53 protein-coding genes (2 of these 53 cut by a window edge) are annotated in these 57,671 nt (G+C 47.1%); 17 read left to right on the top strand and 36 right to left on the bottom strand.

From position 1 onward, the window contains the following. The 10 genes from H735_RS27440 to H735_RS27395 form a co-directional block, all read right to left on the bottom strand. Positions 1–805: the 5' portion of a sensor domain-containing diguanylate cyclase gene (locus H735_RS27440; RefSeq protein ID WP_020194814.1), read on the bottom strand. Its footprint begins 230 nt before the window's first position; only the first 805 of its 1,035 coding nucleotides appear in the window; the start codon lies at positions 803–805; its stop codon lies off the left edge, out of view. Positions 806–1,029: 224 nt separating this feature from the next. Beyond that, positions 1,030–1,326: a DNA-binding transcriptional regulator Fis gene (fis, locus tag H735_RS27435; protein WP_000462885.1), complete on the bottom strand. Its 297-nt coding sequence runs from the start codon at positions 1,324–1,326 to the stop codon at positions 1,030–1,032. Positions 1,327–1,349: 23 nt separating this feature from the next. After that, a complete protein-coding gene (dusB, locus tag H735_RS27430; RefSeq protein WP_032803127.1) occupies positions 1,350–2,318 on the bottom strand; it encodes a tRNA dihydrouridine synthase DusB in 969 nt (322 codons plus the stop codon). Between the two features lie 139 nt (positions 2,319–2,457). Then, complete coding sequence (gene prmA / locus H735_RS27425) at positions 2,458–3,345, bottom strand: 50S ribosomal protein L11 methyltransferase (RefSeq protein ID WP_020194815.1); 888 nt, start codon at positions 3,343–3,345, stop codon at positions 2,458–2,460. A 130-nt stretch (positions 3,346–3,475) separates the two neighbouring features. Continuing rightward, positions 3,476–4,819 carry an acetyl-CoA carboxylase biotin carboxylase subunit gene (accC, locus tag H735_RS27420; RefSeq protein WP_005440401.1) on the bottom strand — a complete coding sequence of 448 codons (1,344 nt, stop codon included), beginning with the start codon at positions 4,817–4,819 and terminating at the stop codon, positions 3,476–3,478. A 14-nt stretch (positions 4,820–4,833) separates the two neighbouring features. Next, complete coding sequence (gene accB / locus H735_RS27415; RefSeq protein WP_009707873.1) at positions 4,834–5,301, bottom strand: acetyl-CoA carboxylase biotin carboxyl carrier protein; 468 nt, start codon at positions 5,299–5,301, stop codon at positions 4,834–4,836. Between the two features lie 60 nt (positions 5,302–5,361). Then, on the bottom strand, positions 5,362–5,811 hold the full coding sequence (aroQ, locus tag H735_RS27410; protein WP_005428757.1) for a type II 3-dehydroquinate dehydratase: 450 nt from the start codon (positions 5,809–5,811) through the stop codon (positions 5,362–5,364). A gap of 307 nt (positions 5,812–6,118) precedes the next feature. Continuing rightward, a complete protein-coding gene (gene acs / locus H735_RS27405) occupies positions 6,119–8,071 on the bottom strand; it encodes an acetate--CoA ligase (RefSeq protein ID WP_005428764.1) in 1,953 nt (650 codons plus the stop codon). Between the two features lie 218 nt (positions 8,072–8,289). Next, positions 8,290–8,922, bottom strand: coding sequence for a 3'-5' exonuclease (locus tag H735_RS27400; protein WP_005440406.1), 633 nt, complete (start codon positions 8,920–8,922; stop codon positions 8,290–8,292). Positions 8,923–8,957: 35 nt separating this feature from the next. Next, the gene (locus H735_RS27395) at positions 8,958–10,784 is read right to left on the bottom strand and encodes a DUF294 nucleotidyltransferase-like domain-containing protein (protein WP_020194816.1); all 1,827 of its coding nucleotides are present in this window, start codon (positions 10,782–10,784) and stop codon (positions 8,958–8,960) included. Between the two features lie 241 nt (positions 10,785–11,025). Between H735_RS27395 and H735_RS27390 the strand changes: the two genes are divergently transcribed. Both H735_RS27390 and H735_RS27385 read left to right on the top strand, forming a co-directional pair. Continuing rightward, entirely contained in the window at positions 11,026–12,216 is a 1,191-nt protein-coding gene (locus H735_RS27390) for a 3-phenylpropionate MFS transporter (protein WP_020194817.1), read from the top strand. A 142-nt stretch (positions 12,217–12,358) separates the two neighbouring features. Beyond that, on the top strand, positions 12,359–15,790 hold the full coding sequence (locus H735_RS27385) for a hybrid sensor histidine kinase/response regulator (protein WP_020194818.1): 3,432 nt from the start codon (positions 12,359–12,361) through the stop codon (positions 15,788–15,790). Between the two features lie 57 nt (positions 15,791–15,847). On the opposite strand, the gene H735_RS27380 is transcribed toward H735_RS27385, so the two are convergent. From H735_RS27380 to aspA, 10 genes are all read right to left on the bottom strand, one after another. After that, entirely contained in the window at positions 15,848–17,233 is a 1,386-nt protein-coding gene (locus H735_RS27380; RefSeq protein ID WP_020194819.1) for a class II fumarate hydratase, read from the bottom strand. Positions 17,234–17,249: 16 nt separating this feature from the next. Beyond that, positions 17,250–17,630, bottom strand: a complete 381-nt coding sequence (locus H735_RS27375; protein WP_005440416.1) for a hypothetical protein — start codon at positions 17,628–17,630, stop codon at positions 17,250–17,252. 215 nt (positions 17,631–17,845) lie between these two features. Continuing rightward, on the bottom strand, positions 17,846–18,331 hold the full coding sequence (locus H735_RS27370; RefSeq protein WP_020194820.1) for a hypothetical protein: 486 nt from the start codon (positions 18,329–18,331) through the stop codon (positions 17,846–17,848). Between the two features lie 94 nt (positions 18,332–18,425). Further along, positions 18,426–20,153 carry a sodium:solute symporter family protein gene (locus tag H735_RS27365; protein ID WP_020194821.1) on the bottom strand — a complete coding sequence of 576 codons (1,728 nt, stop codon included), beginning with the start codon at positions 20,151–20,153 and terminating at the stop codon, positions 18,426–18,428. 12 nt (positions 20,154–20,165) lie between these two features. Continuing rightward, the gene (locus H735_RS27360; RefSeq protein ID WP_005448273.1) at positions 20,166–20,429 is read right to left on the bottom strand and encodes a DUF4212 domain-containing protein; all 264 of its coding nucleotides are present in this window, start codon (positions 20,427–20,429) and stop codon (positions 20,166–20,168) included. Between the two features lie 200 nt (positions 20,430–20,629). Continuing rightward, positions 20,630–21,256, bottom strand: coding sequence for a MarC family protein (locus H735_RS27355; RefSeq protein ID WP_005448274.1), 627 nt, complete (start codon positions 21,254–21,256; stop codon positions 20,630–20,632). Positions 21,257–21,384: 128 nt separating this feature from the next. After that, positions 21,385–22,020, bottom strand: a complete 636-nt coding sequence (locus H735_RS27350; protein WP_005440424.1) for a response regulator — start codon at positions 22,018–22,020, stop codon at positions 21,385–21,387. Between the two features lie 195 nt (positions 22,021–22,215). After that, positions 22,216–24,036 carry a protein-disulfide reductase DsbD gene (locus tag H735_RS27345; protein WP_020194822.1) on the bottom strand — a complete coding sequence of 607 codons (1,821 nt, stop codon included), beginning with the start codon at positions 24,034–24,036 and terminating at the stop codon, positions 22,216–22,218. Between the two features lie 161 nt (positions 24,037–24,197). Continuing rightward, positions 24,198–25,505 carry an anaerobic C4-dicarboxylate transporter gene (locus H735_RS27340; RefSeq protein ID WP_005440434.1) on the bottom strand — a complete coding sequence of 436 codons (1,308 nt, stop codon included), beginning with the start codon at positions 25,503–25,505 and terminating at the stop codon, positions 24,198–24,200. A 176-nt stretch (positions 25,506–25,681) separates the two neighbouring features. Continuing rightward, a complete protein-coding gene (gene aspA / locus H735_RS27335; RefSeq protein ID WP_009707864.1) occupies positions 25,682–27,133 on the bottom strand; it encodes an aspartate ammonia-lyase in 1,452 nt (483 codons plus the stop codon). 424 nt (positions 27,134–27,557) lie between these two features. Between aspA and H735_RS27330 the strand changes: the two genes are divergently transcribed. Then, positions 27,558–28,076, top strand: coding sequence for an FxsA family protein (locus H735_RS27330; protein ID WP_020194823.1), 519 nt, complete (start codon positions 27,558–27,560; stop codon positions 28,074–28,076). 70 nt (positions 28,077–28,146) lie between these two features. Here the strand turns inward: H735_RS27330 and trmL are convergent, their stop codons facing one another. The 4 genes from trmL to H735_RS27310 all read right to left on the bottom strand — a co-directional run bounded on the left by trmL (position 28,147) and on the right by H735_RS27310 (position 31,530). Further along, positions 28,147–28,626, bottom strand: a complete 480-nt coding sequence (gene trmL, locus H735_RS27325; protein WP_009698900.1) for a tRNA (uridine(34)/cytosine(34)/5-carboxymethylaminomethyluridine(34)-2'-O)-methyltransferase TrmL — start codon at positions 28,624–28,626, stop codon at positions 28,147–28,149. Between the two features lie 130 nt (positions 28,627–28,756). Beyond that, on the bottom strand, positions 28,757–29,365 hold the full coding sequence (locus H735_RS27320; RefSeq protein ID WP_020194824.1) for a superoxide dismutase: 609 nt from the start codon (positions 29,363–29,365) through the stop codon (positions 28,757–28,759). A 72-nt stretch (positions 29,366–29,437) separates the two neighbouring features. After that, positions 29,438–30,841: an envelope stress sensor histidine kinase CpxA gene (gene cpxA, locus H735_RS27315; protein WP_020194825.1), complete on the bottom strand. Its 1,404-nt coding sequence runs from the start codon at positions 30,839–30,841 to the stop codon at positions 29,438–29,440. After that, entirely contained in the window at positions 30,841–31,530 is a 690-nt protein-coding gene (locus H735_RS27310) for a response regulator (protein WP_020194826.1), read from the bottom strand. The genes cpxA and H735_RS27310 overlap by 1 nt, the downstream gene beginning before the upstream one ends. 190 nt (positions 31,531–31,720) lie before the next feature. Between H735_RS27310 and H735_RS27305 the strand changes: the two genes are divergently transcribed. The 3 genes from H735_RS27305 to pfkA all read left to right on the top strand — a co-directional run bounded on the left by H735_RS27305 (position 31,721) and on the right by pfkA (position 34,510). Next, positions 31,721–32,230 carry a CpxP family protein gene (locus H735_RS27305; RefSeq protein WP_005440450.1) on the top strand — a complete coding sequence of 170 codons (510 nt, stop codon included), beginning with the start codon at positions 31,721–31,723 and terminating at the stop codon, positions 32,228–32,230. Between the two features lie 123 nt (positions 32,231–32,353). Further along, on the top strand, positions 32,354–33,262 hold the full coding sequence (gene fieF / locus H735_RS27300) for a CDF family cation-efflux transporter FieF (RefSeq protein WP_009707859.1): 909 nt from the start codon (positions 32,354–32,356) through the stop codon (positions 33,260–33,262). 285 nt (positions 33,263–33,547) lie between these two features. Further along, on the top strand, positions 33,548–34,510 hold the full coding sequence (gene pfkA, locus H735_RS27295) for a 6-phosphofructokinase (protein WP_009707858.1): 963 nt from the start codon (positions 33,548–33,550) through the stop codon (positions 34,508–34,510). Between the two features lie 106 nt (positions 34,511–34,616). Here the strand turns inward: pfkA and H735_RS27290 are convergent, their stop codons facing one another. After that, positions 34,617–35,996, bottom strand: coding sequence for an MATE family efflux transporter (locus H735_RS27290; RefSeq protein WP_020194827.1), 1,380 nt, complete (start codon positions 35,994–35,996; stop codon positions 34,617–34,619). Positions 35,997–36,224: 228 nt separating this feature from the next. Between H735_RS27290 and H735_RS27285 the strand changes: the two genes are divergently transcribed. The 3 genes from H735_RS27285 to H735_RS27275 all read left to right on the top strand — a co-directional run bounded on the left by H735_RS27285 (position 36,225) and on the right by H735_RS27275 (position 39,275). Beyond that, the gene (locus H735_RS27285; RefSeq protein WP_005440461.1) at positions 36,225–36,515 is read left to right on the top strand and encodes a co-chaperone GroES; all 291 of its coding nucleotides are present in this window, start codon (positions 36,225–36,227) and stop codon (positions 36,513–36,515) included. A 73-nt stretch (positions 36,516–36,588) separates the two neighbouring features. Then, the gene (groL, locus tag H735_RS27280) at positions 36,589–38,235 is read left to right on the top strand and encodes a chaperonin GroEL (RefSeq protein WP_020194828.1); all 1,647 of its coding nucleotides are present in this window, start codon (positions 36,589–36,591) and stop codon (positions 38,233–38,235) included. A 476-nt stretch (positions 38,236–38,711) separates the two neighbouring features. Continuing rightward, positions 38,712–39,275 carry a VC2662 family protein gene (locus H735_RS27275; protein WP_005425048.1) on the top strand — a complete coding sequence of 188 codons (564 nt, stop codon included), beginning with the start codon at positions 38,712–38,714 and terminating at the stop codon, positions 39,273–39,275. Between the two features lie 97 nt (positions 39,276–39,372). Here the strand turns inward: H735_RS27275 and H735_RS27270 are convergent, their stop codons facing one another. Together H735_RS27270 and epmB are read right to left on the bottom strand one after the other, a co-directional pair. Further along, positions 39,373–39,870, bottom strand: a complete 498-nt coding sequence (locus tag H735_RS27270; RefSeq protein WP_005440468.1) for an MgtC/SapB family protein — start codon at positions 39,868–39,870, stop codon at positions 39,373–39,375. A 94-nt stretch (positions 39,871–39,964) separates the two neighbouring features. Then, positions 39,965–40,987 carry an EF-P beta-lysylation protein EpmB gene (epmB, locus tag H735_RS27265; RefSeq protein ID WP_020194829.1) on the bottom strand — a complete coding sequence of 341 codons (1,023 nt, stop codon included), beginning with the start codon at positions 40,985–40,987 and terminating at the stop codon, positions 39,965–39,967. Between the two features lie 32 nt (positions 40,988–41,019). Here epmB and efp point away from each other — a divergent pair, with 32 nt between their 5' ends. From efp to H735_RS27250, 3 genes are all read left to right on the top strand, one after another. Then, positions 41,020–41,586, top strand: coding sequence for an elongation factor P (gene efp, locus H735_RS27260; protein ID WP_020194830.1), 567 nt, complete (start codon positions 41,020–41,022; stop codon positions 41,584–41,586). Between the two features lie 273 nt (positions 41,587–41,859). Further along, entirely contained in the window at positions 41,860–43,263 is a 1,404-nt protein-coding gene (locus H735_RS27255) for an SPFH domain-containing protein (protein ID WP_005440474.1), read from the top strand. Between the two features lie 243 nt (positions 43,264–43,506). Continuing rightward, positions 43,507–44,190 carry a nitroreductase family protein gene (locus tag H735_RS27250; RefSeq protein ID WP_020194831.1) on the top strand — a complete coding sequence of 228 codons (684 nt, stop codon included), beginning with the start codon at positions 43,507–43,509 and terminating at the stop codon, positions 44,188–44,190. A gap of 91 nt (positions 44,191–44,281) precedes the next feature. Here H735_RS27250 and frdD read toward each other — a convergent pair whose 3' ends face one another. Genes frdD through frdA form a run of 4 tightly spaced genes read right to left on the bottom strand, consistent with a single transcriptional unit; the run spans position 44,282 to position 47,636 of the window. Beyond that, on the bottom strand, positions 44,282–44,659 hold the full coding sequence (gene frdD, locus H735_RS27245; RefSeq protein WP_005440479.1) for a fumarate reductase subunit FrdD: 378 nt from the start codon (positions 44,657–44,659) through the stop codon (positions 44,282–44,284). A 12-nt stretch (positions 44,660–44,671) separates the two neighbouring features. Beyond that, entirely contained in the window at positions 44,672–45,055 is a 384-nt protein-coding gene (frdC, locus tag H735_RS27240; protein WP_020194832.1) for a fumarate reductase subunit FrdC, read from the bottom strand. A gap of 2 nt (positions 45,056–45,057) precedes the next feature. Further along, positions 45,058–45,816, bottom strand: coding sequence for a succinate dehydrogenase/fumarate reductase iron-sulfur subunit (locus tag H735_RS27235; protein WP_005440483.1), 759 nt, complete (start codon positions 45,814–45,816; stop codon positions 45,058–45,060). Next, entirely contained in the window at positions 45,816–47,636 is a 1,821-nt protein-coding gene (gene frdA, locus H735_RS27230) for a fumarate reductase (quinol) flavoprotein subunit (protein ID WP_020194833.1), read from the bottom strand. Before frdA ends, H735_RS27235 begins: the two co-directional genes overlap by 1 nt. Before the next feature lie 449 nt (positions 47,637–48,085). Here frdA and epmA point away from each other — a divergent pair, with 449 nt between their 5' ends. The 4 genes from epmA to H735_RS27210 all read left to right on the top strand — a co-directional run bounded on the left by epmA (position 48,086) and on the right by H735_RS27210 (position 51,241). After that, a complete protein-coding gene (epmA, locus tag H735_RS27225; protein WP_009707851.1) occupies positions 48,086–49,057 on the top strand; it encodes an elongation factor P--(R)-beta-lysine ligase in 972 nt (323 codons plus the stop codon). A 9-nt stretch (positions 49,058–49,066) separates the two neighbouring features. Beyond that, positions 49,067–49,441: a VanZ family protein gene (locus H735_RS27220; RefSeq protein WP_020194834.1), complete on the top strand. Its 375-nt coding sequence runs from the start codon at positions 49,067–49,069 to the stop codon at positions 49,439–49,441. A 21-nt stretch (positions 49,442–49,462) separates the two neighbouring features. Next, positions 49,463–50,098: a TetR/AcrR family transcriptional regulator gene (locus H735_RS27215; RefSeq protein WP_005440488.1), complete on the top strand. Its 636-nt coding sequence runs from the start codon at positions 49,463–49,465 to the stop codon at positions 50,096–50,098. Between the two features lie 186 nt (positions 50,099–50,284). After that, on the top strand, positions 50,285–51,241 hold the full coding sequence (locus H735_RS27210; RefSeq protein WP_020194835.1) for an acetyltransferase: 957 nt from the start codon (positions 50,285–50,287) through the stop codon (positions 51,239–51,241). Positions 51,242–51,337: 96 nt separating this feature from the next. Here the strand turns inward: H735_RS27210 and H735_RS27205 are convergent, their stop codons facing one another. The 5 genes from H735_RS27205 to H735_RS27185 form a co-directional block, all read right to left on the bottom strand. Beyond that, positions 51,338–52,486 carry a murein hydrolase activator EnvC family protein gene (locus tag H735_RS27205; protein WP_020194836.1) on the bottom strand — a complete coding sequence of 383 codons (1,149 nt, stop codon included), beginning with the start codon at positions 52,484–52,486 and terminating at the stop codon, positions 51,338–51,340. Between the two features lie 26 nt (positions 52,487–52,512). Continuing rightward, positions 52,513–53,334, bottom strand: coding sequence for a serine O-acetyltransferase (cysE, locus tag H735_RS27200; RefSeq protein ID WP_005440502.1), 822 nt, complete (start codon positions 53,332–53,334; stop codon positions 52,513–52,515). Positions 53,335–53,412: 78 nt separating this feature from the next. Then, the gene (gpsA, locus tag H735_RS27195) at positions 53,413–54,450 is read right to left on the bottom strand and encodes an NAD(P)H-dependent glycerol-3-phosphate dehydrogenase (RefSeq protein ID WP_009707847.1); all 1,038 of its coding nucleotides are present in this window, start codon (positions 54,448–54,450) and stop codon (positions 53,413–53,415) included. A 205-nt stretch (positions 54,451–54,655) separates the two neighbouring features. After that, positions 54,656–55,120 carry a protein-export chaperone SecB gene (secB, locus tag H735_RS27190; protein WP_005440506.1) on the bottom strand — a complete coding sequence of 155 codons (465 nt, stop codon included), beginning with the start codon at positions 55,118–55,120 and terminating at the stop codon, positions 54,656–54,658. A 201-nt stretch (positions 55,121–55,321) separates the two neighbouring features. Beyond that, a complete protein-coding gene (locus tag H735_RS27185) occupies positions 55,322–55,756 on the bottom strand; it encodes a rhodanese-like domain-containing protein (RefSeq protein WP_005425033.1) in 435 nt (144 codons plus the stop codon). Between the two features lie 486 nt (positions 55,757–56,242). Between H735_RS27185 and gpmM the strand changes: the two genes are divergently transcribed. Further along, positions 56,243–57,671: the 5' portion of a 2,3-bisphosphoglycerate-independent phosphoglycerate mutase gene (gpmM, locus tag H735_RS27180; RefSeq protein ID WP_020194837.1), read on the top strand. The gene runs 104 nt beyond the window's last position; 1,429 of the gene's 1,533 nt are visible here — the first part of the coding sequence; it begins with the start codon at positions 56,243–56,245; the stop codon falls past the right edge of the window.

Here is a 57,671-nt window from a genome sequence, read left to right as displayed (position 1 = left end):
CCGTTGTACTGATTTCGATACCATCTACTTTGCATGGCGCGTTTTGGATCGCTTGTCTGATCCTTTCTGCTACCTCATAGGCCTGTATTGCACTGGTGTTGGCTAGGATCACGGCAAATTCTTCCCCTCCCAAACGACCAATAAAATCGGTTCCACGGATCGCATGTTGGCAAATTTGGGCAACATGATTGATCACTTGATCACCGGAGAAGTGCCCAACCTGATCGTTGATCTCTTTGAAATGGTCAATATCAATCATGACGCAAGTTAAGGGTTGAGATGGATGCGAATACGAGCTCAGAGACCTATCTAGGCTTGTTAGGAATGCTCGGCGATTCAACACACCTGTTAATTCATCTGTCTCTGAGAGCTCTTTGAGGCGCCTTTCTAGCAGATGCGTTTTGGTGACATCACGCACGGACCAAATCACCAAGCTTTCATCACCTTGAATGCTTTCTACGGGTTTAATTATCGCTTCAAACCACGTTTCTTCTGGGTTCTCTAATGCTTCTAGTTCTTCTATTGGCATTAAAAGGTGGTCTTGCAGGGCGATACTGTATTTGATGACCTTAGGCTCGTTAGAACGAAGCACATCGTTAATATAACCGATCAACTCAGCAGCTTTGCTCGGCGATAAAACATCGTTTAACGTAAGGTTGGTGTAGCTTTGTGCATTGAAATGTTTTGAATGGTAAGTACCACCGAAACTTTCGATATAGCGGCCTTGCTCATTGAGGATAAAGACATGATCAGGGAGGGTGTTCAAAATGGCATGAAGCCAATCGTCCCTTTCTTTGTAAATCATGAGGTTAGTTCCTTTATCCAATGTAAATCGTTGATTATATCTGTTTGTATTGAGTTCACAATCAATACTGATCACAGTTCAAAGTATCAGACTTGACTAATGTTTGTACAAAGGTGAAGGAGAAACGTTTGGAAGAGCTGGAGTGTCAGGAGCTTGAAGCTAATAAAAAAGGCTTAGCCATTGCTGACTAAGCCTTTTTTACAAAATTACTGTATGAACTGATATTAGTTCATGCCGTACTTTTTAAGTTTTTTGCGAAGAGTACCGCGGTTGATGCCCATCATAGTTGCTGCGCGAGTTTGGTTACCGCGAGTGTACTGCATGATGGTATCTAATAGTGGCTGTTCAACTTCAGCTAGAACTAATTCGTATAGTTCAGTTACTTCCTGGCCGTTTAGTTGAGCTAGGTAGTTTTTAAGAGACGCTTTAACAGAGTCACGTAAAGGCTTCTGAGTAATCTGGTCTTGTGACGTTACTGTAGTTACTGTTAATGCTTCTGAAGTCAGATTTTGTTCGAACATATTCGGTCTAGCTCTTCTCTTAATTATGATGCAACGTTATCAAAATAACCCTCTAATGCCTCAAGCTGCAGCTCAGCTGCATCGATAGCATTGAAGGTACGACGAAACTCACTCGCTTGTTCATGCTCTTTTAGGTACCAACCAACGTGCTTACGCGCGATACGTGGACCTAAGAACTCTCCATAGAAATCATGCAGAGCGTTCACATGACCAAGCATAATGGTTTTCACTTCCTCACTTGGAAGCTCATCCATTGTGGTGCCGTTTTCCAAATAGTGATGGATTTCCTGGAAAATCCAAGGACGACCTTGGGCAGGGCGTCCAATCATTAAAGCGTCTGCACCGGTGTACTCCAGTACAAACTTCGCTTTCTCCGGGCTATCGATATCACCGTTTGCGATAACCGGAATGGATATAGCGTGTTTAACCGCTTTAATGCTGTCGTATTCGGCCTCACCTTTGTACATACACGCTTTTGTTCTGCCATGCAGTGCAAGAGCCTGTATGCCGCAGTCTTCGGCTAATTTAGCGATGTGAACACAGTTTTTATTTTCTGTGTTCCAGCCAGTACGGGTCTTTAACGTCACAGGAACGTCTACCGCGTCCACTACCGCAGTCAAAATCTCTTTGATGATGTCTGGATACTGAAGCAGTGCAGAACCCGCCAGCTTCTTATTCACTTTCTTTGCTGGGCAGCCCATGTTGATGTCGATGATTTGCGCACCGTTTTCAACACTGAATTGAGCCGCATCGGCCATAAGCTGTGGATCGGAACCGGCAATCTGTACAGAGCGAATGCCCGATTCGCCTTCATGCACCATGCGCTGTTTCGACTTTGACGTTCCCCATAGTTTCGGGTTAGCAGACATCATTTCACTGACGGCCATTCCCGCACCATAGCGAAGACACAACTCGCGAAACGGTCTATCCGTTACACCAGCCATAGGGGCTACGATTAGATTGTTCTTAAGTTGATAGTTTCCGATTTTCAAAACGTCATCACAGTTCTGTACCAGCAAGGGCGCGCATTTTACGCATTTTTTTACTGCGTGAAAAGACTAATATTTGAGCATTTACAAATTGTTTTTGTAATTTGTATGAAATTCAAACAATTAGCCCTGAAAACCTTGTCTAGCCTTGCTTACGACCGGAGATACGACACCATTCGCTTTGCTCTGCGATTGGATCAATGTGAAGCTCATCACGGTAATAGTTCGCTACGTCTTCAGCTTGAGTGTCTAAAACACCAGACATCGCTAGGTCACCATTTGGTTTGACCAAACCTTTAATGATAGGTGCAAGTTCACGTAATGGACCAGCAAGAATGTTAGCAACAACCACGTCAGCGATTAGGCCTTCAGGTTGGTTTTGAGGAAGGTACACTTCTAATTGGTCAGCAACACCATTGCGGTCTGCGTTATCGCGGGAAGCTTGAAGAGCTTGAGGATCAATATCGATCCCGATAACTTTGCCTGCGCCAAGTTTGATCGCTGCGATCGCAAGGATGCCTGAGCCACAACCAAAGTCGATAACTGTTTTACCAGATAGATCTAAACTCTCTAGCCATTCAAGGCAAAGTGCTGTCGTAGGGTGAGTGCCCGTACCGAAAGCCAGACCAGGATCAAGCATAACGTTAACTGCGTCTGGTTCTGGGACATCACGCCAACTTGGACAAATCCATAGACGTTCGCCGAACTTCATTGGGTGGAAGTTTTCCATCCATTCGCGTTCCCAGTCTTTGTCTTCTAGCTGTTCTACTTTGTAAGCAAAATCGTCTGCTAGCATGCCGCTTGCTTTGATTTGAGTGATGATGAAGTTTGTATCTGCTTCTGCATCGTACAGTGCCAGAATGTCAGTATCGCCCCATAAGCGAGTCTCGCCAGGTAGAGGTTCGAATACGGGCGTATCCTGCGCGTCTAGGAATGTTACAGACAGCGCACCAGTCTCTTCCATTAGCATGTCGCCGATTTGCTCAGCGTTTTCATTGGTCGCGTTGAGTTTGATTTGAATCCAAGGCATTTGTTTTTGCTCTTAAAGTGAATGAAGTGGCGCAGAGTTTACCAGAACTCTACGATTTGTTTGAGTATAGACTTTATACAAAACAAAAATGCCCACAGATGTGGGCATTTATTATGAGGCTAGCGAGGGCTTATTGTAGGCCTAGCTTCTTCTCTAGGTAGTGAATGTTTGCACCACCGTGCTGGAAGTTCTCATCATTCATGATTGACTCTTGTAGAGTAACGTTAGTCTTGATGCCTTCAATGATCATCTCGCCTAGTGCGTTCTTCATACGTGCAATCGCTACATCACGGTTCTCACCGTAAGTGATCAGTTTACCAATCATTGAATCGTAATGAGGTGGTACTGTGTAGCCTGTGTAAATGTGAGATTCCCAACGAACACCCATGCCGCCTGGCGCGTGGAAGCGTTCAATCTTACCTGGTGAAGGTAGGAAGCGCTCTGGGTCTTCTGCGTTGATACGACACTCAATCGCATGGCCGCGGATCTTGATGTCATCCTGAGTGAATGACAATGGCTGACCTGCTGCTACGCGTAGCTGTTCTTTAATTAGGTCAACACCGGTAACCATTTCTGTTACTGGGTGCTCAACCTGAATACGAGTGTTCATTTCGATGAAGTAGAACTCACCGTTCTCGTATAGGAATTCGAACGTACCTGCGCCGCGGTAACCGATTTCTAGACATGCACGTGTACAACGTTCACCGATGTACTTACGCATCTCTTCAGTGATACCTGGTGCTGGAGCTTCTTCAACAACCTTTTGGTGACGACGCTGCATAGAACAGTCACGTTCACCAAGGTGGATAGCGCCGCCTTGGCCATCAGCAATTACTTGAACTTCAACGTGACGAGGGTTCTCTAGGAATTTCTCCATGTAAACCATGTCGTTGTTGAACGCCGCTTTTGCTTCCGCACGCGTCATAGCGATAGCTTGAACAAGTTCCGCTTCAGAACGTACAACACGCATACCACGACCACCGCCGCCACCAGAGGCTTTGATGATTACTGGGTAGCCGATACGCTTAGCGTGAGCTTTGTTTTTGTCTTCGTCGTTATCTAGTGGACCGTCAGAGCCTGGTACACAAGGAACACCTGCTTTTTTCATTGCGTTGATTGCTGACACTTTGTCACCCATCATGCGGATGGTGTCTGCTTTAGGACCAACGAAGATGAAACCGCTGCGCTCTACTTGCTCAGCAAAGTCTGCGTTCTCAGATAGGAAGCCGTACCCCGGGTGAATCGCAATTGCACCCGTCACTTCTGCTGCAGAAATGATACGAGGGATGTTTAGGTAGCTGTCGATACCACGAGCAGGACCGATACATACTGTTTCGTCTGCAAGCAGTACGTGCTTAAGATCGCGGTCAGCTGTTGAGTGCACTGCCACAGTCTTAATGCCTAATTCTTTACAAGCGCGAAGGATACGAAGTGCAATTTCACCTCGGTTCGCGATGACTACTTTATCTAGCATAAGGCAAGCCCCGCTTATTCGATTACAACTAGTGGTTGGTCGAATTCAACTGGCTGGCCGTCTTCAACTAGGATTGCAGTTACAACACCTGATTTGTCCGCTTCGATTTGGTTCATCATTTTCATTGCTTCAACGATACATAGAGTGTCGCCAGCATTTACGCTCTGACCAACTTCAACGAATGATTTCGCGTCTGGACTTGGAGAACGGTAGAAAGTACCAACCATTGGAGAAAGAACTTGGTGACCTGCAGGAACTGCTGCTGGTGCTTCTGCTGCCATTGCTGGTGCGTCTGCTACTGGAGCTGCTGCCACTGGCGCAGGTGCTGCTACTGGAGCTGCTGCGTAATGAACTGGTGCTGGAGCAGATGCAGGGCCATTACGGCTGATGCGTACTGACTCTTCACCTTCAGAGATTTCTAGCTCAGCAATGCCAGATTCTTCAACTAACTCGATTAGCTTCTTGATTTTACGAATATCCATCTTTTCTTTCTCTTTTATCTTGTGATTAAGACAACCCCAAAGGGCTGCAGAGTGTTTGGTTTACTTTGCCTGCAATTTTGCGATTGCTGCAGACAGAGCGAATTCATAACCTTGTGCGCCCAAGCCACAAATCACCCCTTCTGCTTTATCAGACAGATAAGAGTGATGACGGAACGGCTCACGTGCGTGAACGTTCGATAGGTGCACTTCGATAAATGGGATGGCTACGCCAAGTAATGCATCACGCAGCGCAACACTGGTATGAGTGAAAGCTGCTGGGTTGATGATGATGAAGTCCACTTTGCCGTACGCAGCGTGGATAGCTTCAATCAGTTCGTACTCACGATTCGATTGCAGGTGTTCAAGTTCCACCCCAGAGTTGTGAGCTTGTTCAGTCAATGCATCAACAATCTGTGCTAGGGTGTTGTTACCGTAATGTGTCGGTTCACGCAGACCTAATAGGTTAAGATTTGGTCCGTTTAGAACTAGAATCCGTGACTTTGCAGACATTATGTTGCTATCTTCCTTTATCGTGAGTGGAACGTTTATATTCCCAAATATACGATAATTCAGCACGATTTTTTTGTTAAAACCGAGCAAATTTTAAAAAATCGACCAAGATTATAGCTAATTCACAGCAATTAGCAGCAATTTACTGGTCTAATCTCCCAATAGCCCCCGCCGTTTCTGTAACCAAGTTAACAAAAACAACATAATTGCCACGTGCTTTCTGTGGTTTATTTTGCGTCCACGCACAAAAAAGCCACCATATGCAATGGTGGCTTTTAGGGCTAGCGTTTAAAACAGGGGCTGGGTGTTATGCCAGTTCTGCCTTCTCTGCAATTAGCTTGTCTACAACGCTTGGATCGGCCAGCGTCGAAGTATCACCTAGGTTGCTGGTATCACCCGTTGCAATCTTACGTAGGATGCGGCGCATGATCTTACCAGAGCGAGTTTTCGGTAGAGAGTCTGTCCAGTGCAGCACATCTGGTGTCGCGATTGGACCTATCTCTTTACGTACCCAGTCTTTCACCTCTTTGTGCAGTTCGGCTGATGGGAATTCACCATCATTAAGTGTGACGTATGCGTAAATTGCCTGACCTTTGATGTCATGAGGAATACCGACAATCGCCGCTTCTGCAATCTTATCGTGTGCAACCAGTGCTGACTCAATCTCTGCGGTACCCATACGGTGACCTGAGACGTTCAATACGTCATCTACACGACCTGTGATCCAGTAATAGCCGTCTTCGTCACGACGAGCACCATCACTGGTGAAGTACATGCCTTTGAAGGTAGAGAAGTAGGTTTGCTCAAAGCGCTCGTGGTCACCGTAAACAGTACGCATCTGACCTGGCCATGAATCAAGGATCACTAAGTTACCTTCTGCTGCGGTCTCTTCAATGATGTTACCCATGTTGTCCACTAGCGCAGGTTGTACGCCGAAGAATGGGCGAGTTGCTGAGCCTGGTTTCAGGTCTGTTGCACCTGGTAGTGGCGCAATCAAGATACCGCCTGTCTCTGTTTGCCACCAAGTATCAACGATAGGTGAGTTTTCATTACCGATAGTCTTGTAGTACCACTCCCATGCTTCAGGGTTGATAGGTTCACCTACTGAGCCCATTACACGCAAGCTTGAACGAGATGTTCCGGCTACCGCTTCGTTACCTTTTGCCATTAGTGCTCGAATCGCTGTTGGTGCAGTGTAGAGAATGTTTACTTGATGCTTATCAACCACTTCACTCATGCGAGCCGTGCTTGGGTAGTTTGGTACACCTTCGAACAGAATGGTTTTCGCACCGTTCGCCAGTGGGCCGTAAATTAAGTAAGTATGACCTGTAATCCAACCCACATCCGCTGTACACCAGAACGTTTCACCTTCTTGGTAATCGAATACGTATTTGAAGGTCATGGTTGCGTACACTAGGTAACCACCTGTGGTGTGCAGCACGCCTTTTGGCTTACCTGTTGAGCCTGAAGTGTAAAGAATGAATAGAGGGTCTTCCGCTTTCATCTCTTCTGGTGGACATACGTCAGAAACGACAGCCGTTGCTTCGTGCCACCAAACGTCACGGTGCTCGTGCCAATCAATGTCGCCACCCGTACGCTTTAGAACGACAACTTTGTCGATGGTTTTTACTTCTGGGTTTGTCAGTGCTTCATCAACGTTTTTCTTCAGTGGTACTGCGCGACCACCACGAACGCCTTCGTCAGCGGTGATAACGATTTTCGCATCTGAGTCGATGATACGACCGGACAGGGCTTCTGGCGAGAAGCCACCAAATACCACGGTATGAACCGCACCAATACGCGTACATGCCAGCATTGCGATAGCCGCTTCTGGCACCATTGGCATGTAAAGGCAAACCACGTCGCCTTTGTGCACACCTTGCTCTTTTAGTGCGTTAGAGAACTTACACACTTCTTTGTGCAGTTCATTGAATGTGAGGGTTTTGTCGTCAGCAGGATCATCGCCTTCCCAGATGATTGCGACTTCATCGCCACGCTCGGCAAGGTGACGGTCAATACAGTTTGCAGATACGTTCAGCGTGCCGTCTTCGAACCAACGAATGTCGACGTGACCAGTATCGAAAGAGGTGTTTTTAACTTGAGTGAATGGCTTAATCCAATCGACAACTTTACCGTGTTCGCTCCAGAAGCCTTCAGGGTCGCTTACCGACTGCTGATACATGGCTAGGTAAGTGTCATTATCCGCATGCGTATGGTTTTTAATATTTTCTTTTACCGGATAAACGTGGGCTTCGCTCATGGCTTCTCTCCTTGTGCCTTTAATTCTCGACCTTCGTCTTTTGTAGGGCTGTTTCCGTTCTTTCGTCTGTGATTCATCAAGAACGTTGCTGTGCATATAACTGTCAGTCACAGCGCGTATTTCCACAATTAGACTTTAGGATGAGAGTGAGGAATGCGCCGCGATATTGCTGAATTTAAAGCGAATGTGGGAGGTGGATCGAAAGCTGAGTGTTGAAGCTATTGGGTATAAGGCACGCTCAGGTTTGGTAAATCGCCTTTGGTTAGGCGCACATACACCAAAGCCGCGGATTTTGCGTCTTGCAGGGCGTCGTGTTTGTCTTGAATCGGCAGTTCGAGGTGCTTACAAATCGCATCAAGACTTAAGTCGAAGTAGGCGTTAGGTAAATGACGTTCTAGCTTGTCGTGATAAATCTGGCTCACTTCGATGAGCGGGTTAGGTAGTGGAAAGCCTAAATGCCTCAGACAAGCGAGGTCGAGGATCTTTTTGTCATAGCGAATGTGGTAGCCGACTAAAGGACGGTTGCCGATAAAATCGAGCAGCTTGATGAGCGCTTCTTTTTCGCTGATGCCATCCACCAAATCTTGGTGGCGAATATGGTGAATTTTTACCGATCCTGAATCGAGTGATTGCGGGGCACGAAGTCGAACTTCGAACGGTTTGCTGGTAATGATGCGATTATCGATGATTTTGGTTGCAGCGATGGTGACCAGCTCGGCTCGATTTGGGTCCAAGCTGGTGGTTTCGCAATCGAGAGAGACAAATTCGCCTTTTTGCGGCGAACAAAACAGTGGCTGATAAGGTGAGCCCTTCAGCTTGTAATGCCAGTATTTCCTTTGTAGCCAATTCATCCCTGTTACCTCTCGTCTTATTTGCCTAAAAGACTCTAATCACGGATTTGATAATGGAAGCCTAAGAACTGCTTAAACTTCTTCACCACATGTAAGCTGTGGCGTAGCAAGTCTCGTTCTGTCCTGTCTAACTGTTTGATGTCGATGTTGTTCAGTGCTTCTTGCTTACTCAATTGCTGGTTCAAACGGATCTTGAAGAACAGCTTCAGTGCCTCATTGAGGTTATCGGCGGTTTCTGGTTCTAAGATGCGCTTGTTTCTCAGTGCTTCGATACGCTCGAAGGTGTTCTTCTCTTCAATCGCGTATTCCAATGCCAAGGTGCGAATACCATGTACGATAGGGAAAATGCCACCGCGCTTAATATCTAGCCCATCTTTAGCACTTTTTACGTTACCAAACAGAGTAAGAGGCACGGAAAATTGCAGAGCAGGACGAGTGAAATCGGACAGAATCAACATACGATCTTTCATGCTGTCTCTAAGGTGCTCGGCGATAGGCGTGAGCAACTCTCGATTGCCTGCGACCGCATGAGCGTCACTGAAGATGGCTAAATCCATGATTTGTTCTGGCTGCGCTTTGGCAATCCAACCATCGAGCGTTTTAATCCAGTCTTGCTGCGTTCGAACCCACTTCGGATTGTTAACCATGACTTTGCCTGGGCAGAGTGGATAGCCCAGTTGCTGCAAGGTGTGAGTGAGGGTTTGCATGACTTCGGAGCAATGTTCCCATTCCAGCCCATCTTGGATGATCAGTGCGTTGTCTTGATCGGTTTTGAGGATTTGCTCTCCACGACCTTCCGAGCCAAGAACAATCAGACAACAGTGATCGTGCAGTGCTGGTGGCACCACAAGCTCAAACGCTTTTTCGATGATTTGTTCATTTACAGCAGATATCAGCTCCATGATGAAGCGAGTGCGGATGCCGTTGGTCAGCAAGCTATCCACCAACTGACGCTGTCGATTGGAAGCAAGGGCTAACTCTTCCACGCTGGTTGCTCGCGCTATGCTGAGTGTCAGTACGTGTGAGTGAGTGGAGAACGCACTGAGGATTTGCGTCATATCCAGCATACCGACCGCGTGATTGCCTTCGCACACCATTAGACGCTTCATGCGGTTGCGCGTCATGGTGATCATGGCGTTAAACAAGAAGTCACCATCATCCACGTGATAAACAGGGAAGGTTGCGATCTCACTCACTGGTGTATCGAGTGGGTGGTCGTCAAGCATCACGGCATGGAGCATATTGGTTCGCGTCACTATCGCGTAGGGATGCGCCGATGGATATTGCTCTAGGCGTGGGTCATCTTGGTTAAGCTGAACCAAAGCGGCATCAATGCCATTGTCTTTAAGTGTTTTAGTGACCTGATTAATTGGCATATCAGGTGCTAATAGCATCGGTGGATGATAGATGCTGCTATCGACTTTAGTCAGAATGAATTCCGCAAGGTTTTGCTGCTGTTGAGCCGCTTCAATGAGGGCTTGGCGTTTGGATAAGTTGTTATCGAAGTAGGCAGCGAACTGTCCGTTCTCGTTATACAGCTCAAGAAACACTTCTTTCGGTAGCAAATACGAGAGGGTATCTTCCAGTGCTACATACTGATGGCGTACGCTTTCTTCAAACAAAGACCGCACATCAAACATGTCGTCGTTAGCGTAGTGAGCAAACACTTCGTCTTGATCTTTTGAGCGTTCTTCTACAGCGCCTTTAATCAGCACGTGCAGGTGAGGGTTGTCTTGCCCACAAGCTAAAATGACATCTCGCGTTCGGTAGTACGCCACATCAAGAGACGAGCGCAGTCGATTTTGCTGTGCGTCAGTCAAGCGGTCGAACGGTGGAGATTGCATATTAAATTTGTCAGGCATGAGAGCACCTAAATTTGGTGGGAACACATTCTAAGTCTGACAAATTTCCCTGCCGAAGCCAGACGACTTTGGTCTAAATCGTCACAATCTAATTTTGCATTTCGAGACCCTGTGCCATTGAGGAAACGGTAAGTTGCCGATTCTTCCCTTTTTCTATTACGCATTGCGATCCATAATTCCGCGTCCCAAACGTTTACGTGGCGGAAGTCGTTAGTTTTTGTCGTTTTTTAGGATGTCAGTGATGTTGAAACCCTCTCCGTATGGCTGGATTTCCCAGTACTTTCTCGGATTCTTTTTTGCGTATGGCGTGTATCTGCCATTTTGGTCGTTGTGGTTTAAAGAGCAGGGCGTTTCTCCAACAGATATTGGTCTGTTAGTGGGTCTAGGTTTAGCGACGCGCTGTGTGGCGAACATGGTACTTACCCCACGTTTGCATAAAGTCGAACACCTTATGCCTGCATTACGCTGGTTGAGCTTTGCTGCCCTTATATTTGTTGGTTTCCACTTTTTCACTGGCGGCAACTTCTGGTTAATGGCGCTTGCCACCGTCTTGTTCAACTTGTGTTGTGGTCCTGTCGTGCCTCTGTCTGATGCGATGGCGAACTACTACGCTCGTTTGAAAATGCTCGATTACGGTCGTACCCGTTTGTGGGGCTCGGTTGCCTTTATTGCAGGCTCGACTGTGGTGGGTTACTTGGTGGCAGAGTTTGGCTCGGACATGATTTTGTACACGGCGATGATCGGTGTGTTTATCTCGCTCTTGTTTGCAATGCGTAACACCAATCCAATGCCAGTGACACGTGATGGTCAACACTCTGAGCGTCCAAAACTCTCAGCGTTGCTGACGGATAAACCAGTCGTGAAGTTCCTTGTGTTGATGGCGTTAATCCAAGGCAGCCATGCGGCGTACTACGGTTTTAGCGCGATTCACTGGAAAGCGGCTGGTCATTCAGAAGATGTGATTGGTTACTTGTGGAGCTTGGGCGTGGCAGCTGAAGTTGCTGTGTTTGCTCTGAGTAAGCGTCTATTCGCAGGCTGGTCTTTGCGCACTCTGTTTGTGGTTGCTGCTGGTGGTGTGATGCTACGTTGGGGCATGACTGCGTCTACGACCTCTATTTTGGCGTTGGTGGTAGTGCAAATGCTTCACGGCGTGACGTTTGCAATGGCGCACATTGCTGCCATTCAATACATCCAGAACTCAGCAGAGAACAAGATGGTGGCATTGCAGGCACTATATAACGCAATTCCACTGGGTGCGTTTATCGCCTTGATGACAGTGATCAGTGGTTGGGGCTACGAGCACTGGGGTGCGAATATCTTCTGGTTGATGGCGGCGATGGGCTTTATTGCACTGTTTATCAAAGTTGATCCTCAAAATGATGAAAGTCATGTGGTTGATCTCTCAGCCAATGCGCCCGAAGCACAGAATTAAGCTTCTGTGACAGAGATTAAAAACTAACCTTTGTCTCTGTTGTGAAAGCAGTGTTAAATGAAACCTCTCCCTTATGGAGAGGTTTTTTATTCCTTGCTTTAAAAACAGCAAGAAAGGCAAGAAAAGTAAGAAAGGATATCGGATGCAAGGATGGCTAGTGATTCCCGTTTCTTTGGCGTATTTGGGAATCCTGTTTTTAATCGCTTGGTACGGTGACAAACAAAAGAGATGGTTAGCGCGTTGGCGACCATGGATCTACAGTTTGTCGATTGCGGTGTACTGTACGTCGTGGACCTTCTACGGCACGGTCGGACAGGCGAGCAACAATCCTTGGTCCTTCCTACCCATCTATATCGCGCCGATCATCGTATTTACCATCGGCTGGCGCGTCCTCGCTCGGCTGATCTTGATTGCCAAGCGCGAGCACATCACCTCCATTGCCGATTTCATTGCCGCCCGCTATGGTAAATCGCAAGGCTTGGCAGTAGTTGTCACCTTAATCGCGGTGGCAGGCATTCTTCCGTATATCGCTTTGCAGTTGCGCGGCATCACCATGGGATTGGAGATCATCGCGCCAGATTTAGCATCTGATCTCAGTTATCAAAACTACAGTGTGTCTTGGTTTGTGGTCGGGGCGATGGCGATCTTCACCATGCTGTTTGGTACGCGTCATATCGATAACACCGAACATCACCGCGGCATGATGATGGCGATTGCGTTTGAATCAGTGCTCAAGTTGGTGGCGTTTTTAGTGGTGGGCGTGTTTATTGTTTGGCTCGCGATGGATACCGAGAGCTTCCACCTCGCTGATATCGCTGCTGAAACCTATGAGTCCCCTAACATTCCGACCTTGCTGATTCATACCATTCTGACCATGTTGGCGATTGTCTGTTTGCCACGTCAATTCCATACCATGGTGGTTGAGAATGAACGCGCGCAAGACTTACACGTCGCGCGTTGGCTATTCCCACTGTATCTGATTCTGATGGGCATTTTCGTTCTGCCAATCGCGTGGGTAGGGCAAAGCCTGTTGAGTGGCAGTCCTGCCGATACGTACGTGATCAGTGTGCCGATGGCGGTGGGCGCGAATGACATCGCCTTGCTGGCATTTTTAGGTGGTACTTCTGCGGCAAGCGGCATGGTCATCGTCTCGACCATTGCCTTAGCGATCATGGTATCTAACGATTTGGTGATGCCGCTGATTCTGCGCCGGATGAAGTTATCAAAACGCAATCATCATCACTTCTCTACGTTGTTATTACGTATACGTCGCGGGCTTATTCTGCTTCTTTTGATTGGTGCGTGGGGCTTTTATCAGGCTTTAGATAGTATCCACTCACTCTCTGCGATAGGTTTTCTCTCGTTTGCAGCAATTACTCAGTTCGCTCCGTCTCTGCTTGGCGGTATGTACTGGCGTCAGGGCAACAAGAAAGGCGTGTATGTTGGTTTGCTGGTGGGGTTCACCATTTGGTTGATTACTTTAATGAGCCAAACCGACATGCTGGCGGGTGATGCAAGCAACAACTTGCTGATTTGGTTGATCACTCCGCCTGATTTATTGGCAGGCTTTGGTATTGCTGTTTCTGACTGGGGCATGATCCTCAGTGTAGTGGCAAATACCGCGTGTTTTGTCGCGGTATCACTAGCTACGCGCCCAAGCATAAGTGAACGCTTACAATCGGCGTCATTCGTTGGTACGCCGTTGCCTGAGAGTGAAAACATCAGCTTGTATCAGAGCCGTGTGACGGTCAGTGAACTGGAGATGTTAGCGTCACGATTTGTCGGACGCACGCGAGTGAAATCTGCTTTTCAAACCTATTGGAGTCAGCAACGCGAAGAGCTACTTCCCAATCAACAAGCTCCCTCTACCTTAATTCGACACACCGAGCGCGTACTTGCCGGTGTGTTTGGTGCCTCTTCAGCTAAGTTAGTACTTACTTCTGCTTTGCAGGGCAGAAACATGCAACTTGAGGAAGTGGCGACCATCGTTGATGAAGCCTCAGAGCTGTACGATTTCAGCCGTGGTTTATTGCAAGGTGCGATTGAACACATTGGGCAAGGCATCGCAGTGGTCGACAAGCAACTAAGGCTGGTGGCGTGGAACCAACGTTATCTGGAGTTATTTGTTTTCCCGCCGGGTTTGATTCAGGTCGGGCGTCCGATTGCGGATGTGATTCGTCATAATGCTGAGCAAGGTTTATGTGGTCCGGGTGACCCTGAAGACCACGTTCGTCGCCGCGTTTATCACCTTGAGCAAGGCACGCGACATACCTCTTCCCGTGTGCGTCCTGATGGTCGCGTAATTGAAGTGCAAGGTAACCCAATGCCAGGTGGTGGCTTCGTGATGAGCTTTACCGATATAACTGTATTCCGCGATGCGGAGCAAGCTCTGAAAGACGCTAATGAGACACTAGAAGAGCGCGTTCGTGCTCGTACTCGTGAATTGGAACAACTGAACAAACAACTGGTGGCAGCGACGCAACGCTCTGAGCATGAGTCACAATCCAAGTCGCGCTTCTTAGCCGCGGTAAGCCATGACTTGATGCAGCCGCTGAATGCCGCTCGTCTGTTTGCTTCTTCGTTGTCGGAAGTTGCCAAAGACAGTGAAACCCAAAAGCTGTCGACCCACATTGAGAGTGCATTAGGGGCGGCGGAAGATTTGATTGGCGACTTGCTGGATATTTCGCGTTTGGAATCGGGCAAGTTGGACGTCAATGTGCATGGCTTTGCGGTCAATGATGTATTAGCTAACTTGAATGCGGAATTTAGCGCACTAGCGAAACAACAAGGCATTGAGTTCACCATGATCCCATCGTCTTTGATGGTGAAGTCTGACCCGAAATTGCTGCGCCGTGTGGTACAGAACTTTCTTACCAATGCGTTCCGTTATAGCCCAAATGGCAAAGTGGCGCTCGGAGTGCGTCGTGTGCAAGGGCGAGTGCGTATTGATGTGTGGGATAACGGGATGGGTATCGAAGAAGAGAAGCAACAAGAGATCTTCGAAGAGTTTAATCGTGGTACTCAAGTGCGTTCTGACCAAGGTTTAGGGTTAGGCTTGGCTATTTCGAAAGGTATTGCTCAAGTACTAGGGCATGAAATCTCGATGCGTTCTTGGTTTGGTCAAGGCAGCGTATTCTCGATTACCTTAGATAAGGCAGAGAAGGTGCACATTCCGGCAGTCAGAGCTGTGAAGAGTGCACAATCCGATTTAAGTCATATTCGTGTACTGTGTGTCGATAATGAGCCAGACATTCTGGTTGGAATGGAAAATCTACTCTCACGCTGGGGCTGTGATATTCGCATTGCGACCGACATCGTTGAGAGTCTGAAAGCGATCGAAGACGATTGGCTGCCGGATGTGATTTTCTCCGATTATCGTTTAGACAATGGTCGAACAGGATTAGAAGTGTTGCAGCAATGCCGCTTGCGTCTGGGTAATCGCTTTGAAGGGGTGATCATCAGTGCCGATCGAACCGATGACATGATGGAAGGCATTAAAGCCAATGGGTTCAGTTTTATCGCCAAACCGGTGAAACCTTTGAAATTACGTTCGGTACTCAATCGAGTCGCCTAGAAAAAAAAGACCTCCGATTGGAGGTCTTTTGCTTTAAGGGGGTGATCGGTCGGTGGCTTATTCTGCAACGCCGCCTTGAGTCAGTTTGGTTGGATCGAGCAATCTTTCTAATGTGGCACGATCTAAGTCCGTTTCTTCTTCCGCTACATCAATGATAGCGCGACCTTGTTTGTAGGCTTTCTTCGCCACTTCCGCTGCTTTTAGGTAGCCAATCACAGGGTTAAGTGCGGTGACCAGAATTGGGTTCTTCGCCAGTGCAACATCAAGGTTGTCTTGGCGCACTTCAAACGTCGCAATGGCTTTGTCTGCCAAAGCAACGGCGCTGTTCGATAGCAGTTCAATGCTTTCTAATACATTGTGAGCTATCACTGGTAGCATCACGTTAAGTTGGAAGTTACCCGATTGACCTGCAACGGTAATGGTCGCGTCGTTCCCAATCACTTGTGCCGACGCCATGGCTGCTGCTTCTGGAATCACAGGGTTCACTTTGCCCGGCATGATAGAAGAGCCCGGTTGTAAGCCTTGCAGTTCGATTTCACCTAAGCCTGCTAGTGGACCTGAGTTCATCCAGCGAAGATCGTTTGCGATCTTCATGATCGCAACTGCTGCTGTTTTGAGCTGTCCCGATAGGGCGACGATCGCATCCTGACTGCTGAGATTGAAGAAGAAGTTTTTGCTTGAAGCAAACTCTATGCGCGTTGATTGCGTTAGGTTATCGGCAAAAAGATCGGCGAAGCGTGGATCGGCGTTGATCCCTGTACCCACCGCTGTTCCGCCTTGAGCTAACGCTTTCACTGCTGGCAGTGTTTGTTCGATGGCTTGTTTAGCGTGTTCGATTTGGAACTGCCAACCACCAAGCTCTTGAGCGAAGGTAATTGGCATCGCATCCATGAGGTGCGTACGACCTGTTTTCACTACATCTTTCAGAGCTTGCTGCTTAGTCTCTAGTGTTTCACTTAGGTGGGACAGTGCAGGCAGTAGCTGTTTTTCAATCGCAATTGCCGAGCTAACTTGAATCGCAGTAGGCACTACGTCGTTACTGCTTTGACCCATGTTGACGTGATCATTTGGATTGACCGTTCCGCCTAGGTGCTCAGATGCCAATGTTGCAATCACTTCGTTGGCATTCATGTTGGAACTGGTGCCCGAGCCAGTTTGGAATACATCGATAGGGAATTGATCGATGTGTTTACCATCAATGATGGCTTGCGCGGCATCAGCGATGGCATTGGCAATATCACCTTCTAGCAGGCCAAGTTGAGCATTGGTAAGCGCTGCGGTTTGTTTGATGTGAGCGAGTGCTTGAATAAACCCTGTCGGCATGGTGTGTTTGCTGAAAGCAAAGTTATCGACAGCGCGTTGAGTTTGGGCTTGATACAAAGCGTTCGCAGGGACTTTGACTTCGCCCATGCTGTCCGCTTCGATACGGAATTCCGTGGTCATGGTAGGTTCCTTTTGTTTAATCGAGTGGCGTCTGTATCAGACGTAATTGTTGTTGTAATGAGAGAAATTTCACATCGCCATCCTCAAACTGGTAGTAGTAGCGTTTGAGACAAAGTAGCGGAGTGTGAATGGAATCGAGGCAGACTCGGCGGAAGATGCGACTACGAGTAGGGTCTTGAATCGCGTCGAGTAGATGGAAGTAGACTTGGCGCAAATACAGCTCGCACAGCAACAGGTTTTCGTGCTCTGCATCGTGATCGTAGATGGACGACAGCACCATACCCCAATGGATGTAATCATGGATCACATCGGGTTCGAAGCCGCTTGGCGCATACACATGAAGGAATCGGTCTTGCGCTTTAAAAAAGGCGTTGTAGATGGCTTGGCTGCTGTCCATAGTTACCTCGATACTTAAGATAATGATAATTATTATCAATTAATTGTCGATTAGCAACCACAGCTTTTTTGAGGAAATAACACAACAAAAAAAGCCGATACTCGGACTCAGTATCGGCTGAAGTGGGAGAGCTCAATCCCTACAATTAAGCTCGGTATTCTTTCGCGAGATAAGGTCGGCTCAAATGCGTCTTCAAGCCTTATGGAGCAGGTAAGTTATTTGTCCGTAAACAGGGTTTCGTATTTCACAAACGCCGTTTGCGTTTCACCGTAATAGAGCGTGCCATCAGATTGAATCGCAACACGTAACCAACTTTCTGCTGAAGCTGGCTTAGGTAAAGTGATGGTCCAGTTTTGTCCGGCTTGATCCGCTGGTTTCATGTCAATTGGCTGTGCGTTTTGCTCTTGGCTATCCACGACTGAAAGCTTCACTCCTTCCAGTGGATAAGCCGCGTGTAAAGATAGCTCTAGGCTATCTTGAGTCAGCTTTTCTGAGCGAAACTTCACTTTAAAGTCGCCATTCTCCATATCACACAAGCCACTGGTATAACGGCAATTCGACTTGCTGGCCAGTTTGTAGCTTTCCCCTTCTTTAGCGGCATGAGGTTTCTCACTCAGAGCCATGTCTGTACCGAAATAAGCGATTAAAGACAGAATTGGGGCGATCAACAGAGCGATAATAAAGTGCTTGTTTTTGAACATGTTGGCTTCCTTGCTACAACTTCATAAGGTTAAATTAACCTAATCTAGCGAATAAAAAAGCCCCAAGCGGGGCTTTTGTGGTTTGCGTTATATTTTAGTGGTCTACCGCACCGCCAGCGCCTGCTGGTACACGTACGTGCTCGACTAGGTCTTTTACTTCTTGTGGTGTTTCTGCCGTTACTTTCGATACTGCAAATGCCACGACGAAGTTGAACACAGCACCAATTGCACCAAATGCGTTTGGTTCGATGCCTAGGAACCAGTTCTGACCCCAGCTTTGTAGGTACGCCCAGTCAGCAACAAATAGGATGCCTTTGTGCTGGAATACGTAGAATAGCGTGATACTGATACCTGCAATCATACCTGCGATTGCGCCTTCTTTGTTGATGCTCTTACTGAAGATACCCATCATCAACGCAGGGAAGATGGAGGATGCCGCCAGACCGAAGGCGAGCGCTACCGTACCGGCTGCAAACCCGGGCGGATTCAAGCCTAAGTAACCGGCGACTGCGATGGCGACTGCCATGGAGATTCGACTCGCGAGCAGCTCTTTCTTCTCGGATATGTTTGGATTTATCACACCTTTGATTAAGTCATGGGATATTGCGGACGAAATCGCCAGTAGTAGACCTGCAGCCGTCGATAGTGCTGCCGCCAGACCACCAGCTGCGACAAGTGCGATAACCCAGTTAGGTAGCTTAGCAATCTCTGGGTTTGCTAGTACCATGATGTCACGGTCAACTTTCAGCTCATTCGTTGCTGGGTTTGATGTGTACTCAATCAGACCGTCGCCGTTCTTATCATCAAAGCCTAGTAGACCTGTTTTCTCCCAGTTTTTGAACCAGTCAGGGCGCTCATCATAAGCAAGGTGCTGACCCGGAGCTGGGTTAACGGTATCCATTAGGTTTAGACGCGCCATTGCTGATACTGCAGGTGCTGTTGTGTAAAGGATAGCGATGAAAACTAGTGCCCAACCTGCTGATGTACGTGCATCACGAACCTTAGGTACGGTAAAGAAACGGATGATTACGTGTGGCAGACCCGCCGTACCGATCATCAATGACATGGTGTACACAAACATGTTTAGTGTGTCGCCACGGACTTGGGTGGTGTATTCACTAAAGCCGAGCTCGGTGACCACTTGGTCGAGCCTATCGAGTAGATAAACATCGGTGCCTTGTATGGTACTACCTAAGCCGATCTGTGGTAGTGGGTTACCTGTTAGTTGCAGAGAGATAAAGATTGCAGGAATAGTGTAAGCAAGAATGAGTACGCAATATTGAGCAATCTGCGTGTAGGTAATGCCTTTCATGCCACCCATTACGGCGTACATGAATACGATACACATACCGATCAGTAGACCTGTCGAGTAATCCACTTCTAGGAAACGACCGAACGCCACGCCCACGCCTTTCATCTGACCGATAACGTAAGTCACCGATGCGATGATAAGACACACAACCGCTACGATACGCGCTGCGTTGGAGTAGAAACGCTCACCTACGAATTCTGGCACGGTAAACTTGCCGAACTTACGTAGGTATGGTGCAAGCAGAAGTGCCAGCAGTACGTAACCGCCTGTCCAGCCCATTAGGAATACCGAACCGCCATAACCCATGAAGGCAATCAAGCCTGCCATTGAGATGAACGATGCTGCTGACATCCAGTCTGCTGCGGTTGCCATGCCGTTAGCGATAGGGTTTACACCGCCGCCTGCTACATAGAATTCTTTGGTTGAGCCCGCACGAGCCCAAATCGCAATACCGATGTAGAGGACGAACGTCGCGCCAACCACCAGATAGGTAATAGTTTTCAAATCCATCTGAGTTACTCCTTACTCATCTACGCCGAATTCACGGTCGATTTGGCGCATCTTCCACGCGTAGTAGAAAATAATACCTAGGAAGGCATAGATGGAGCCTTGTTGAGCAAACCAGAATCCTAGTTTGTATCCACCTAATTGAAATTGATTAAGTACGTCGACAAATAAAATGCCGCAGCCGAAAGACACTACGAACCAGATGACCATCAGGGTAATCATGAGCTTCACGTTCTTGTCCCAGTAGGCTTTGGCTCTTTCTTCGCTTTCAAATGCCATTGCCGTCTCCTTACGATTGGTATTGTTGTTAAAAAAATGTTTCAACATGTACATTAGCAAGGCACTGGCAAGAACTCTTTTCAACTTTAGTCGGGACGCTAAAAAGCAAAAACGCCCGTTTTTAGGGCGTTTGAGAGAAGGTGGGAATAAAAGTGTGATGTTAATTTGATGTTAAATTAGCCAAAGGTCTAAGAGTTTTATCAATTAACATAGAAATCTTTTATACCAAGCAGCAAATTATTCAGTGCAACAGCAGCAAGGATAAGCCCCATTACGCGGCTGATGATGGCTGCGCCTACGTTACCAATCACTTTTTGAATCGTGTTTGCACCTAGTAACAAGAATAAGGTCACCAGAAGTACCGCAATCATGACGCCTGCGGTCATTGCTTGGTCGACAAAAGAGTATCGGTTGTTATCGGTGAGCATAACGATGGCCATCATGGCACCCGGCGACGCAATCGAAGGAATCGCAAGAGGGTAAACGGCTAAGTCAGCGAGATCGGAGTGGCTGACTTCTTCGCCCAGTTTTTGTTCTTGTTCTGGCTTGCTCTCACCAAAGATCATCGACAATGCAAACAGCAATAACACTAAGCCACCAGCGGCTTGGAACGCGGGTAATGGGATTTGCATTGCTTCCAGTAATAACTGACCGGCAATAAGAAAGAACAGCAACACACCCATCGAAATGGCAATGGCTTTCAACGCGACGAGACGACGCTGTTTTGCCGTGAGGTGTTGAGTTTGTGATAGATATACGGGTACTGAACCAATCGGGTCGATGACGGCCCAGAGTACGACGAATTGAGTGACGAGAATACTTAGCAAAGTATGACCTCCCAGAGTTAGCGGTTTAACAGAGGGATGAAAAGGCTGTGTGTGACAGCCTTTTTATTTTAACGTCTGTTGTTCTTTTGGCGTCATATAAATGTGAATTAGATATATTTACTAACACATTACTGCTCGGGTTCCATTTGCTGCAGTAGGATGACGGCTTGAGTACGGTTCTTCACGCCCAGTTTGCGGAAAATTGCCGTCATGTGGGCTTTGATGGTGGCCTCGGAGACATTGAGCTCGTAAGCGATTTGCTTGTTGAGTAAGCCGTCGGAAAGCATACCCAACACTTTGTATTGCTGAGGGGTAAGTGCGGCAATTTTCTCTGCCAAGTCATTACAGGCTGCGTTATTGGTGATCAAGCCTTCCGGGAAGTATGGGTCGCCATTGAGCACTTGGTTGAGGGCATTGACCAGCTCGCGCATGTCGCTCGATTTTGGAATAAATCCGAACGCACCGTGGCTCTTCACTTGTGTGACCACACTAGGCTCTTCACTGGCAGACACCACTACCACAGGAAGATCTGGGTATTCAGCACGAAGGTGAATCAAGCCCGACATGCCATTGGCGCCCGGCATCTTGAGATCTAACAACACCAAATCTGGCTCTTCTTCTTTTTCCAGCAACGCGAGTAGAGCGTCCAGCGTATCCGCTTCGAGAAGGTTAGCACCACTCACAGCCATGTGTACCGATTGGAACAAGGCATTGCGGAACAGCGGGTGATCATCAGCGATGATAATGGTGTAGGTCGAATCCATGACGTTAAACACTTTTGACTATTTCGTTAATGGAATTATTGTCCACCTTTAAGAATGTGGACAATATTTATCCGCTAAAAGTCTGAACTAAATCGACTTTTATTAGAAAAATTGCATATAAACGCAACTTTCTCAGTTTTATTGAGACAACAAAAAACGCCAGTGAATAATCACTGGCGTTTGAATGATTCATCATCAGAATCGGTTGATGTGCTCTAAGAAAGGCTCGGCTTGCATAAAGCCCGTCAAACGAGCGTTTGAAACATGTTCGCCATTGGCATCCCAGAACTCAATCGTTGGTAAACCCAGTACATTCATATGTTTAAGCAGCTCGATGTCTTGCACTTGGTTCTTAGTTACGTCCGCTTGCAGAAGAACGAAGTCTTGCAGTTTGGCTTCGACGCTTGGGTCATGGAAGGTGTACTTCTCGAACTCTTTACACGCCACACACCAGTCGGCGTAGAAATCTAGCATCACTGGTTTGCCGGCTTGTTTCGCCTGAGCAAGTGCAGCCTCAAGCTCTGCCACGTTAGCAATACGAGTAAAGCTCACTGTTGCTTGCTGAGTTTGTGTAGTGGTATTACCGCCAAACCAGTAGTTCAATGCTGGTTGAGCAGAAGCAAACAAACCAAGCACAGCAATGATGCCTACTGCGCTTTGCTTCCAACCGCCAAACTCTAAGCTGTTTTTGATGTGGTATAGCCAACCAAAAGCCGCGATACCCAGTGCTGACCACAATGCCGTTGCCCACATTTCTGGCATGATGCGCTCAAGTAGGAAGATAGGTGCAGCCAGTAGAATGAAGCCGAATAGGGTCTTCACGCGATCCATCCAACCTCCTGCTTTTGGCAGAAGTTTGTTGCCGAATACTGCAACAAGAATGAGTGGAATACCCATACCCATCGCTAGTGCGTAAAGTGCGATACCACCCGTCAGCAAGTCACCGCTTTGTGCCACGTAAAGTAGCGCACCAGAAAGAGGCGCCGTGGTACATGGTGAGCACACCAGTCCAGAAATCGCACCCATCGCGAATACGCCAGCACTGCTGCCGCCTTGTTGTTTGTTGCTGAGGTTGTTTAACCACGTTTGCACGCTACTTGGCAGTTGCAGGTTATAAACGCCAAACATAGACAATGCGAGTGTTACGAACAGCACACTCAAACCAATCAACACATAAGGGTGTTGCATCGCCGCTTGGAACTGCATGCCAGCAGACGCGACTACAAGGCCGAGTAGGGTGTAAGTCAGCGCCATGCCTTGTACGTAGACAAACGACAAGCCTAGCGCGCGGCGTTGGCTCAGTTTGCCACTGCCAAGCACGATGCTGGTCAAAATTGGGTACATAGGTAGCACACATGGTGTAAACGCCAAGCCCACACCAAGCGCCAAGAACAGAAGCGGCGTCCACCAGTTATCAGCTAGGTTTGCGGCAAGACTATCTTGCTGTGTTACTGGAGCCGATGGTGTGTCGCCAGACGTAGATGATTGCGCCGCTGGTGGCGTTACCGTTGGTGCTTGCTCTGCTTTTGGTGTTGTCGTCGCCGGTGTTGGATCTGAGTTCGATGAAGTAAACGCGCTGATAGGAATCACGCGAGTTTCTGGTGGGTAACAGAAGCCTGCTTTCGCACAGCCTTGGTATTGCACTACCACGCGCGCACCGTCTTGCCAATCATGCATTGGTACGTTGACGAACAAAGGCTGAGTGTAGATATGCACGTCACCAAAGAATTCATCTTTATGCGGCGTTCCGTCTTCCATTTGCAGTTCGCCTAGCGATACTTTCTCACCCGCTACCGATAGGCGTTCTTGATACAGGTAATAACCATCGCGTACTTGCCAGTCCAGCATCAGTTTGCCGTCTTGTTGGTAGTAGTTGAATGGGAAAGCCTGATCGACAGACACAAAGGTATCGTTGCTGCTGCCAAAGGTGTTTTGGGTGTCTTTGCCAAACAGCGCAAAAGAAGGCGCAGAAAAGGTAATAAGCCCTAAGAGTAAGACGGAAAATAATGCACGCATAAAAGGATCAATTCATCTTAGATAGTTGCCGTTAGTGTAACTCAATCAGACCTGCTGGCTAGCCAATAAGTTTCATGGAAGTGAAGATTTGTTAAGCGCTATCCAATGCGACAGGCAATAAAAAAGGGAGCCGAAGCTCCCCGAGTAAGACTCTGTTTCTACTAGATCAGTAGACCACCGAATGCGAAGCCAAGTGCTACCGCTGAAGCGATGGTAGCCACACCTGGTACGAAGAATGGGTGGTTGAATACGTACTTACCGATACGAGTTGAACCCGTGTCGTCCATCTCAACCGCTGCTAGAAGCGTTGGGTAAGTAGGCAGTACGAATAGCGCACTTACTGCTGCGAAAGACGCAACTGCGGTAAGTGGTGCCACACCGATTGCTAGTGCTGCAGGCATAAGCGCAACGGTAGTTGCACCTTGCGAGTAAAGCAGCATTGAAGCGAAGAATAGAACAAGTGCTAGCATCCATGGGTAGTCTGCTAGTAGCGCACCAGCCACTTCTTTGATGCCGTCAACGTGCGCGTTCACGAACGTAGAACCTAGCCATGCTACACCAAGAACACACACACACGCTGTCATACCAGAGCGGAATGTCGCTGCTGCTGGGATTTTGCCAGCGTCGATTTTACAGCTCATTACGATAGCTGCCGCAGCTGCGAGCATTACTGTCATGATTGCTTCGTTACGACCTAGAGCAGGGTTCTCGATAAGGCCAACAGAGCCAGAGATTGCTGCTGCGTAACACACTACGAATGCGATAGCGCCTAGGAAGATGAAGGTTGCTTTCTTCGCTGTTGGCAGGATTTCGCGCTTAGATTCTGTGTTTAGCTTGATCAGGCCTTTTGCTAGACGGTCTTGGTATTCAGGATCGTCTTTAAGCTCGCTACCCATGAAGTTCGCTACGAATGCACCGATCATACAAGCGATGAACGTTGTTGGGATACAGATTGCTAGTAGCGTTAGGTAGTCAACACCAAATGGGTGAAGCATTGCTGCGAATGCTACAACAGCCGCAGAGATTGGCGACGCTGTGATAGCAATTTGCGATGCTACTACCGCGATAGACAGTGGACGAGAAGGACGAACACCTTGGCCTTTCGCTACTTCTGCAATAACAGGAAGAGTAGAGAATGCCGTGTGACCTGTACCCGCAAGTAGTGTCATTAGGAATGTCACGATAGGTGCGTAAAAGGTGATGCGTTCGGGATGTTTACGCAAAAAGTCTTCCGCAACCTGAACCATCCAGTCCAAACCACCCGCTACCTGCATTGCAGCGATAGCAGTAATTACAGACATGATGATCAGGATTACATCGACAGGGATGAAAGACTGGCTTGTCGGGACACCTAGGATTAAAGACAATGCAATTACCCCTGCACCACCGGCAAAACCAATGCCGATACCACCGATTCTTGCCCCCAAATAAATGAAGAGCAGAACCACGAAGAGTTCGACCATTACCATATTGATACCTCTTTTAGTTTTTAATGATTCTGATTTTTTGAGCACTCAGGAACAGGAGTAAGTGTTCAGAAAATCAGAACCCGAGCGGCTTACGGCAATAAAAAGCGCATAAAAATTGTGGTTAACCGTATTCGAGCCTAAAAAAGGGCCCCGTTAGGGACCCCTTTCACATGCGATTACTCGTAGCGTTTCGCTTTATAAGTCGGATGCATGAAGTTTTCAACCGATAAGATGTCATCTAGCTCTTCTTCAGTTAATAAACCGCGTTCTAGAACTACATCACGTACACTCTTACCTGTTTCTGCACAGATCTTACCAACGATATCGCCTTCGTGGTGGCCGATGTATGGGTTTAGGTAAGTTACGATACCGATAGAGTTGTAAACGTAGTTTTCGCAAACTTCTTTGTTCACAGTGATGCCATCGATACATTTATCGCGTAGGTTCACACATGCGTTGTGAAGTAGAGAGATAGACTCAAACACGCTTTGTGCGATAACAGGTTCCATTACGTTTAGCTGTAGCTGACCGCCTTCTGCTGCGAAAGAAACCGTGTTGTCGTTACCTAGAACTTTGAAGCAAACTTGGTTTACTACTTCTGGGATAACTGGGTTTACTTTAGCTGGCATAATTGAAGAGCCTGCTTGCATTTCTGGTAGGTTCAGTTCGTTAAGACCTGCACGTGGACCAGAAGAAAGTAGACGAAGGTCGTTACAGATCTTCGATAGTTTCACTGCTAGACGTTTCAGCGCACCGTGCGTCATTACGTAAGCACCACAGTCAGAAGTCGCTTCGATCAGGTCTTCTGCTGGTACCACTTCTAGCCCCGTTACTTCTGCTAGATGTTTTACTGCTAGCGCTTGGTAACCTGTTGGTGCGTTTAGACCAGTACCGATTGCTGTTGCACCTAGGTTGATTTCTAGTAGTAGCTTAGACGTGTAATCTAGAGCACGAATTTCTTCGTTTAGTGTTACAGCCCATGCGTGGAACTCTTGACCCACAGTCATAGGAACCGCATCTTGCAGCTGAGTACGACCCATCTTCAAGATGTCTTTGAATTCTTGTGCTTTAAGCTCGAATGCGCCTTTAAGGTATTCGATCGCTTCCATCAACTGATGAACACTGTTGTAAACCGCGATACGGAAACCCGTTGGGTACGCACAGTTTGTTGATTGGCTCTTGTTTACGTGATCGTTCGGGTTGATGAACTCATATTGGCCTTTTTCCTTGCCCATCAGTTCAAGTGCAACGTTCGCGATAACTTCGTTAGTGTTCATGTTCACTGACGTGCCTGCACCGCCTTGGAATACGTCTGAAGGGAACTGATCCATGCACTTACCTGTTTCAAGGATCAAATCACACGCTTCTAGGATGTAGTTAGCAACGTCTTTTGGAATTGCGCCTAGCTCTTTGTTTGCTAGTGCAGCGGCTTTCTTAGTCATTACCATGCCACGTACAAATTCAGGTACGTCAGAGATGGTAGTGCTTGAAATGTTGAAGTTTTCGATAGCGCGAAGTGTGTGGATGCCGTAGTAAGCATCGGCAGGGACATGACGTTGGCCTAATAGATCTTCTTCAATACGAGTGGCTTGGTTTGCTGTCTTTGGAGCATCAGATAGTGTAGCCATAACAGGATCCTTAGATAATAATTCTGATATTTAAGTTATTTATTAGCCATTTCTGCAATCTAGAATCCATTCATCAGAGTTTTTGGCTGGAAAAACCGTCCTGACTTATGTGGCACATCATACTGCACCTAGCGCATAAAAATAGTAAGTGGATCACCTTTTTCGCTTTTGATGCGTCAATATTTTGCAAAGTATGAACGGGATATTAATAACCCTTTATGGGTAGGCGATTTTCCTCGACAAACATGGATATTAAGAGTCCGAAAATAGCACTTTTCAACGACCAATTTTTGTATATGCACCTTTATTCAAAGGGCGTTTTTGGCACAACGCATTCTCCCTAGTATGAACACGCTTTTTTACAACGATTCGTTTGAGCTTAGTAGGCTTTTGCCATTACACTGAAATCAACAAAGGAGGGCATGTGTTTCCTATCTTATTATTGGCGTTTATTTTCGTCCCGATCATCGAAATCGGCCTATTTATTCAGGTGGGAGGCTTCTTAGGTCTCTGGCCTACGATTGCTTTAGTATTGATTACTGCATTTGTTGGTGCGTCTTTGGTGCGTAGCCAAGGCATCCAGACATTGATGTCAGTGCAAGGGCGCTTAGAGCAAGGTGAGCTCCCGGCTCAACAGATTTTTGAAGGTGTGATGCTGGCAGTTGCAGGCGTATTGCTGTTAACACCAGGTTTCATGACTGACGCATTGGGTATGTTGGTGTTGTTGCCAGCACCGCGAGCGGCAATTGCCAAATACCTAATGAGCAAGATGGTGGTGAAGACTATGAACGGTGGCGGCTTCCAAAGTGGCTTCTCAAATCAAGGTCCATTTGAGCAAGACCCATTCCGTCGTGACCCATTTGATTCTCAATCGGATAATGGCAACACCTTCGAAGGTGAATATGAGCGTAAAGACGACAATGATCGTAACAAGCTCAACTGATTCAATCGGTAAGTAAGAAAAGCAAAAGGGCGCATTCAGCGCCCTTTTTAGTATCTGTCATTTGCAGTGCTTACAACGCGCCTTCAAAGCCCATTTGACGCCACGCTTCAAACGCAATGATAGCCACGGCGTTTGATAGGTTCAGGCTGCGCGCATCCGGCATCATCGGAATACGAATACGTTGTTCCATTGGCAGGCTATCAATCACGTCTGCAGGTAGACCGCGTGTTTCTGGACCAAACATCAAAACATCGCCTTCTTGGTATTTTGCATCCACATGATGACCTGTGGTCTTTGTCGTACATGCAAACAGGCGGTAGTTGCCTTGTTTCTCTTTCTCTAAGTATTCCAAGAATGCTTGATAATTTTTATGACGCGTTACGCGAGCCAAATCGTGGTAATCCAAACCTGCGCGGCGGACTTTCTTCTCTTCTAGATCGAAACCCAGTGGCTCAATCAGGTGGAGATTCGCACCACAGTTAGCACACAGGCGAATGATGTTGCCGGTGTTCGGCGCGATTTCTGGTTCGTATAGAGCGATATCAAACATGGTATTGAATTAGATTGGTCAAAACAGGCGAGCAGTATATACCCAAGTCACCATGAGAAGCGAGATTCAACACAATGACGGGTTATAGAAGAGGGCAACCACTTCATTGTGTTGCCCTCATTTAGATAGATTAACTCAGAGCGCGAGTGTAGCTCTCTTCCACTGCGCGCCAGTTGACCACATTCCACCATGCGTCGATGTATTCAGGACGACGGTTTTGGTAGCTGATGTAGTAAGCGTGCTCCCACACATCCAATGCTAGAACGGGTTCGCCTTGTACTGCGGCAACGTCCATCAGAGGATTGTCTTGGTTGCTGGTGGAGGTAATGTGAATCTCACCATTTTTTACGACTAGCCAAGCAAAGCCAGAACCGAAGGTATTGATAGCCGCTTGGGCAAATTCGTCTTTGAATTTTTCAAAGTCACCAAACTTCTCGTTGATGGCCTCTGCAAGAGCACCTTGAGGTTCACCGCCACCATCTGGTGACATGCAGTTCCAGTAAATGATGTGATTGTAGTAACCGCCGCCATTGTTACGGATAGCTGGGCTGTGTTGAGAAATGCAAGCGAAGATGTCATCGAGGCTTTGGGTCTCGAGAGCGCTGCCTTTTGCGGCAGCCATGAATTTATCGTAATAGGTTTTGTGGTGTTTGCTGTAGTGAACTTCCATGGTTTTCGCATCGATGTAAGGCTCTAACGCATCGTAGCTGTACGGAAGCTCTGGGAAAATGTGCGACATTGTAAATCCTCCTTAATGGAGGATTTACTTTAATGTTAATGAAAATCATTATCAACTTTGATCTTTGTGGGGTTATTTTGCCTCACTGATCAACGGCAGGGTAATGGTAACGCGTAAACCACCCAACGGGCTGCGACTTGCGATAATCGAACCACTGTGCTGACGAATCGCACTTTCGGTGATGGTTAAGCCTAACCCGGTACCACCAGAATGGCGGTCGCGCGCGGTCGACACTCGATAGAACGGACGGAAAATCGCTTCCAATTCTTCTTCTGGTACGCCTTCGCCGTTGTCATCCACCACAATGCGTAGCGTATCGAATGAATCCTGAATGTTGATTTTCACTTCGTCTTTGCCGTAGTAAATCGCGTTGCGGATGATGTTCTCTACCGCACTCATCAACAGTTTTGGGTTACCTGAGATACTGCGCTCTGGCACAGCAGAGTAGCTAAGTGTTTTCCCCATCTGTTCCGCTTCGAACTGTGCGTCTTTAATGATCTCTTCCCATAAGCTAGCAATCGGCTGGCTTTCACGCGTCATGTGGCTGTTCACTTGCATGCGTGACAACTCAAGCAGCTCGGCAATCATCTGTTCTAAGCGCTGGGCTTCGGTATCAATACGAGTCAGCTCTGGGCTTTCACCTTGCTTACGCGTCGCCAATGCACTTGCCATGCGCAGACGAGTGAGGGGAGAGCGCAGCTCGTGAGAAATATCCGAGAGTAAACGCTGCTGACCAGAAATCATTTGATTCACCGCCTCAACCATTTGGTTAAAGCTAGTACCTGCTTGGCGAAACTCCGTGGTGCCTTTTTCCAGATTAGGGTCGATGACAAACTCACCTTTGGCAACGCGCTGTGCCGCGGTTTCCAGTCGTCGAGCTGGTTGGCTCAATGCCCATGCTAGCCACAGTAGTAGCGGTGTACTCACCAACATGACGGCGAGCAGCAATTGCAATGGATGATCGAACAGGCGCAACATGATCGGCGGCGGTTCATTCCATTTAAAACCCACATACATCAGTAAGTCAGAGTTGGCGATTTTGATCGGCACTGGGCCTGCGATCATGTAGCGGCCGTAGAGTTTTTGTTTCGGCTGCGACTGATCTTCAATGCTAGTGACAAAGTTTTGCAGCGCACGCAGTTTGAAGTCTTTGTGGCTCGATGTGGTTAACACATTGCCTTCGTGATCAGAAAAGAAGATACGCGGACGCGGATCATGCTTGCTGCGTCGCTGACCTTCGATGCTGAACAAAATCTTGCCGAGGTTATCTTGTTTGCGATACTTCTTCTCAATGCCGTCGCGTATGTCAATCATACGCTGATAGTGGTCTTGCGGGATGTCGCGTGCTTTTCGTGGGTCAAGGTGTGGCAATGACAGCACCGCCATCAGAACCAAGAACATAGTGAACCAAAAGATGGCAAAGATGCGTCCATACAAGCTGTTTATCTTCGGCAGTTTGAAGCGTGGTGCTCGCATTAATCCTCCTCAATCAACATGTAGCCGCGCCCTCGTAGGGTTTTAATGCGTGGCTTACCGTTGCTTTGGTCTGGCAATTTTTTACGTAGGTTGGAGACGTGCATATCGATCGCGCGGTCAAAGGCTGCAAGGCGCTTACCAAGCACATCAAGACTGAGGGTTTCTTTCGTCAGCACTTGTCCTGGGTTCTGCACAAAGTGCGTTAACAGCGCAAATTCGGTCGTGGTTAAATCCAGTAGGGCTTCTTCACAGTACGCTTCTTGTTTGCCTGGATAGAGTTTGATTTCTCGATACTCAATGCAATCGCTGTTCTTGGTGTTCTTTTGGGTACTAGTGGTGCGGCGTAAGATAGCTCGAATACGCGCTAACAGTTCACGGTCGCTAAAAGGCTTTGGTAGGTAATCATCCGCGCCAAGCTCTAGGCCAATCACGCGATCGATCTCCTCACCTTTAGCGGTGAGCATCAATACTGGTGTCTCCCAGTTTTCGCGCAGGCGTTTTAGGGTCTCCATTCCATTGAGTTTTGGCATCATGACGTCAAGCAGTACAAGATCGATCTCACTGTTAATCGCCAATAAGCCTGCTTCACCATCATTGGCTTCACTGACTTCGTACCCTTCAAAGCTCAGCACTTCTTTAAGTAGGCTGGTTAGCTCTGTGTCGTCATCAATCAAAAGAATGTTCGCCATTTGAATACCTATTTATCATCGTGGTTGCTTTAATATTACATGGTAATGACGAGGAGGAATGAGTGTAAAAATCACTCTTTACGATTCTTTACGGTCTCTATACGTCGCTTTACCTAGTAGGTCGTATTCTACACTCAAGCGCTGTGAGAACAGCTCAGAAGAATCACTAACCTGTGTAAGGAATCTCATTATGAAAACTGCAAAGAAATTAGTACTAGCGGCTGTTGTTCTACCTCTAACTCTAGGTACAGCGAGTGCATTCGCATTCGGCGGTAAAGACCACAAAGGTCATCGCGGTGAGTGTGGTATGGGTATGGACCGCGGCATCATGCGTCAACTAGACCTAACTGATGCACAAAAAGACCAGCTAAAAGAAATGCGTGAAGCGAACAAAGCAGAAATGAAAGCGAAATTCGCCGACGGTCACGAAGCTCGCATGGCAGAGCGTCAAGCACACCACGACAAAGTACAAGCGCTACTATTGGCGGATAACTTCGACGAAGCAGCAGCAAACGACCTAGCGAAAGAAATGGTTGAGAAGCAAACTGAGCGTCGCGTTAAGATGATGGAGAAAAAGCACCAAATGCTGAGTGTTCTGACTCCTGAGCAAAAAACAAAATTTGTTGAGCTACAAAAAGAGCGTCAACAAAAGTGTGGCGAAAAAATGCAAAAACGCATGGAAAAGCACCACAACAGCTAATCGCTGAAAGATAAAGTAAGAGAGGTAGCCAGAGTGCTGCCTCTTTTTGATCTTGGCGATTTCATACTCATTAAACCATTCTCAAGGTATACTCAAAGCACGGTTTGAGTTAACTATTTGATTATGAAACAGCAATACGCACGTTTAGTGACGATGGCAGCTTGGACGGCAACCATCGTGGCGACGCTTCTTTTGATTGTCAAAGTCATCACTTGGTGGGTGACGGGTTCCGTCAGCTTACTTGCCTCTTTAATTGACTCCATGTTGGATATTGCCGCATCGGTAGTGAACCTTATTGTGGTGCGCTACTCCCTGCAACCGGCTGACAGAGAACACACTTTTGGGCACGGCAAAGCCGAATCTTTGGCCGCGTTGGCACAAGCGATGTTTATCTCCGGTTCTGCGGTATTTTTGATCCTAAACGGTATCGACCGTTTCTTCCGTCCACATGAATTGAATGCTCCTGAACTGGGTGTGTACGTCTCTCTATTTGCTATGGTCGTGACCTTTGGACTTGTGATGTTCCAAAAACATGTCGTGCGAGTGACAGGCAGTCAGGCGATTGCCGCTGACTCATTGCATTACCAAACAGACCTGTATATGAATGGTGCCATTATGGTGGCACTAGGTTTGAGCTACTTTGGTGTCACCCAAGCCGATGCGGTGTTTGCGATTGGTATTGGTATCTTTATTTTGTACAGCGCGTTCAAAATGGTCAGCGAAGCGATTCAGACATTGCTTGATAGAAAACTACCAGATGAAGAGCTAGAGCAAATTCGCCAAGAGTGTTTGAAGGTTGAAGGTGTGTTGGGTGTGCATCAACTTCGCACTCGCATGTCTGGGCCAACGCGTTTTATTCAATTGCATTTAGAGTTGGATGATAACTTGCGTTTGATCGAAGCCCACCACATTGCTGACAAAGTGGAAGATAATCTACTTGAGTTGTTCCCAGAAGCGGATGTGTTGATCCACCAGGATCCGTTGTCGGTGGTGTTCGGCCCAGAGAAAGAGCAAAAAGCCCAAGATTGGTAGCGGTCGAAAAATCAGACCAAGCGTGACGACAAATAGGCGCTTATTGACTATCTTTCCATCACTACTTGCTAAGAATCGTGATCCTGATGTGAATCAACGAAGTTGCAAAGAGAAACTGTAATACTCTTACATAAGTAGAAAAGTTACATAAAAAAGTGTGTTTTCATTGGTATTCCTGTAGAGGAAATGTAACATAACGCACAGTTCTGGATTATGCAGGTTGCTTGGTAACAAGGGGCCTAAAAGAAAATTAAATAAATTGATTGCCAAAGATCGAGGGTGAGCATGATTAAGAAGATCGGTGTTTTAACAAGTGGCGGTGACGCACCTGGTATGAACGCTGCAGTACGCGGCGTAGTTCGTACAGCACTATCTGAGGGATTGGAAGTTTACGGTGTTTACGATGGCTACCTAGGTCTTTACGAAGACCGCATCGAAAAGCTAGATCGTTCTAGCGTTTCTGATGTGATCAACAAGGGTGGTACATTCCTAGGCTCTGCACGTTTCCCTGAATTCAAGGAAGTGGCAGTACGCGAACAAGCGATTGAGAACCTTAAAAAGCACGGTATCGATGCACTAGTTGTTATCGGTGGTGACGGTTCTTACATGGGTGCTAAGAAACTGACTGAAATGGGTTACCCATGTATCGGTCTACCAGGCACAATCGATAACGACATCGCGGGTACTGATTACACAATCGGTTACCTAACTGCACTAAACACAGTTATTGATGCAATCGACCGTCTACGTGACACGTCTTCTTCTCACCAGCGTATTTCTATCGTAGAAATCATGGGTCGTCACTGTGGTGACCTAACTCTGATGTCTGCAATCGCAGGTGGCTGTGAGTACATCATCACTCCAGAAACTGGTCTAGATAAAGAGAAGCTAATCAGCAACATCCAAGATGGCATCTCTAAAGGTAAAAAACACGCAATCATCGCGCTAACTGAGCTGATGATGGATGCAAACGAACTAGCGAAAGAGATCGAAGCGGCAACTGGTCGTGAAACTCGCGCAACGGTTCTTGGTCACATCCAACGTGGTGGTCGTCCAACAGCATTCGACCGTGTTCTAGCATCTCGCATGGGTAACTACGCTGTTCACCTACTAATGGAAGGCCACGGCGGCCGTTGTGTTGGTATCGTGAAAGAGCAACTGGTTCACCACGACATCATCGATGCAATCGAGAACATGAAGCGTCCAGTACGCAACGACCTATACCAAGTTGCTGAAGAGCTATTCTAAGCCTGCTTGATAAAGTCAAAATCTAAAAAACCGCGGTTATCCGCGGTTTTTTATTATCTGAAATTTGTCTGAGCTGAAGTTTGCTTGAGACAGGTTTTGTGCCGAGTTAAGAACTAGCGTGCTCTGCTAACGTTAGGCGACGCTCGCGCAAGGCAAAGAGATAGCCTAATAAGCCGCCTAGGGTGTTACCCAGAGCAATACCAATAAACAAACCTTCGATGCTATAAAGCTGACTGCCTATCCATGCCGCTGGTAACGTAAAGACGAACAAGCGCATAAAGCTCCATTGGAAGGCGCGCAGCGGTTTGTGCATCGCGTTATAGCCACTCACCAACATCATCACAATCCCTTGGAAGCCGTAGCTAAATGGCACGACTAATAGGTAATGCCACAGCAAGTCTTTTACCGCTGCTTCTTGAGAGAAAAGCGCAGCAAGAGGAATGCTGAGAGGCACCATCATCAAAAAGATAAAGCCTTGGAAGACCACCGCAAAGCGCATGCTCAGGAACCAGCCAGAGAATGCACGAGCAGGGTTATTAGCCCCAAAGTTTTGCGCCATAAACGGGGTGAGTGCTGAGGTCAGCGACATCAGCACCAAAATCAAGATTGATTCAATACGTTGCGCAGCGCCATAAGCCGCGACCGCTGCGGTGCCGTGGCTAGACAAAATCATCATCAAAATCGCGCCCGATAATGGGTTCATGGCGTTCGACAGTGCTGCCGGTGTGCCTATTTTTAAGGTCTGTTGCCAGTCTTGTTTGATGAGCGACCAGTGCGGTGCGGCAAGTAGCTTTTCGCGTTTCACCAATACATAGAACGACCCGCAGAGCGCGCCAAACCAACTGAATGCACTTGCGATAGCTGCGCCCTGAATACCGAGCTCAGGGAAAGGGCCGTAACCAAAGATCAGCAGAGGATCGAGAATACCGTTGATAAGCCCTGCGAGCATCATGATCTTGGCTGGAGTTTTGGTGTCACCCGTCGCGCGGATCGCACTGTTGCCCGCCATTGGGATCACCAACAGAGGAATGGTCAAATACCAGACCTGCATGTACTGCTCAATCAGTGGAATCGAGTCTTCTCTTGCTCCGAGTAAGCTGAACAGTGGCTCAATAGTAAAGAAACCCAGCGTCGAGGCGACGGTGACTAAAACAACGGCGAGCAGTAAACCATGGCTGGTAAAACGTGCTGCTTGAGATGCATGCCCTTGTCCAAGCAGGCGTCCGATATTGGTCGACAGTCCCATGCCAATACCCATGGTGATGCAGTTCACCGCAAAGGTTACTGGGAAGGTATAACTGATCGCCGCGAGCGCTTGAGTGCCTAATAACGAGATGAAGAAGGTATCGACCAAGTTAAACATCAAAATCGCGATCATGCCCATGGTCATGGGTACAGTCATTTTGCGTAAGGTGTCGGGAATGGGGGCGGTCAACAAACCATGTTTGTCTTCGGCCTGGTTGCCCGGCTTATTCTTTTCCAACATTTTTGATGTCTATCTGGTGAGGGAAGGGCAAGGATACAAGAAAGCCTTTGCCTCGGCGAGCGAGCATTTCGCACGCAAACCGTTGCTTAGCTGCTGGTTATTTTAACTAAGTCACAAAAATTTCACGTCTACCCCTTGGGATCCTTAGCTTTGCCCTTATATACAGATCACGTGCCCCTGAGCGGGCAATTATCAAATAATCATGGAAATTTTCAGGAGAGACGACCGATGAACATTCGTCCATTACATGACCGAGTTATCGTTGAACGTAAAGAAGTTGAATCTAAGTCAGCTGGTGGCATCGTTTTAACTGGTTCTGCTGCGGAAAAATCGACTCGCGGTGTTGTTCTAGCTGTGGGTAAAGGCCGCATCCTAGAGAACGGCACAGTGCTACCGCTGGACGTTAAAGTTGGTGATACCGTTATCTTCGCTGAAGGTTACGGCACTAAGACTGAGAAGATCGACGGCAAAGAAGTTCTTATCATGTCTGAAAACGACATCATGGCTATTGTCGACTAATAGCAATCGTTGAGTAATTTTTTGCTCTGATTCAAAACGCAATCAAAAACAGAATTTAGAAAGGAAATCAAAGATGGCTGCTAAAGACGTTAAATTTGGTAATGACGCACGAGTTAAAATGCTAGAAGGCGTAAACGTTCTAGCGGACGCAGTGAAAGTAACACTGGGTCCTAAAGGTCGTAACGTAGTTCTAGACAAATCTTTTGGTGCTCCAACAATCACTAAAGATGGTGTATCAGTAGCGCGTGAAATTGAGCTGGAAGACAAATTCCAGAACATGGGCGCACAAATGGTTAAAGAAGTTGCGTCTAAAGCAAACGACGCAGCGGGTGACGGTACAACAACAGCAACCGTACTAGCGCAAGCAATCGTAAATGAAGGTCTAAAAGCAGTAGCAGCGGGTATGAACCCAATGGATCTTAAGCGCGGTATCGACAAAGCAGTTATCGCAGCAGTTGAGCAACTAAAAGAGCTATCTGTTGAGTGTAACGACACTAAAGCAATCGCACAGGTTGGTACTATCTCTGCAAACTCTGACTCAAGCGTAGGTAACATCATTGCTGAAGCAATGGAAAAAGTTGGCCGCGACGGTGTTATCACAGTTGAAGAAGGTCAAGCACTACAAGATGAGCTAGACGTAGTAGAAGGTATGCAGTTCGACCGCGGTTACCTATCTCCTTACTTCATCAACAACCAAGAAGCAGGTTCTGTTGATCTAGAAAACCCATTCATCCTTCTGATCGATAAGAAAGTATCGAACATCCGTGAACTTCTTCCAGCACTAGAAGCAGTAGCAAAAGCATCTCGCCCACTACTGATCATCGCTGAAGACGTAGAAGGTGAAGCACTAGCAACACTCGTTGTGAACAACATGCGTGGCATCGTTAAAGTAGCAGCAGTGAAAGCGCCTGGTTTTGGTGAGCGTCGTAAAGCAATGCTACAAGACATCGCTATCCTAACTGGCGGTATCGTGATTTCTGAAGAAGTAGGTCTAGAGCTAGAAAAAGTAGCACTAGAAGACCTAGGTCAAGCGAAGCGCGTTGCAATCACAAAAGAAAACACAACCATCATCGATGGCGTGGGTGAAGAAGCAATGATCCAAGGTCGTGTTGCTCAAATCCGTCAGCAAATCGAAGATGCAACTTCAGACTACGACAAAGAGAAACTACAAGAGCGCGTTGCTAAGCTAGCCGGCGGTGTTGCAGTAATCAAAGTTGGTGCAGCAACTGAAGTTGAAATGAAAGAGAAGAAAGACCGCGTAGAAGACGCACTACACGCGACTCGCGCTGCGGTTGAAGAAGGCGTAGTTGCTGGTGGTGGTGTTGCACTAATCCGCGCTGCATCTAAGATTGTTGACCTAGAAGGCGACAACGAAGAGCAAAACGTTGGTATCCGCGTTGCACTACGTGCGATGGAAGCGCCAATCCGTCAAATCACGAAGAACGCAGGTGACGAAGAGTCAGTAGTAGCGAACAACGTGAAAGCAGGTGAAGGTTCTTACGGCTACAACGCAGCAACTGGCGAATACGGCGACATGCTAGAGATGGGTATCCTAGACCCAACTAAAGTAACTCGTAGCGCACTACAATTCGCAGCATCAGTAGCGGGTCTAATGATCACAACTGAAGCGATGGTTACTGACCTACCACAAAAAGACGGCGCAGGTATGCCTGATATGGGTGGTATGGGCGGTATGGGTGGTATGGGCGGCATGATGTAATTTGCTGCTTGTCTTGTCGCTCTAACGCCTTATAGCTGCATCGAAAGTGCTCATTTACGTGTGTAAACTCCGCGCTTTCTCTTTGCTCTAAGACGTTATAGCTTAAAGACAACCGACCAAACCAAACCAGGAAGCCGAGGTGAATGCCTCGGCTTTTTTGTGCCTGTTACTTTGGTACGGAGCCTTCTGCGCATAAGTTTGTAGGTTGATTCTTACTTTTTCTTTTTAATCTGATAGTTAGCGAGTAATTATTACGCTTAATTTTTATCAGGTTAATTGGTTTAAAAATACGCAATTGTGTGGCTATTGTGCGCAAACGGTCAGGGAAAATGCAGAAAAATAAGTTTGATGAATCAATTGCTTTATTCTTCAAGTGGTTAAATATGACTTACAGCTAACATTTATCGAGTTAAAATGGCGCAAAATCTGTACATTACACTATGTTGTAAATAAACAATCCCCCAATGGAGATGAAAATGAAAAAGCTAATGACGTCACTGGCTGTTGCAGCCGCTATTGCTTCACCTGTTGCTCTTGCTGACAGCACGCCAGTTATGTTCTCTACTATCGACAACACTAACGCACCTTCTAACTCTTCTGTTGGCGGTGTTCGTCTTGCGGTTCTTCACGGTCAAGTGAACGAAGTAAAAGGTGTCGATTTCTCTCTACTAGGTATGTCTGAAACAGACCGTACTACTGGTGTGAACTTCGGTCTTTTCTTTGGTGCGTCTAAAGTCAACCAAGAAATGAAGGGTGTTTCTCTAGGTCTATTCAACTGGAACCAAGGTCAAACAACGGGTCTTAACCTAGGTGCGGTAAACGTGACTAACAACGTTGAAGGTCTAAACTGGAGTGCTGTGAACTACTCTGAAGGTTACACAATGGCAGACATCGGTCTGGCAAGTATCTCTAAAAAATCTAACTTCCAGCTAGGTTTCTTCAACATGACTGACCAAATCGACGGTGTTCAAATTGGTCTTCTAAACTGTGCGGACAACGGCTTCTTCAAGTGTTTCCCAATCGTGAACTTCGCTAAATAATCAGCGAGCTTCGCCAAAAGTTAAGTCACCTTCCTAACTTAACGCCAGATACAAAAAGACCCCGGCTTGATGTCGGGGTCTTTTTTATTGTGCTTGATTACTTAACTAAACGCGTTGATGTTTTTCGTTGCTGCATTTTCTGGTGCACACCACGGCGCAATGCTTTGACGCGGTTTTCCGCTTTGTCCACACCGAGTAAAACGGTCAGTGCCAATACGGTAATGATGATCGACTGTGATAAGTAACCCAAGCCAATCATTAAGCCTAACCCCGCCAATACCCAAATGACGGCCGCAGAAGTCACGCCGTGAATTTTTCCATCTTGAGTCATCATCACACCGGCACCTAAAAAGCCGACACCAGTAATGATCTGACCAAGTACACGGGCTTGATCTAATGTATTTGGCGACAAAGAGACCGCCATCGACATAAATAGGTAAGTACCTGAGATAACTAAAATTGCGGTACGAATACCAACGGGTTTACCGCGAGTTTGACGCTCAATGCCAATCATCAAACCATTGATGGCACAACAAAGCAGCGCAGCCCAACTAAAAGGGCCAAGATCGAAAAGGTGTTCAAAAGTTGCTTGCATCTTAACCTCCAAATTTGCGGAGTATGCATAGATAAGACCGCCTGATCGAACAAAAGCTTTTGCTCGTAACGACAATCTTTATACGGCAAGCAACTTATTCTAGATGCAGATCCAGCGGTGTTTTACTTGGGCGACCGCCAATTTCACGGGTCAACTTAGGCACTAGGTAGCCAGAAACTCGCGTGATCACACCGCGCATGATTTCTTTGGCTTCTTCATCGGAAACAAAGTAGTGCGCTGCACCTTGGACTTTATCCAAAACGTGCAAGTAGTACGGCAAAATACCAGCATCGAATAACGCTTCGTTTAGCGCAACCTGTGCTTCAACGCTATTGTTAACGTCTTTTAGCAGTACACCTTGGTTAAGCAGAGTGACACCAGCTTGCTTTAGCTTCGCCATTTGAGCAGCAAACTCAGCGTTGATTTCGTTGGCGTGGTTAATGTGCGTCACCAATACTATCTGTAGACGAGAAGCGCGAAGTAGGTGGCATAATTCATCGGTAATACGTGCAGGGATCACCACAGGCAAACGGCTGTGAATACGCAGGCGTTTGATGTGTGGGATTTTTGCGATGTGTTCAAGTAGCCAGTGAATCTCATCGTCTTTCGCCATCAGAGGATCGCCACCAGAGAAGATCACTTCATTGAGCTCTGGTTGTTGCGCCATATACTCCAAGCACTTCGTCCACGCCTGTTTGCCACTCTTATTCTCTTGATATGGGAAGTGGCGGCGGAAGCAGTAACGGCAATTCACCGCACAACCACCTTTCACGATCATCAATGCGCGATTGCGGTATTTGTGCAGTAATCCAGGCAGCTCGTTGTCTTGCTCTTCCAAAGGATCATTCGAATAGCCTTCATGTACCTCAAACTCTTCGTTCAAAGGTAATACTTGGCGCAAAAGTGGATCGTAAGGATTGCCTTTTTCCATCCTATCGACAAAACTTTGCGGTACACGCTGTGCAAACAGCTTACGCGCAGCGAACCCGTCCTGCCACGGTGAAGGATCGATTTCCAACATTTCCAGCAATTTTGCAGGATCGGAGATCCCATTCGCTAACTGTTTGAGCCAGTTTTGCTCAACAGATTCGACTTTTCGGGTTATTATGTGCGGCATTGAATTTAGCTCTAAGAATGTAAGAGGAAAAAATGGCTACAGTTAGCACCAATGAATTTAAAGGCGGCCTTAAGTTAATGCTTGATAACGAGCCTTGTGTAATTCTGGAAAACGAATACGTTAAACCAGGTAAAGGCCAAGCGTTCAACCGCGTTAAAATTCGTAAACTTCTTTCTGGTAAAGTGCTAGAGAAAACATTCAAGTCTGGTGACACTTGTGAAGTGGCAGACGTAATGGATATCGACCTAGATTATCTATATTCAGACGGCGAATTCTACCACTTTATGAACAACGAAACTTTCGAGCAGATCGCTGCTGACTTGAAAGCGGTTGGTGAAAACGCTAAGTGGTTGGTAGAAAACAACACTTGTATGATCACGCTTTGGAACGGTAACCCAATTACTGTTACTCCAGCAAACTTCGTTGAACTAGAAGTTACTGACACAGATCCAGGTCTGAAAGGTGATACTCAAGGTACAGGTGGTAAACCAGCAACACTATCAACTGGCGCTGTAGTACGTGTACCACTATTCATCGCAATCGGCGAAGTGATCAAAGTTGACACTCGTACTGGTGAATACGTAGGTCGTGTGAAGTAATTCACCTTAGACTTTCTGATTGAAAAGGTCGCTTCGGCGGCCTTTTTTATTGCCCGTCATTTACCTTTCCTTGATGCCTCTGTGCAAAAAATCGATATCTTCCGCAAATTTCTGATGATTTTGTATTTTTCGTAAAAATCTTATTTACTTCATGAATCTTTCGATTATTTCTTAATGTAACAATTTGATACATTAGTCCTCGTTGTCAGCGAGTTGCATAGCAATTTGATTTTTATCGATTTAACTCAATGACAATCCAATAAGGAGAACAAAATGGAAAGCAGAGGCTTAGGACGAGGTTTAAAGGTGGAAGAGAGACGTCAGTTACTACATAAAGGATTGAAAGCAGCCGTATTTGGTATTCCGCTGCTGGCAATAGGCTTAACGATTAACAGCTCAGTGCTGATGACCGATGCGGGTTACAGCTATGTGCATCAGAACAACATCACTGGTGAATTGGACGTATTCACAGAGCCGGGCATTCACTTTCGCATGCCGTTTCTGTCCAAGATTACCAAGTATGACCAAGTGATCACCGTGTCATTTGGTAACAGCAAGGGCGAAGATTTTTATCAACGCCTTGATGCGATTCAGGTTCGCTTTGCCGATACCTACATTGGTCAGATCCCAGTGACATTCCGCTTCAAGTTAAGTAATGACCCAGAAGCGGTGAAGAAGATGCATAAAGAGTTCCGCAACAACAGTAACCTAATTGATGCATTGTTGGTGAAGAATGCACGTAACGTGACGGTGATTACCGCGACTCAATACACAGGTGAAGAGTTTTTCCAAGGCGGCTTGAACCAGTTCAAATCCAAATTGGGAGACCAACTGCGTGAAGGTATTTATCTGACAGAGCGTCGTCAGGTAGAAGTGGAAGAGCTAGATCTTGCTCCGGTGGGCGCGAATCAGTCGAACGCGAACCAACTGCAACGCACTAACCAATTGGTTTGGAAGACGGTGCCGGTAGTGGACAATACTGGCCAACCAATCCGTCAGGATAACCCGCTACAGCAATACGGTATTCAAGTGACGCAGGTGACCATCGGTGACCCGCAACCAGAGAAGCAGCTTGATCAATTGCTCGCAGATAAAAAGCGCTTAGTAGCAGACCGTATCCGTGCGATTCAGGAGCAAGAGACCTCGAAAGCACAAGCAGAGACTGAGCAGTTACGTAAAGAGATTCAACGTACCCGTGAAGTACAAGATGCTCAACGTAGTAAAGAGCTTGCGATCATCGCACAGCAAAAAGAAGTCGAAGTTGCACGTCAGATTGCAGAGCGTGAAATCGTCGAAGTTGAGAAAACCAAGCGACTGGCTGAGGTGGAAAAAGAGAAAGAGCTAGCGATTGCAGAAGCGAACCTAGCGATTCAAAAAGCCAATGCTCTATCAGCAGAATTTGAAGCAAAAGCGATTCTTGAAAAAGGCCGTGCAGAAGCGGAAGTCTTGAAAGCGAAGTACGCGGCACTGGGTGCAAACCGAGAAGTGTACTTGGCAGAGCTGAACCGAGATGTGGCGAACTCGCTGTATAACAACCTGCAAAACTTCCAAGTGCAGATGCCACAAAACTACATCGGTGGTGGGGAAGCGACAGGTCTGAAAACCAACCTTGATGTGATTACTGGCTTTGGTGCTCTTGGTTTAATGGACCAAACCAAGAAGGTCACACAGCAATAAGATCATGGGTGGTCAAAAGCTAAAAAAGCAAAAAGATCATAGGTGACCAAAAGCTCTGATAGCTGTACAAATCAGAGTAATGCAGAGGCTGATACGTGTTATCAGCCTCTCTTTTTTGTTGGTGAAATACTGCTGAATATTTGCGCTTTATCTCAATATCACATTGATTTTATGAAGATAAAAAGGCGAGAGCGAAATTTGTGGCTATAGTGAATCAACACCCAACAAGCGCAAGGAAGCACTATGTCGACTCAAGAGCAACACCATCCACTCAATGATTATGTGGAATACCCTCCGCAAGAAATGGCAGCAAGAGCTGTACACAACCTTGAGCAACTTCAGCGCCGTCATTCGATTCGAAGTTTCTCTGATCGCCCAGTAGCGAAAGAAGTCATTGAGCACTGCATTCGAGCAGCGGGTACGGCACCTAGTGGGGCAAACCATCAACCTTGGTATTTTGTTGCGATTAACAGTGCAGAAGTGAAAGGGCAGATCCGCCAAGCCGCTGAAGAATTAGAACGTTCTTTCTATGAAGGTCGAGCAGGACAAGAATGGTTAGATGCACTGAAACCACTCGGTACTAATGCCAGTAAGCCGTATTTGGAAAAAGCGCCGTGGCTGATCGCGGTGTTTTCGCAAAAGAAAGGCGGTATGAGTAACGATGGGGAGCAAGCCAATTATTACGTGCATGAGTCAGTCGGGATTGCTACAGGCTTTTTGCTTCAAGCATTACATAACGCCGGTTTGGGTACCTTGACTCACACGCCAAAGCCGATGAGTTTCTTGAGTAAGATTTGTGGGCGAGACAATGATGTCGACCGTCCGTATATGTTGATTGTGACTGGTTATCCGGAAGAAGACGCGACCATTCCAGAACATGCTATGCACAAAAAGTCGTTGGATGAAATCGCGACCTTTATTGAATAGTGCCTGAAACGAATAGCACTGACGATAAACACAAATAGCAGGCAATAAAAAAGCTGGCGAGGTGCCAGCTTTTTTCATTTCCGTCGGTCTCTTAAATCATGAAGATAAAGATAACGGCTAGTGCAGAGATAAGACCTGCAAACGCGTAACATGCAATTTTACCTACCACACCTGTGTGGAATTTAAGGTCGTGCATGCCGTGGTGTACACGGTGCATCGCATGCCACATTGGCAATGCTAGCGTACCGATGATAAACAGTGCGCCAATGATGCTAGTCGCGAATTCAGATACGCGCTCGTAGCTCATTGCTTCTGCATCAATCACACCTAGTGGAACTAGGATGCCCAGTACGAGTACCGTGATTGGCGTGATCATCGCAAACCAAGTACCACCGGCACCAAATAGACCCCACCAGATTGGCTCATCAGAACGTTTCGGTGCTGTATTAACACTATAATTCGGTTTCATTACTCAAGCTCCTTACATCACGATGAGAACGATCAGTGAGATGAACGCTACCGCTGCCCACTGAGTCAGAACGATGATCTTCTTATCTACAGGTTTGCCTTTCAGACGAATTGGCATTACCTGTGGCATCATGCTGAAGAAAGTTTGTGCGTGGAATAGGCTACCTAGCAGCGCAACGATGTTGATCGCTACCACGATAGGGTTTGCCATGAACTCCAACCAACTTTGCCAAGCTTCTGGGCCTTTCACTAATGAACCTAGACCGAAAGTCAGGAAGATAGTGAATAGGATCAGAGGAAGCACCGTTGCTTCACGTACCATGTAGAAGCGGTAGAAAGGATGGTTCTTCCACCATGTGCGTTTTATTTCACGAACGTAAGGTTTACGGTTGCTCATCCTTATGCCTCCACTTTCTTTGGTGAACCATCAGGTTTCAACATCGCAATTACGAAGTCCATAGAAGACTCCACTTTGCCTTGGTTTACTGCCGCTGCTGGGTCAACGTTCTTCGGACAAACTTCAGAACAGTAACCAACAAACGTACAACCCCAAGCGCCGTTTTCACCATTGATCAGCTTCATGCGCTCATCTTTACCGTTGTCACGGCTGTCTAGGTTGTAACGGTGTGCCAGAGTTAGTGCTGCAGGACCAATGAACTCAGGGTTCAAACCGAACTGAGGACATGCTGCGTAGCAAAGACCACAGTTGATACAGCCAGCAAACTGCTTGTATTTCGCCATTTGCTCTGGTGTTTGTAGGTTTGTGCCGTCTTCTGGTTTGCGGTCGTTACCAATGATGTAAGGTTTGATCGCTTCTAGGCGCTCGATGAACGGCGTCATATCAACGATCAAGTCTTTCTCGATTGGGAAGTTTGCTAGAGGCTCGATAGTTACGCCATTCGGGTAATCACGTAGGAAGCTCTTACAAGCAAGCTTAGGCACGTTGTTTACCATGATGCCGCAAGAACCACAGATCGCCATACGACAAGACCAACGGTAAGACAGATCTTTATCTAGGTGATCTTTGATGTAGCCAAGTGCATCAAGTACAGACATGGTTTCATCAAATGGAACTTCGAATGTTTGCGTGTATGGTTCCGCGTCCTTCTCAGGGTCGTAACGCAGAATGTCTACTTTTTGAATGCGGTTTGCTGACATTATGCTTGCTCCTCTGTGCTCTTCGCTTCTGCTTCAGCGGCTTTTTCAGCTGCTGCAGCTTTCTCTGCCGCTTCACCGTATAGACGCGCTTTAGGCTGAGATTTAGTGATCTTCACGTTGCTGTAGTCGATGCTTGGTGCTGCATCTTCTTTGAAGAAAGCAAGCGAGTGTTTCAAGAAGTTCACGTCGTCACGCTCTGTACAACCGTCGTCTAGACGTTGGTGCGCACCACGAGATTCTTTACGTAGGATTGCAGAGTGAACCATCGCTTCTGCGACTTCTAGGCCGTAACCCACTTCGATAGCGTATAGGAGGTCAGTGTTGAACACTTTGCCTTTGTCTTTGATGCTGATTTTCTTGTAACGAGCTTTCAGCTCAGTGATCTTCTCAATCGTTGCTTGCATCAAATCTTCTTGGCGGTAGATACCACAACCCGCTTCCATGGTGTGACCCATTTCAGTACGGATATCTGCCCAGTTTTCATCACCTTCTTGGTTCATTAGAGCAGCAATGCGATCTTCTACAGCTTTCACTTGAGTCGCGATAGACTCTTCGTTCCAGCCTTTGAATTCTGCCGCGCGTTTCACCGCTTGTTCACCCGCAACGCGACCGAATACTACGAACTCAGCCAGCGAGTTAGAACCTAGACGGTTTGCACCGTGAAGACCAACAGACGCACATTCGCCAACTGCGAATAGGCCTTTAATGCGAGTTTCACATTCGCCGTTGGTTTCAATACCACCCATGGTGTAGTGAACCGTTGGACGAATTGGAATTGGCTCTTTTGCAGGGTCAACGTTCACGTAAGCTTTCGCTAGCTCACAGATGAACGGTAGACGCTCTTGTAGGTACTCTTCACCTAGGTGGCGAAGGTCTAGATGCACCACATCACCAAGAGGGTGTTTGATGGTGTTGCCTTTCTGTTGTTCGTGCCAGAAAGCTTGAGAAACTTTGTCACGTGGACCAAGTTCCATGTATTTGTTCTTAGGTTGACCCACTGGAGTTTCTGGGCCCATACCGTAGTCTTGTAGGTAACGGTAGCCGTCTTTATTGACGATGATACCGCCTTCACCACGACAACCTTCAGTCATTAGGATACCCGTGCCAGGAAGACCTGTTGGGTGGTACTGAACGAATTCCATATCACGTAGAGGAACGCCGTGACGGTAAGCCATCGCCATGCCGTCGCCCGTTACGATACCGCCGTTGGTGTTACAGTGGTAAACGCGACCTGCGCCACCTGTTGCTAGTACGACAGACTTCGCTTTAATCGTAACTAGTTCACCTTCAGACATGTGGATTGCAATCAGACCTTGTACTTCACCTTCATCAACAAGCAAGTCGACAACAAAGTACTCATCAAAGCGCTTGATGTTGTTGTACTTCATCGACGTCTGGAATAGCGTGTGAAGCATGTGGAAGCCAGTTTTATCTGCAGCGAACCAAGTACGTTCAACCTTCATACCACCAAAGCGGCGTACGTTGACTTCACCGTTCTCTTTACGACTCCATGGGCAACCCCATTGCTCCATTTGGATCATTTCGCGAGTCGCGTTCTCTACAAAGTATTCAACAACGTCCTGTTCACATAGCCAGTCACCACCGCCAACAGTGTCGTTGAAGTGGTTGTCTAAGCTATCTTCATCCTTGATAACTGCTGCTGAGCCACCTTCTGCAGCAACCGTATGGGAGCGCATTGGGTAAACTTTAGAAATAAGCGCTACTTCTAAGTCCGGGTTTGCTTCAGCCGCTGCAATAGCAGTACGAAGACCAGCGCCGCCTGCGCCGATGACTGCGATATCTGTGGTGATAGTTTGCACAGTTATCCTCCAGTGTGTGATTGCGGAAATCCGCTTGTTATTGTGAGTGTGAGGGCACCGTTTTTAGGCTATCCCTCAAAAGTAGTAGGGTTAGTGTAGGGGAGCCTTATGGCAGAAAAATTGATGTATTTGGGTTTTTTCTCCGGTAATGCACACGAGAGCATAGAAATTCTAGGTTATGTGACTGCTATCACGGCACGAAACAGTTGAGGGATAAACGTAAAGCTGCTCAATGTTACACAGGTGTTGCACGACATTACCCTCATTGATAATAGGGTAAGTTGTGAGTGTTTTTTGTACTGTAGAACGTGGAATGCTTGCTTCAATTCTGATCGAGTTTTATTCGTATTTAGACCAATACAATTAAGATGAATCCCCCCTCGCCGAGCTAGGCAAAGCGTGACAAAATTGCTATTTTCCTCGCTCACTTATGTATTGAGAGTCTTGTTATGCAAACGACCTGGCAACCTACTGCTTCTATGGAACAACTTCGTCAACGCGCCGCGTTGATCACCGCTATTCGTCAATTCTTTGCCGAGCGACAGGTGATGGAAGTCGACACGCCAGCCATGAGTCACGCCACCGTGACCGACATTCATTTGCATACTTTCCAGACCGAGTTTGTTGGCCCAGGCTATGCCGATGGCAGCAAGCTGTTCTTTATGACCAGTCCTGAATTCCATATGAAGCGCCTACTAGCGGCAGGCAGTGGCTGTATCTACCAAATCAACAAAGCGTTTCGTAATGAAGAGAATGGTCGTCACCACAATCCTGAATTCACCATGTTGGAGTGGTACCGCATCGGCTTTGATCACCACAAGCTGATGGACGAAATGGACGATCTGCTGCAATTGGTATTGAAGTGCGGCGCTGCTGAACGAATGACTTACCAGCAAGCCTTTATTGACGTACTTGGCGTGTGCCCGCTAGAAGGCTCGATGCAAGAGCTAAAAGTGGTCGCGGCTAAGCTAGGGCTAAGTGACATTGCCGAGCCTGAAGAAGATCGCGATACTTTACTGCAACTGCTGTTCAGCATCGGTGTCGAAGCGAAGATTGGCCAGCAAGTGCCGGCATTTGTTTATGATTTCCCTGCATCGCAAGCGGCACTGGCAAAGATCAATCCACAAGACAATCGCGTTGCTGATCGCTTTGAGGTGTACTTCAAAGGTATTGAGTTAGCGAACGGTTTCCACGAGCTAGATAACCCGAAAGAACAATTGGCGCGCTTTGAACAAGATAATGCTAAGCGTTTGGAAATGGGTCTGAAGCCACAGCCGATCGATTATCATTTGATTGGCGCGTTAGAAGCAGGCTTACCAGATTGTGCCGGTGTGGCGTTGGGTGTTGATCGCCTGATCATGTTGGCTCTTGGTTGTGACCATATTGACCAAGTGACTGCTTTCCCATTCCCAATTGCTTAAGGATTGATGATGAACCTGACCGCTGCACGTTTGGTGCTACTGAGTTACGCGACATTAATTGCTTACCTATCTTTGAGCTCGGGAGAGTTGCAAGATTGGGGAGATATTGCGTACTTAGATAAGATGCAGCACGCGATGGCGTACAGTGGTTTTGGCTTTTTGGGCTGCTTCTGCGTAGCAAGTTGGCGTCAGCGTTGGACGGTGGCTCTGAGCATTCTGTTCTTCAGTGCTGTGATTGAAGTTTTACAAGGTTATGTGGGGCGCCAAACCTCTTGGCAAGACTTGATTGCGAACTCGATTGGCATTCTAACTGGTCTGCTATGTTACCGTATTTGGAGCCTCTATCGACCTAGGTTGGTGAAGTCGCTATACTCGATTCGATAATGAAGAGGGAATACGATAACCATGAAAACGCGCGACAAAATCGTTTATGCCGCACTGGAGTTGTTTAACCAACATGGTGAGCGCAATATCACAACCAACCACATTGCTGACCATATTGAAATTAGCCCAGGCAATCTTTACTACCACTTCCGCAACAAACAAGAAATCGTGCGTGAGATTTTCGCGCTTTACTCTGCGGAACTGTTAGAACGCTTTACTCCAATTCAAGGCTCTCAAGAGAGCCTGACCATGCTGAAAAGTTACCTCGATTCAATCTTCACTCTGATGTGGAAGTACCGTTTTTTCTACGCGAACCTGCCAGAAATCCTTTCTCGAGACGAGCAACTACATGATGAGTACATTGATGTTCAAGAGAAGCTGCAAGCCAACCTCATTGCAATCATGCAAGAGTTTGTGTCGCTGAAGCTGTTGAATGTCGACCAAGAGCAGTTGAAATCCCTAGTTTGTACGCTGCACCTTATTGCGTGTAGTTGGTTAGCTTACCAATCGGCGATGTCATCAAAGACCGATATTACCGAGCTAATGGTGAAACAAGGCATGTTGCAGATGCTTAACGTGGTGAAACCTGTGGCGACCGAGCAGGGCATGGAACAGTTGCTTTTGCTTGAAGAAGCAGTGAGTCGTCTGCACAGTTAATACTATTTTCCCTCCTTATTCATTTCAGAAAATGAGAGTATGGCTCAACGCTTAAGGTTTAGAGCGCAGCTCTCATTTTCAACTCCTTCCTTGAGTTGACTTGTTGTGCTCATTTCGCACAATAGAACTCATACTCTTCCATACTTTCTAGTGGAAGATGATTCTCGATAAAGGAACTATCGTTCAATGAATTACGACATTTTTAATGGCGATGCCGATGGCATCATCGCATTGCTGCAATTGCGCTTAGCGGATCCTATCAACGCTCAGTTGGTGACGGGCGTAAAGCGCGACATCAAACTGGTGGAAAAAGTGGGTGTGCAAGCGGGCGATGAGCTGACAGTGTTGGACATTTCAATGGAAAAGAACATGGTAGGTCTAGAGCAAGCTTTGGCTCAAGGCGCGCATGTTTTCTACGCCGATCACCACAGAGCGGGCGAGATTCCTCAGCACGGTAATTTGGACGCGCACATCGATCTTGATGCTAACATGTGTACTGCATTGATTGTCGATAAACTGCTTGATGGTCGTTTTCATACATGGGCGATCACCGCTGCTTATGGCGATAACTTGATTGCTAAAGCGGATGCATTGGCGGATAAAGCCGGACTTAATGAAGAGCAGAAAGCACAACTAAAAGAGCTTGGCACTTTAATCAACTACAACGGTTATGGCTCTAAAGTAGACGACCTTCATTTTCACCCAGCGGACTTGTACCAAGCGTTAAAGCAATACGTTTCACCATTCGATGCGATTGCAGATAAAGCGTCACCTTACTACCAATTGCAATCGGCTTATCAACAAGATATGGATGCGGCGCAGGCGGTTCCTGCTACTCACGAGAGTGCGAAGCTCAAGCTATTTGAGCTGCCAAACAATGCAGCATCACGTCGAATCAGTGGCGTTTATGGCAACTGGCTTGCGAACCAAACCCCAGACTCTGCGCATGCGGTATTAACTGAAAATGCAGACGGTACTTACACGGTTTCTCTTCGCGCGCCACTGAATAACAAGCAAGGTGCCGTGGCGGTGTGTGGACAGTTCCCTACAGGTGGTGGCCGAGAGGCTGCGGCAGGCATCAATGCACTAAGCAAAGATGATGTTAGTGCCTTTATTGATGCGGTCGAAACCTACTACGCATAGCATTTTCCAAAATAGACATACAACAAAGGAGCCGAGTGGCTCCTTTGTTTTTTGTGTCGTGATAGTGCTGATTAGAACTGCGATGATAAACGGCAGCTACATGCGCTTTAACCAAGATTTCGGGTTTTGCGCTTCACTGTTACGGCGAATTTCGAAGTACAGCGAAGGTCTGTCTTGACCTCCTGTATCACCCGCAAGGGCAATCACTTCACCGGCTGTTACCTTATCGCCTTCTTTCTTGGTCAATGCTTGGTTGTAACCGTAGAGCGTCATGTCGCCTTTACCATGGTCGAGCAGCACGACTAGACCATAACCGCGTAAGTATTCGGCGAATACAACGGTACCTGGGTAAACGGCTTTGACTTGTTGACCGTAGCTTGCTGAAAGCACCATGCCTTTCCAGTTTACTTGGCCAGTCTGTCTGGTTCCGAAGTTATGCAAGACTCGGCCTTTGAGTGGCCAAGGCAGTTTGCCACGTTGTTTCGCGATACCATCCATCGGTACTGCGTTACGTTTCGCGGCTTTCGCAATTTCCGCTTTTAGGCGGGTTTCGTTGCGTTGCAGTTCTGAAAGGTAACGTTTGTCGTCTTTGATGCTTTTCTGAATCTTGCTTAGCGTGCCTTTACGTTTCGATTGCGTGCTTGCCAATGACGCGCGCTTTTCCGATTGCTGCTTAAGCAAGGTTTCTATCTGTTCTTTTTCCAACTCAAGTTGGTTTTTATTGTGCGCCAACTCTTGAGTGGTTTTAGTAATAGCATCAATAACCTCCGCACGTGCTTTTGCTAAGTGCTGGAAATATTGACTGATGCGATCTTCTTCAACCCCTTCATTGAGCAGATGCCCATTGGCTTTGGCGCGTTCCGTCACGTAGTAGGTTTGAATGAGCTGTTTTAGCTCTTCCTCTTGCGCTTGGCGTTGGCCTTCTTGCAGTGCAATTTTCTCTTCCAACTTATTAATGTTCTGATCGGCTTGCGCTAATTCTGCCTTAGTTTGCTTAATTTCTCTTTCTAGTTTAGAGATACCAAGCTCTTGGTCTTTAAGCGACTTTTGCAGATCGTTAAGTTGTTTTTCTTGAGAAGTGAGCGATTTACGCTGACGGCTGATTTCGCTAGAAACGCCTTTTAACTCTTGCTGACTGGCAGCGGAAGAGGTGAGGGGATATGTGGCAGATAAAGCACAAGTTAATAAAATAGCCGAGCGTAGCACTGGGTGATTTTGTTTTCGCACTTGAGAGTTACCTACCACATTATTGTCAAAGGATCAGATGACGATTAAATACCATCTCCATGGATAAAGCTTTGCGATTTGCCATTAAAGCCTTGATCCATATCGAGAGAAGGTTTGTCCGTTTTCGGACGACCAACGATTTTTGCAGGCACACCAGCCACAGTTGTGTGGGGTGGCACTGCTTGCAATACCACAGAACAAGAGCCGATTTTCGCCCCTTGACCGACTTCAATATTGCCAAGAATCTTTGCACCTGCGCCGATCATTACGCCTTCGCGAATTTTCGGGTGACGGTCACCGCATTCTTTGCCGGTACCACCAAGGGTGACGTCCTGCAAAATAGACACGTCGTTTTCTACGACAGCCGTTTCACCAATCACGATGCCGGTTGCATGGTCTAGCATGATACCACTACCGATGCGCGCTGCAGGGTGAATATCGACCTGACACGCCACAGAAATCTGATTTTGCAGGTAAGTCGCAAGAGCGTGACGACCTTGCTTCCACAACCAGTTTGCTACTCGGTAGCCTTGCAGAGCATGGTAGCCCTTTAAGTACAATAATGGCATTGAGTACATAGAAACCGCAGGGTCGCGATTGACCGTGGCACAAATGTCACAAGCTGCGCCGTCCGTGATAGTAGGATCGGCAGCAAATGCCTCTTCAACCACTTCACGCACTGCCATAGCAGGCATCGATGCAGTGTTTAATTTGTTGGCCAGAATATAGCTCAATGCGGCGCATAGGCTGTCATGCTTAATAATGGTCGCATGATAAAAGCTCGCCAGCATAGGCTCTTGCTCTGACATCTCACGGGCTTCTGAAACGATTTTGTTCCAGACTTTTTGTTTTTCGCAGTGTTTCATTCTCAATATCCTGAGTGGTTCTTCCGTGACCCGACAACTTCTATTCTTCTCAGATGAGGTGCAAAGGGAGCTAGGGTGCTACTTTCCTTCGGCTTTTTTGTCACGAGCAAGTAAATCTTGCGCTGCCAGGCGTGCATCTTTTCCTTGATACAATACTTGATAAATTTGGTCAACAATTGGCATCTCTACGCCCATGCGCTGAGAGAGCATCCAAACTTCTTTGGTGTTGCGGTAGCCTTCAACGACTTGACCGATTTCTTCTTGCGCAGTGTCGACGTCTTTACCTTGACCTAGTGCCAAACCAAAACGGCGGTTACGCGACTGGTTATCGGTACAAGTCAAAACAAGGTCGCCCAAGCCAGCCATGCCCATAAAGGTTTCAGGTTGTGCGCCCAGAGCAGCACCAAGACGGCTCATTTCTGCCAAACCACGTGTAATCAGTGCGGTACGAGCATTGGCACCAAAGCCGATACCATCAGACATACCTGCGCCAATCGCGATAACGTTCTTCACCGCACCACCAAGTTGCATGCCGATAAAGTCGTTGTTTGCGTAGACACGGAAAGTTTTGCTGCAGTGAATCTTTTCTTGCAGGTCAGCAACGAAGTCTGCGTCTGGAGAGGCAACAGAGATAGCAGTAGGCATGCCCATCGCAAGCTCTTTAGCAAACGTAGGGCCAGAAAGTACCGCTAGCGAATAGCTGTCACCGATGATGTCGAACGCCACTTCTTTCAGTAGACGACCGGTTTCAGGCTCAAGACCTTTGGTTGCCCAACAGATGCGAGAATCTTCACGTAGGAAAGGTTGACAGCTTTTTAGTACGATGCCGAAAACGTGGCTAGGAACCACAACTAACAAGTCACGGCTTGCTTGAACGGCTTTTTCTAAATCCGATTCAATGATCAAGCTCTCTGGGAAATCAATACCAGGTAGGAATTCGTGGTTGGCACGGTCTGCTTCAAGGCGTGCCATGTGCTCTGGCTCGTGACCCCAAAGGATGACGTTCGCGCCGTTACGAGCAAGGGAGATTGCCAAAGAAGTGCCGTATGAGCCAGCACCGATCACAGTCATTGCGATGTCTTTACCGTAAGCATTGTTTGTATTTGCTTGTGTCATGCTACCGCCTAATTGTCTTTCTACTAGTAGAATCTAGTTCATAATCGCTAGAGTTTACGCTCTCAAGGGGTTAGGAACTAGGAACTTTTATCAGAAATAAAAAATGCACATTGCATCGCTGAGAGGACGCTTTGTGCATTTTCTTCAGGTATATGACGTGTGCTCATTCTCTATGAAGGGCAACACGTCACTTACAAAACGTGAATTACGCTTCAGCTTCGCCTTGTTGAGCTTGCTGTTGTAGGTAGTTCATGAATAGCGCGTCGAAGTTAACTGGCGCTAGGTTCAGTTGAGGGAACGTACCTTTAACCACTAGGCTTGAGATAGTTTCACGAGCGTATGGGAATAGGATGTTCGGGCAGAATGCGCCTAGGCAATGTGCAAGTTGACCTGCTTCCATTTGCTCAGCAGTGAAGATACCACCTTGTTGAACTTCACATAGGAACGCTGTTTCTTCTTCGTTCTTAACAGTAACAGTTAGACGTAGAATTACTTCGTAAACACCTTCACCAAGCTCACGGCTTTGAGTGTCTAGGTCTAGTTTAACGTCTGGGTTCCACTCTTTTTGGAAGATTACTGGAGAGTTAGGCGCTTCGAAAGAAACGTCTTTTAGGAAGATGCGTTGAATTGCAAAGTTTTGTTGTGCGTCTTGTGGTGCTGCTTCAGCCATTTTTAAATCCTTAATAAACATTTGTTGGGTCTAGGATTATCTAAACCCAGAAATATGGTTTGTCCTGAGACTAACTGAGCAAATCTACCTTGACTAGATGAAGCGCTTATTACGTGCAAAGCATCACAACTTAGTGCTTCAACTGCTTTCTATTTGCTCAGTTTATATAAACGAGGCTGGCAAAATTGTTTTACCGCGACCTTATTTCTTACCACGTACTAGTGGAAGGTTCGCTTCGTTCCATGCAATCAAACCGTTTTTCAGTAGGCTTACGTTTTCGAAGCCTGCTTTAGCTAGTAGGTTTGCACTTTCTTGAGCGGTTTGACCCGTTTTGCATACCACAATGATTGGGTCTGATTTACGGTTTTCAAGGCTACCAAAGTTACCTGCTTTGATATCAGACGGCAAAATGTGAAGTGCGTCGGTGATATGACCTTGTTTGAACTCATCTTTAGAGCGGATATCCACCACAACGCCGTTTTCACGGTTCATAAGGTGAGTCAATTGGTTTACGTTAATCTCTTTGTATGCGGCTGTCGCTGATTTCACGAGGTTCATGATAAATGCGACAAGAAGACCTACCCAAACCAAAGATAGAATCATGTTCTGTTGGAAAAAATCAATGTACTCTTGCATGTCTTGAGCTCTTGCAATGTTGGCGGAAAAATAAAGCAGGAGTATAGCGGGGTTAGCCGTCTTAGGCGAGAGGGTTAAAACTTTCTAACGAATAATTGAGATCTACGCGCTTGCCCCAAGGCTTTTCTGATGCGCTATTCATGCAATCTTATTATCACTTCCTCCTATCAATTCAATCGGCGTAATTGACTTCACTTCTGGTCGAAAAAGCGCACAATGGGTCACAACAAAAAGTTTTTCACCAAAGTATTTCGGTGGTCGTACAAAGCGTCTTGAAAGTGACTATGCTTGTGGAACACGTTTGCTGACTGAGTCGGATTGCTTGCTAACTTGTAAGATAGCAACAATAAATCGCAAACATTATTTGATCTTAACCTACAGTTTTGGTTAAAAAGTGTAGTAAAATTACGCTAGTTTTGTTTCAAGGTTAGATAGAGCAGCGAAGCTCTACACCGAAAGTTACTTAAATTTGATGAGGTCATCACTATGTCTGCTAAGAAGCCATTGGCTCTAGTTATCCTTGACGGTTACGGTTACCGTGAAGACACAGCAAGTAACGCAATTGCAAATGCTAAAACACCAGTAATGGATGCACTAATTGCGAACAACCCTAACACTCTAATCTCTGCTTCAGGCATGGACGTAGGTCTACCTGACGGTCAAATGGGTAACTCAGAAGTTGGTCACACCAACATCGGTGCAGGTCGCGTTGTATACCAAGATCTAACTCGTATCACTAAGTCTATCGCTGACGGTGAATTCACTGAAACAGCAGCACTAGTTGAAGCTATCGACTCTGCAGTAAAAGCTGAGAAAGCTGTACACATCATGGGTCTTATGTCTCCTGGTGGTGTTCACTCTCACGAAGATCACATCTACGCAGCGGTTGAAATGGCGGCAGCTCGTGGCGCTGAGAAAATCTACCTACACTGCTTCCTAGACGGCCGTGACACACCCCCACGTAGTGCTGAAAACTCACTACAACGTTTCCAAGACCTATTTGCAAAACTAGGTAAAGGTCGTGTTGCTTCTCTAGTGGGTCGTTACTACGCAATGGACCGTGACAACAACTGGGATCGCGTTCAAGTTGCTTACGATCTTCTAACTCAAGCTAAAGCTGAATTCACAGCAGAAACGGCAGTTGCAGGTCTAGAAGCGGCTTACGCTCGTGAAGAAAACGACGAATTCGTCAAAGCAACAGCTATCAAAGCAGAAGGTCAAGAAGACGCAATCATGCAAGATGGCGATGCAGTTATCTTCATGAACTACCGTGCTGACCGTGCACGTCAAATCACTCGTGCATTCGTTCCTGCATTTGACGGCTTCGAGCGCGCTGTATTCCCAGCAATCAACTTCGTGATGCTGACTCAATACGCGGCTGATATCCCTCTAGCTATCGCATTCCCACCTGCGTCTCTAGAAAACACTTACGGTGAGTGGCTATCTAAGCAAGGTCAAACTCAGCTACGTATCTCTGAAACAGAGAAATACGCGCACGTAACGTTCTTCTTCAACGGTGGTGTTGAGAACGAATTCGAAGGTGAAGAGCGTCAACTTGTTGCTTCTCCAAAAGTAGCAACTTACGACATGCAGCCAGAAATGAGCTCTCCAGAGCTAACAGAGAAGATGGTTGCTGCTATCAAGTCTGGTAAGTTCGATACTATCATCTGTAACTACCCGAACGCAGATATGGTTGGTCACACTGGTGTTTACGAAGCGGCTGAGCAAGCTATCGAAGCACTAGATGAAAGCGTTGGTAAAGTGGTTGAAGCAATCAAAGAAGTTGGCGGTCAAATGCTAATTACTGCGGACCACGGTAACGCAGAGATGATGATCGACCCAGAAACGGGCGGCATCCACACTGCTCACACTAACCTACCAGTACCTCTAATCTACGTAGGTGACAAAGCGGTTG

The organism is Vibrio owensii CAIM 1854 = LMG 25443, assembly GCF_000817815.1.
GTDB lineage: Bacteria > Pseudomonadota > Gammaproteobacteria > Enterobacterales > Vibrionaceae > Vibrio > Vibrio owensii.
This window is presented reverse-complemented; position numbering and strand designations above follow the sequence as displayed.

Excerpts from the sequence above, each read along its gene's own strand:
- fis (WP_000462885.1), bottom strand. The coding sequence starts at position 1,326 with ATGTTCGAACAAAATCTGACTTCAGAAGCATTAACAGTAACTACAGTA.
- prmA (WP_020194815.1), bottom strand. The coding sequence starts at position 3,345 with ATGCCTTGGATTCAAATCAAACTCAACGCGACCAATGAAAACGCTGAG.
- accC (WP_005440401.1), bottom strand. The coding sequence starts at position 4,819 with ATGCTAGATAAAGTAGTCATCGCGAACCGAGGTGAAATTGCACTTCGT.
- accB (WP_009707873.1), bottom strand. The coding sequence starts at position 5,301 with ATGGATATTCGTAAAATCAAGAAGCTAATCGAGTTAGTTGAAGAATCT.
- aroQ (WP_005428757.1), bottom strand. The coding sequence starts at position 5,811 with ATGTCTGCAAAGTCACGGATTCTAGTTCTAAACGGACCAAATCTTAAC.
- acs (WP_005428764.1), bottom strand. The coding sequence starts at position 8,071 with ATGAGCGAAGCCCACGTTTATCCGGTAAAAGAAAATATTAAAAACCAT.
- H735_RS27400 (WP_005440406.1), bottom strand. The coding sequence starts at position 8,922 with ATGAATTGGCTACAAAGGAAATACTGGCATTACAAGCTGAAGGGCTCA.
- H735_RS27395 (WP_020194816.1), bottom strand. The coding sequence starts at position 10,784 with ATGCCTGACAAATTTAATATGCAATCTCCACCGTTCGACCGCTTGACT.
- H735_RS27390 (WP_020194817.1), top strand. The coding sequence starts at position 11,026 with ATGTTGAAACCCTCTCCGTATGGCTGGATTTCCCAGTACTTTCTCGGA.
- H735_RS27385 (WP_020194818.1), top strand. The coding sequence starts at position 12,359 with ATGCAAGGATGGCTAGTGATTCCCGTTTCTTTGGCGTATTTGGGAATC.
- H735_RS27380 (WP_020194819.1), bottom strand. The coding sequence starts at position 17,233 with ATGACCACGGAATTCCGTATCGAAGCGGACAGCATGGGCGAAGTCAAA.
- H735_RS27375 (WP_005440416.1), bottom strand. The coding sequence starts at position 17,630 with ATGGACAGCAGCCAAGCCATCTACAACGCCTTTTTTAAAGCGCAAGAC.
- H735_RS27370 (WP_020194820.1), bottom strand. The coding sequence starts at position 18,331 with ATGTTCAAAAACAAGCACTTTATTATCGCTCTGTTGATCGCCCCAATT.
- H735_RS27365 (WP_020194821.1), bottom strand. The coding sequence starts at position 20,153 with ATGGATTTGAAAACTATTACCTATCTGGTGGTTGGCGCGACGTTCGTC.
- H735_RS27360 (WP_005448273.1), bottom strand. The coding sequence starts at position 20,429 with ATGGCATTTGAAAGCGAAGAAAGAGCCAAAGCCTACTGGGACAAGAAC.
- H735_RS27350 (WP_005440424.1), bottom strand. The coding sequence starts at position 22,020 with ATGGATTCGACCTACACCATTATCATCGCTGATGATCACCCGCTGTTC.
- H735_RS27345 (WP_020194822.1), bottom strand. The coding sequence starts at position 24,036 with ATGCGTGCATTATTTTCCGTCTTACTCTTAGGGCTTATTACCTTTTCT.
- H735_RS27340 (WP_005440434.1), bottom strand. The coding sequence starts at position 25,505 with ATGGTAATGGTCGAACTCTTCGTGGTTCTGCTCTTCATTTATTTGGGG.
- aspA (WP_009707864.1), bottom strand. The coding sequence starts at position 27,133 with ATGGCTACACTATCTGATGCTCCAAAGACAGCAAACCAAGCCACTCGT.
- trmL (WP_009698900.1), bottom strand. The coding sequence starts at position 28,626 with ATGTTTGATATCGCTCTATACGAACCAGAAATCGCGCCGAACACCGGC.
- H735_RS27320 (WP_020194824.1), bottom strand. The coding sequence starts at position 29,365 with ATGTCGCACATTTTCCCAGAGCTTCCGTACAGCTACGATGCGTTAGAG.
- cpxA (WP_020194825.1), bottom strand. The coding sequence starts at position 30,841 with ATGCGAGCACCACGCTTCAAACTGCCGAAGATAAACAGCTTGTATGGA.
- H735_RS27310 (WP_020194826.1), bottom strand. The coding sequence starts at position 31,530 with ATGGCGAACATTCTTTTGATTGATGACGACACAGAGCTAACCAGCCTA.
- H735_RS27305 (WP_005440450.1), top strand. The coding sequence starts at position 31,721 with ATGAAAACTGCAAAGAAATTAGTACTAGCGGCTGTTGTTCTACCTCTA.
- fieF (WP_009707859.1), top strand. The coding sequence starts at position 32,354 with ATGAAACAGCAATACGCACGTTTAGTGACGATGGCAGCTTGGACGGCA.
- pfkA (WP_009707858.1), top strand. The coding sequence starts at position 33,548 with ATGATTAAGAAGATCGGTGTTTTAACAAGTGGCGGTGACGCACCTGGT.
- H735_RS27290 (WP_020194827.1), bottom strand. The coding sequence starts at position 35,996 with ATGTTGGAAAAGAATAAGCCGGGCAACCAGGCCGAAGACAAACATGGT.
- H735_RS27285 (WP_005440461.1), top strand. The coding sequence starts at position 36,225 with ATGAACATTCGTCCATTACATGACCGAGTTATCGTTGAACGTAAAGAA.
- groL (WP_020194828.1), top strand. The coding sequence starts at position 36,589 with ATGGCTGCTAAAGACGTTAAATTTGGTAATGACGCACGAGTTAAAATG.
- H735_RS27275 (WP_005425048.1), top strand. The coding sequence starts at position 38,712 with ATGAAAAAGCTAATGACGTCACTGGCTGTTGCAGCCGCTATTGCTTCA.
- H735_RS27270 (WP_005440468.1), bottom strand. The coding sequence starts at position 39,870 with ATGCAAGCAACTTTTGAACACCTTTTCGATCTTGGCCCTTTTAGTTGG.
- epmB (WP_020194829.1), bottom strand. The coding sequence starts at position 40,987 with ATGCCGCACATAATAACCCGAAAAGTCGAATCTGTTGAGCAAAACTGG.
- efp (WP_020194830.1), top strand. The coding sequence starts at position 41,020 with ATGGCTACAGTTAGCACCAATGAATTTAAAGGCGGCCTTAAGTTAATG.
- H735_RS27255 (WP_005440474.1), top strand. The coding sequence starts at position 41,860 with ATGGAAAGCAGAGGCTTAGGACGAGGTTTAAAGGTGGAAGAGAGACGT.
- H735_RS27250 (WP_020194831.1), top strand. The coding sequence starts at position 43,507 with ATGTCGACTCAAGAGCAACACCATCCACTCAATGATTATGTGGAATAC.
- frdD (WP_005440479.1), bottom strand. The coding sequence starts at position 44,659 with ATGAAACCGAATTATAGTGTTAATACAGCACCGAAACGTTCTGATGAG.
- frdC (WP_020194832.1), bottom strand. The coding sequence starts at position 45,055 with ATGAGCAACCGTAAACCTTACGTTCGTGAAATAAAACGCACATGGTGG.
- H735_RS27235 (WP_005440483.1), bottom strand. The coding sequence starts at position 45,816 with ATGTCAGCAAACCGCATTCAAAAAGTAGACATTCTGCGTTACGACCCT.
- epmA (WP_009707851.1), top strand. The coding sequence starts at position 48,086 with ATGCAAACGACCTGGCAACCTACTGCTTCTATGGAACAACTTCGTCAA.
- H735_RS27220 (WP_020194834.1), top strand. The coding sequence starts at position 49,067 with ATGAACCTGACCGCTGCACGTTTGGTGCTACTGAGTTACGCGACATTA.
- H735_RS27215 (WP_005440488.1), top strand. The coding sequence starts at position 49,463 with ATGAAAACGCGCGACAAAATCGTTTATGCCGCACTGGAGTTGTTTAAC.
- H735_RS27210 (WP_020194835.1), top strand. The coding sequence starts at position 50,285 with ATGAATTACGACATTTTTAATGGCGATGCCGATGGCATCATCGCATTG.
- cysE (WP_005440502.1), bottom strand. The coding sequence starts at position 53,334 with ATGAAACACTGCGAAAAACAAAAAGTCTGGAACAAAATCGTTTCAGAA.
- gpsA (WP_009707847.1), bottom strand. The coding sequence starts at position 54,450 with ATGACACAAGCAAATACAAACAATGCTTACGGTAAAGACATCGCAATG.
- secB (WP_005440506.1), bottom strand. The coding sequence starts at position 55,120 with ATGGCTGAAGCAGCACCACAAGACGCACAACAAAACTTTGCAATTCAA.
- H735_RS27185 (WP_005425033.1), bottom strand. The coding sequence starts at position 55,756 with ATGCAAGAGTACATTGATTTTTTCCAACAGAACATGATTCTATCTTTG.